The sequence below is a fragment of the Pseudoalteromonas shioyasakiensis genome, from assembly GCF_022398475.1.
Classification (GTDB): Bacteria; Pseudomonadota; Gammaproteobacteria; order Enterobacterales; family Alteromonadaceae; genus Pseudoalteromonas.
The window spans coordinates 1-57503 of the sequence record NZ_JAKEVM010000001.1; the positions used below are offsets into that span (position 1 = coordinate 1).

A 57503-nucleotide genomic window follows, 5' to 3' on the forward strand; every position below is an offset into this window, starting at 1 on the left:
ACTCAACTCATTGTATATAAATGATAATTTTAATTTATTCGTTAGTTGGCACAAGAATTGGAATCTCCTAGCTGTATTAACCCAATAATCAACAGGAGAGTCACATGGGTGTATTAAATCGCGTAAATGACATTATTCAGGCAAACCTTTCTGCAGCATTAGACAAAGCTGAAGATCCTGAAAAGTTACTTAATCTACTCGTGCAAGAAATGCAGGATGCACTGACCGAATGCCGTGCAACTGCTGCGACATTTTTAACGCAAGAAAAGCAAATGAAGCGTGAAATTGCAGCGAAACAAGCGAAAGTAGCTGACTGGCAAGCGAAAGCAGAAAAAGCGTTGAGTAAAGATCGTGATGATCTTGCCAAAGCAGCATTAGTTGAAAAGCAGCGTTTAACGACAGAAATCGAAGCGCAACAAGCTGAAATGGATAAAGTGGCAGAGTCACTCGCTAAATTGACAGAAGATTGTCAGCGTTTACAAAACAAGCTTGCAGATGCAAAAGCCAAACAGCTGACTTACATGCAAAAAGAACGCGTTGTTACAGCACGCTTAAAAGTAAAAGAGCAGCTGCATAGCAGTAAAGTTGAAGATGCATTAGCGCGTTTTGACTATTTAGAGCAGCGCGTTGAAAACATTGAGTCGCAAGTTGAAGCGTATGAACTTACACAAAGTGATGCTGCAAATTCAACAGCAGCACAATTCGCTGCCCTTGAGAAAGATGAAGCAATCGATAAAGAGCTTGCTGACTTGAAAGCAACGATGAAGCAGTCGGCTTAGGAGGTTAATAATGAATACTTATCACACATCGACACGTTGGTACCGTGATCTGAGTAATAAAAAGATCTCGGGTGTGTGTAGCGGACTCGCTGCGCGCTTGGGCTTCCCTGTATGGTCAACACGTTTGGTCATGATCATATTACTTATTCAAATGCCGCTGTTAATAGGCGTGGGTTATTTAGTGGCTCATTGCACTTTACCAGTGAAAGGTTACTAGGAGTAGGACATGAAAACGTTAGCTATCATCATTTTGGCAATGTTATTACTATGCACTGATGCGGTTTCATTTGTATCGTTTGACTCATGGCAATTACCTTTATCAATTGCTGATATGAGTTGGGCTGGGCTTGAGGTCATCGGTGCAATAGTGGCAGTCATTGCCGTCGTTGCAGGTGTTGCGCTATTCACTATTGGGCTGCTAGGCGCAGGTGTTGTTGCTTTGATTGGTGTTGTGCTTGCGTTTTTATTTGGCTCAGTAATGATTGCATGGCCACTTTTACTCATCGCAGCATTATGCTGGTTGATTGCCGATAACAAAAAATCGCCAGCTTAAGGTACTAATAAACTGCCTTAATACATAAAATATGCTAAATTTAGCGGGTAAGTTAATGTCTTAACAAGGATTAAAACATAATGAAACTGTGGCCCGCACTCTCTTTTCTTACCGCAAGTTTATTCTTTAGTACTTTTTCATCTGCCCATAGTGGCCATGACCATAGCGATGTTGCCGAGGTAACTGTAAGCAACGCGCAGGTACGTGAATTTTTACCAGCCAGTAAAGCCAGCGTGGCTTATTTAACTATTACTAACCCAAGTGAGCATGCAACGGTATTAACTAAAGCTGAGCTTGATGGTTTAAGACGTGTTGAAATTCATCAGCATACTCATGTTGATGGCATGATGAAAATGGAACAGGTTTTATCATTAAAGATTGATGGTCACAGCAGTGTTGAGTTTAAACCGGGTGGTTATCACTTAATGGTGTTTGAACCTGAAGATCAACTAAAAGCAGGGCAAGAACGAAAACTCACGCTATATTTTAATGATGGCAATCGAGTTTTTACTCAAGCCAAGGTTGTGTCTTTACAAGAAATGTCTGAGCAGGCATCAAAAAAAAGTAAAGAGCACTCACATCACTAGGAGGTATTATGTCTGAGCATAAAGGAAAAATAGCCAGTGCATTACTTATTATACTAATTATTTTTTACGCGATTGCTGTTTACTGGAGTAGTGAACCAGCTCGTATGGATGTTGTTAGCAAGGCAAAACAGGAAGCGCAAATGCGCGGTGAAAAGTTTGTCACCGGCTACACAACAACAACTACGTTGATCAATGTGGCAAGTACATTATTAAATAAGCCTGGCGGCTACTTATCTAACGATATGATGCCACCAAGTGTAATGATGGATAACATGCCGGCGTGGGAATATGGCGCGCTTGAGATGACCCGAGATTTAGTGTTGTCGATGCGTAAAGACTTCAGCCGTTCACAGTCTCAATCAACTGAGCACGAAGCTCTTAAAAAAGCACAGCCGCAATTTAATATAAGCTCGGTAGCATGGGCATGGCCTAGCGCAGAAACTGAATATCAAAAGGGTATTGATTTACTGGTTGTGTATCGCACTCAAATTGCGGATCAGAACGATCGAGATAGCCAGTTTTATGCCCGGGCCGATAACTTACGTGGCTGGTTAAAAGAAGCTGAAAAGCGCTTAGGTAGTTTAAGTCAGCGTCTAAGCGCAAGTGTTGGCCAAGATCGTTTGAACACTGATTTAGCTGGCGATACTGCAGCTCATCAAGCAACATACACCCCTTTGCAAAGCCAAGTAAAAACATCTTGGTGGCAAATTGATGATGTATTTTATGAATCGCGTGGTGCAACGTGGGCATTACTGCACTTTTTACAAGCGGTTGAATATGATTTTGCTGATGTCTTAGAAAAGAAAAATGCTCGTGTTAGTCTGCAACAAATTATTCGTGAATTAGAGGCCACGCAAGAAACTGTGTGGAGCCCAATGATCTTAAATGGCAGTGGTTTTGGTTTTGTTGCTAACCACTCACTGGTCATGGCGAATTATATTTCTCGAGCCAATGCGGCTCTAATTGAACTTAGCGAACTTTTAGCGCAAGGATAAAATGATGAAAAAGTACTGTTTAGCAGCTGCCCTTTCAATGGCCTGTTTAGCTCCAACAGCGCAAGCTGATACATTATTAGGTTTATACCTAGGTGTTGATGGCTGGCAATCAGATAACAGCGGTAGTTTTGCTCAAGACGGAAATCTACAAAGCTTTAAATTTGATGATGAAACGTTTACGAGCTACTACGCAGCACTTGAGCACCCAGTGCCGTTAGTACCAAACATTAAACTAAAATACACTGAACTTGAGTTAAATGGTGATACAACACTTGATGAAACATTTAGTTTTGGTGGTTCTGATTATGTGGTAGGCACACAAGTAGGCACAGTAAGTGATTTATCACATGTTGACTACATCCTATATTACGAAATCTTTGATAATGATTTGGTTTCAATTGATTTAGGTGTAAACGCTAAACAATTTGACGGTGAAATTACGGTAACGGGTACATCGCAAGATGGTGGCCAAAACACGACTGAGCGCGTTGATTTTTCTGGTTTCGTACCTTTAGTGTATGGTCGTGCTGAAGTTGGTTTGCCGTTAACAGGTTTAAGCGTATTCTTTGAAGGTAGCTTACTGGCTATCGACGATAGCAAAATTCAAGACTACCAAGCGGGTGTTGCATACGCTTTACTTGATAACTTAGCAATTGATATGGACATTAAAGCGGGTTACCGCTCAATGACTTTAGAGCTTGATGATATTGATGATATCTACACAGATTTAGATGCATCAGGCCCATTTGCGGGTATTCAAATCCACTTCTAATCGAGTTTTTCGGTTTATATTTAGCTGGCAGCTTTATTTTAAAGTTTGCCAGCTAACTTCAAATTCATCTTCTAATGATGTTGAAAGTATCTGCTTATAAGCCTTATTTATTGGCGATGCGATTAGCTTTCTTAACTCGTCGCCCGTTTGTGTAAATTTATAATAACTGAGTACTAAGTCATTACTTTTTGCTTTTAAAACCAAGCGTTGATTCATAAAGCTCAGTACTAGTTCTTGGCCTGCTTTTAAAACCGCTGATTCGATTTCTTTTCGATACAGTAAGTTAATATCCATCAGAGTAAGAATATCAGGAAAGCTAACAGGGGTTTTCCCTAAATTAAATGACACCTTGTTACCTTTTCTAAGTAAATCAAACAGCGAAGGCTTCTTGTAAAAGCCGAGTAAAATTAAGTGGCTGTTATCTTTTTCATTGAAGCCACACAGTGATGTACAGCGCTGAAGGGCATCTGCTTCGCGCTGAGTCATGTGTTTAAGTGTTTGTAAGCTTTTAATCGAAAAGGTGCCCGGTGACACGGTTTCACCTGCGAGTATTTTTGCCCATAGCTTTTGCATTGAAGAATTAGCTGTGTCTTCACATAAACTAATAAAGCGCTCTATCCAATCAAAATCTGGCTGTTGTTGGCCTGTGACATCGGGGCAAAACGCCATAGCCATCGCCATAATAGTTTCGATATTTTCTTGGCGTTTAATGAATTGAATTTCTTGGCGAGTTTGAGCGCGCTCTAAAAGGCTTGCTTGCGCTTTAATTTGATAAGCTAACTGCTGTTGACCTTGTGCTGAATAGCTGTCATCACCAGCATGGTTGATCCTAGCCGATGATGCCTTATGAATAGGGTAGCCAAGCTGGTTTTCTATGATATTAGCAAGATTAACTCTCGCCTGAGCTGCTTTCACTGTCATCGGTCACACTGTCCTTGCCTGTTGTTGCTAACTGCGCATGAGTTTTGATGTTATTGAGCGCTAGTTTTACTGTGTTATTGAGAATATACTGGCTTAGTAAAGCAAGGTAGCCACCAATAATAGGGGTGTTGACCTCACCTTTTAATGAACACTCAATGTTAACGTTATCGCCTTCAGGTAAATAGCGAATTGTGCCTTGGGCAATGTGTTCTTTATTAAATAAGATATTAAATGAAAGCTGGCTGTTGTCGAGTTGGGTGATGGTCATTTCACCTTCGCCAAAGCGACTTTGCCAAAATTGATGTGCACCTACACCTTGGCTAGGTTCTGCAATGGTAAATTTAATACTCGGGTCGACAGCCTGCCATGGTTGCCATTTAGGCCATTGATTAAAGTCGCCTATAAGGCTTGCAATCTCAGCACTACTCGCATTCACTTTAATTGATTTGTGAACAGTATATTGCGGTGAAAGCATGAGCCCAATCACAAGTGAGATCAGAATGCTGATAAAAATCGCTTTTAGGGTAAAAATGAGTATTTTAATAATCTCACCTCAGGCAATTGTTTTATAACTTTCATAACATTATACGTAACATAGACTATAATCTGTTTGATACTATATAAGCTATCACTAATGTATCATAGTTAAATAAGTGATAGAATTTTGAGCATCGCTGTAAAATGGAGTGGCGCCATAGTTACAGTATTACGGGGATCACTCTAAGGAATTATTAATGGCATCAGAGAGTAACGACTTTTTGTTTAGTGACCAAGATGACGAACAGTTAGTGGATGAAACTGTCTCTGATTTTTGGGACGTATTAATTGTCGATGATGATCCAGAAATACATTCAGTTACTAAGCTTGCCCTCTCAGGCGTAGAGTTTTGGGATAAAGGGCTGCGATTCCATCATGCCTACTCAGGTGCAGAAGCGCTCGAATTACTTAAAAATGACCATACGATTTCGGTAATACTCCTTGATGTGGTTATGGAGTCAGATGATGCTGGCTTGCAAGTTGTAAAGCAGGTTAGAGAGTGCCTCAATAATCACAATGTGCGCATTATTTTACGCACCGGACAACCAGGCTATGCACCTGAAGAAAAAGTGATCCGCGAATACGATATTAACGACTACAAAACAAAAACAGAACTAACACGTAGTAAACTTATCACTGCCCTTGTAACGGCTATTCGATCTTATGAGCAAGTATGTCAGCTCGAATTTCAAAGCCGCGCGTTAAATAATATTTTGTATGCATCTAAGGCTATTCTTGGTTTTACTGATATCAAAGCCTTTTCAATGGCAGTGATTAAGCAGCTCTCAATTATTTTAGATTGCGAACCGCAAGGTTTACTTTGTGGTTCTATCGAAGATGATAACCAGGTTTATGTTTTAGGTGGTTGTGCTGAATATAATGAGTTTATTGGCCAGGGTATTGAGCAGCTTGATGATGGCCGTATTATCATGCAAGTTAATAACTGCCTAGCCCAAGGTGAGCATCAGCACACCGATGTAGACAGTACGTATTTATTAAAAAGCAAAAACCGCCAAGCAGCTATTTACTTAGAAACCGAGCACACACCAAGTCCTTCACAACTACAATTTGCAGAGATATTTTTAACCAATGTCAGTGTTGGTCTTGATAATGTTAGGTTGTTCAACCGTTTACGTGATGCAGCTTATAAAGATGTTTTAACTGGCTTATCGAATCGTAATGATTTCATGAATAAAGTGGAGCGTTACTACCAGCCGGGTAAAAGTGACTATGTCTTTTTATTAATTGATGTTGCGCAATTCTCAGATATTAATAATGGCTTAGGCCAAGAGATTGGTAACTTATTACTAAATGCCATTGTTGATAGGCTACATCAAGAATACCCAAATGCAAAGCTGCTATCGCGCATTGGTGCAGATGTGTTTGGCTTACTGTTACCCGTTGGTGAATGTGATGTTGAGCTACTACGCGAGCATTTAAGTTTGCCGTTTAATGCCGGTGAACACATTTTACCAATCAACTTTAATATTGGCCTATGTTATCAAGGTGATTTCTTACAAGCAGGGATCGAGACCTTAAAGCTGGGCTACATTGCGCTTAACCAAGCTAAAAAACAATCTTCTGAAATGGTGGTGACGTATACCCCAGACATGGAAGAGAAAATGGCTTGGCGTTTAGGGATCATCAGACAGCTTCGTCAAGATTTTGAGCAGCGTAAATTAGAGGTTTGGTTTCAGCCACAACTTGATTTAAATACACTTGAAATCATTGGCTGTGAAGCGCTACTGCGTTGGCCGTCAGGTAATGGCCAGTATATTTCGCCGGCGATTTTCGTTCCAATGGCTGAAGATGCTGGTTTAATTGTTGATATAGGGCAATGGGTGCTAGAGCAAGCATGTATGCAGCAAAAGCGCCTCGAAGCAATGGGCTTTGCAATTAGCATTGCTGTGAATGTTTCAGTGCCGCAGTTTAAAGTTAAAGGCTATGCGCAGCAGGTTAAAGACACTTTAATTAAGTACGATGTAAAGCCGCAATTTATTGAACTCGAAGTGACCGAAAGCGTGGTAATGGATGAGCTAGCTAATGTGATCACCACATTAAAAGAGCTTAAAGAGTTTGGTATCGAGATTGCGATTGACGACTTTGGTACAGGGTTCTCATCGTTAAGTTACTTGCAAAAACTTCCGCTAGACAGACTTAAAATAGATCGCGCCTTTATTAAAGATTTACCAGGTCAAGATTGTCAGGCGATTGCTGCGTTAATTATTTCTCTTGGTGCAAGGTTAGGCTTAAAAACCATAGCTGAAGGGGTCGAGACACAAGCGCAAGCAGATTATTTAGCCCAGCTTGGCTGTGATGAAGTGCAAGGCTTCATGTATGCTAAGCCTATGCCAGAAAAAGAGTTAATTACCTACCTGCAAGCTAAACAATAGAAAGTTTCAACAAAAGCATATTAATTAAACAGCGCCCTCCCATGTGAAGGGCGTTTTGTTTTCTATAATAATCTATAAGACTGAGGTATAATTCGCCCCTTTTGTTAGCAGAGTACACTTTATGAGCGCATTAAAAGCCGAGCGAGGCCTGTTTTCTTACCCTAAGTATTGGGCTGAATGCTATGGCACGGCGCCATTTTTACCAACCACTCGTGCAGAAATGGACGCGTTAGGCTGGGATAGCTGTGACGTGATCATTGTCAGTGGTGATGCGTATGTAGATCACCCAAGTTTCGGTATGGCTGTGATAGGGCGTATGCTTGAGTCACAGGGTTTTCGTGTGGGTATAATTGCACAGCCTGATTGGAACTCAAAAGATGCCTTTATGGCGTTAGGTAAGCCTAACTTATTCTTTGGTGTTACAGCGGGTAATATGGACTCGATGATCAACCGTTATACTGCTGAAAAGCGTATGCGTCATGATGATGCTTATACGCCGGGTAACATAGGCGGTAAACGTCCTGACCGTGCGGTAGTTGTATACAGCCAACGCTGTCGCGAAGCTTATAAAGATGTGCCGCTGATCATTGGTGGTATTGAGGCGAGTTTACGCCGTATTGCTCATTATGATTATTGGCAAGAAAAAGTACGCCGTAGCGTATTGTTTGATGCCAAAGCTGACATTCTAATTTACGGTAATGCTGAGCGCCCACTTGTTGAAGTTGCCCACCGTATTGCCGCGGGTGAGTCGGTTGAGACAATTCAAGATATTCGTGGTACTGCGGTTATTCGTAAAGAACCATTACCGGGTTGGCGTGGTAGTGACTCAACTGCAATAGATAAAATAGGTAAGATTGATCCAATTCCAAACCCGTATGGCGCAGATGATGTGGGTTGTAGTAAATCTGAATTTAAAAAAGCAGGTATTGATTTAAGTGCCGAGGCGGCTAAGCCAATCACTATTCAGCCAGCTCGTCCTAAGCCTTGGGAAAAGACCTACGTTAAGCTACCAGCGTATGAGCAAGTAAGCGTGAATAAACCGCTTTATGCCCATGCCTCGCGTATTTTGCACCAAGAAACAAACCCAGGTTGCGCCCGTGCGTTATTTCAACGCCATGGAGACCGTTCTATTTGGGTTAACCCGCCTGCATTTCCGCTTGAAACTGAAGAAATGGATGGCGTATTTGGTTTGCCATATCAGCGTATTCCGCACCCAAGCTACGGCGATGAAAAAATCCCAGCCTATGAAATGATTAAAACCTCGGTGAACATCATGCGTGGTTGCTTTGGTGGCTGTTCTTTCTGTTCGATTACAGAGCACGAAGGACGTATTATTCAAAGCCGTTCTGAGCAATCAATTATTGATGAAATTGAACAAATTCGTGACAGAGTACCGGGCTTCACTGGGGTTATCTCTGACTTAGGTGGACCGACAGCGAATATGTACAAGTTGCGCTGTAAGAGTAAAAAAGCAGAGAGTACATGCCGACGTTTATCATGTGTTTATCCTGATATCTGTAAGCACATGGACACGGATCACACCCCAACTATTGAGCTTTATAAAAAAGCCCGTGATGTAAAAGGTGTAAAGAAAATTTTGATTGCGTCTGGCGTACGTTATGACTTAGCTGTAGAAGACCCTCGCTATGTAAAAGAGTTGGTTACCCATCACGTAGGCGGGTACTTAAAAATTGCCCCTGAGCATACTGAAGATGGTCCATTGTCTAAGATGATGAAGCCGGGCATGGGAGCTTACGATAAGTTTAAAGAGCTATTTGATAAATACTCAAAAGAAGCGGGTAAAAAGCAGTATTTGATCCCGTATTTTATTTCTGCTCACCCAGGAACGAAAGACGAAGACATGGTGAACATGGCGTTGTGGTTAAAGTCTAATGACTTTAAGCTTGATCAAGTGCAAAACTTTTATCCATCGCCGATGGCCAATGCAACCACGATTTATCACACTGAGATGAACTCGCTGCGTAATATTAAGAACAATACTGAGCAAGTGCCTGTTCCAAAAGGCGCACGCCAGCGTCGCTTACACAAAGCGATTTTACGTTACCACGATCCTGCTGGTTGGCCGATGATCCGTGAAGCACTAAGAAAAATGGGCAAAGCGAATCTAATCGGTAAAGGGCCGAACTGTTTGGTACCTGAAGAAGGTCGTAACGAGAAAGCTGCTAGAGGAAAGGGCGGTAAAGGCCGTGCGGCACTGACTCGTCACACCGGTTTTAGCCAGTTTAAAAAGGCCAATACCAAACCTCGAGTAGGTAAAAATAAGCAGCGCGCAAAGTAAATAGATATAAATACGGCCCTTTAAGGGCCGTTTTTATTTATACCAATTCGCTTAACTAAGTATTATTGCGAATTGGTATTAGATCAATAACCAAGTCGCGGTGCCTAAAAAGGCAAAGATACCAACAATATCAGTGACGGTTGTCAGCACTACGCTCCCTGCAAGGGCTGGGTCAATTTTCATTTTCTTAAGAATTAATGGAATGCTCGCACCCGCAATACCAGCGGCAACAAGATTCATAAACATTGCAAAGGCCAGCACTGCGCCGAGTTTAAAGTCCCACTGCCATAGGGCAACCACACCAGCAATTAATATCGACCAAATAATGCCATTCAGTGCGCCAATCGCTAACTCCTTAAGTAATAAGAAGCGTTGGTTGGTTTGGTTGATATGACCAACCGCTATACCACGAATAACCAGAGTTAGGGTTTGGCTACCCGCAACACCCCCCATTGAAGGGACGATACCATTGAGTACCGCTAAAATAGGCAAGATTGCTAAGGTGTTTTCGAAAAAGCTTGCCACAATGGCTGCTAACAATGCGGTTAATAAGTTAACCCCAAGCCAAATAGAGCGACGCTGCGAACTTTTTAGCACTGGCGCAAAGGTATCTTCTTCGTCGTCAAGACCAGCGAGGCTTAGCATGCTGTGCTCTGCATCTTCACGGATTACGTCAACGATATCATCAATGGTAATACGACCAAGCAAGTGAGCGTTATCATCCACAACAGGCGCTGAAATCCAGTTGTGACGCTCGAACAGTTGCGCTACATCACTTTCATCCATAGAGATTAGGATTGACTCACAGTCTTCATCCATTAAATCACGAACAATTTTATCTGAAGGACTGGTCAGCAATGTAGTTAATGAAAGCGCGCCTAAAAAGCAGTTATGCTTATCAACTACATATAAGTCATCGGTACCCTCTGGTAGCTCACCTCGTAAGCGTAAATAGCGCAGTACAACATCGAGAGTAACGTCAGGACGAATGGTGACCGTATCGCTGTTCATCAAGGCACCGGCTGAGCGCTCTTGATAAGAAAGTGCTTGAGTTGCTCTCTCTCTATCTTGCGAATCCATGGCACTGACAACGTCTTGATATACGGTATCAGGAAGACTACGTAAAACCTCACCTAAGTCATCGTCGTCCATATCTTCAGTGGCAGCAGCAATGTGCTCAGGCTCCATCTGGGCAATAATGCCAAGACGTACATCTTCAGAGAGTTCTTCTAGAACATCACCACGGACATCTGGATCAACCAGCTGCCAAAGCATACGACGAATTTTATGGGGAGAAGATTCAAGTAAAAGGGCTGTATCACAAGGTGCCGTTTTGGCTAACATACCGCGCACTTGAACAAATTGACCACTATTGAGTGACTTGGTCACTTGTTTGAGTTGTTGTAGTGGGTAATCTTGTTCAAAGGCTTCTGGCATTGGCGTCCTTACAACTGAAAAAAGTTTAAATAGGCTAAGCAAATACAGCATAGTTGCTTTGTAGTGTATTTGCAGAGATATCGTCGCACTGCGATAAATTTATTAAGAGTTTTGTAATTTAGAAAAGCGAGCGATATAAAAGTAGGATATTTAAAGGGAATTTTAAATATCCGAATTAAGTTTACCGTAAACCTTGAAGTCTTAGCAAATGCTATTCTTGCTCGTGGAAGCGTTGTGCAATTAATTCGCCGATTGCCGTTAATGCAGCATCGGCGTCAGGGCCTTCGCACACAACGCGAACTTCTTTACCCTGACTACTTTCAAGTAGCATTAATGCTAACACGCTGTCGCCTTCAGCTTCTTTATCATCTTGATAAAGCGTAATTTTGGCATCAAATTGCAGTGCTAATTGCGCTAAAACAGTAGCAGCACGAGCATGTAAGCCAAGTTTGTTTTGAATTAAAAAGGTATCTTCAGCGTGCATTGTTGGTGCCTAATTAAATGTCTTGTTCGCGGTGGCGAATTTTTACATTAGCATGGCTTTTGGCAAAGCTCTCACCAATTGTTTGCGCTAAGTAAACAGAGCGATGCTGGCCGCCGGTGCAACCAATAGCAATGGTCAGGTAACTGCGGTTATTACGCTCTAAATGTGGCAACCAAGTTTGCACAAAGGTTTGTATTTGCCAAGTGAACTTTTGCACTATGCTGTGGCTAGCTAGGTAATCTTTTACTGGTTGATCAAGGCCAGTTAGTGGCTTTAAATCAGGTTCCCAGTGTGGGTTAGGTAAAAAGCGTGCATCAAAAACGTAGTCAGCTTCTTTTGGAATACCATGCTTAAAGCCAAACGACATAAAAGTAATAATTAGCTTTTTATCTTTTTTACCTAAAATCTTTTCGCGAATTGATTCTGCTAACTGATGAACACTCAGATCAGTGGTATCAATCATAAAGTCAGCGCGAGTGATCAACACATCAAGCAGGATTTTTTCTTGTTTAATGGCCAGATCAAGCGGCAAAGAATCAATAGATAGTGGATGCAAGCGGCGTGTTTCTGAAAAGCGCTTGATCAGAGTTTGGTCATCACTGTCTAAATAGAATAGTGTTGGGTTTGCGAAACCTGGCAGGTACTCAAGAATATCATTAAATTCTTGCTGCTCTTTCGGTAAGTTACGTACGTCGATACTGACCGCTATTTTATCGTAGTTATCAGACACACTACGTACGAGCGAAGGCAGTAAATTAACCGGAATATTATCAACGCAATAATAGCCTAAGTCTTCAAGTACTCGTAAAGCGACCGATTTACCTGAGCCTGAGCGACCGCTGATAATTATTAATTCCATTTATGCCTCTGCTGATATGACCTGAAACAGTTGCTGATCGGTAGTAGCACTACGCAGCTGTTTACAAAATTCTTTATCTTTAAGTCTATCAGCAATTGTTGATAAGGTCTTTAGGTGAAGCTGACAGTCACCATCTGGTACGATGAGTGCCACAAAAATATCAACTGGACGATTATCAATTGCATCAAAATTAATAGGGGATTCACTCACTATCACAAATGCATGAGGCTCATCTGCGCCGCTCATTCGGCCATGTGGAATAGCAATACCTCGGCCAATGCCGGTGCTACCTAGTTTTTCTCGGTTGAGTAAAGCATCTAGGATATCTTGTTGCGATAAATGAGGAAGCTGCTGGTGGGCCAGTTCGCTGATATATTCAAGAATTCTTTTTTTGCTATTAAAAAGGACCGCAGCTTTGCTGCAGTCCTGGTTAGTAAGTGAACTTAGTTTCATAATTTAATGTCGAGCTAATTTCTCTTTGTGTTTAATGACTTGGCGATCAAGTTTATCGATCAGTGAGTCAATGGCTGCGTACATATCTTGATGTTCTGTAGAAGCGAACAATTCGCCTCCGTTTACATGTAAAGTTGCTTCTGCTTTTTGGCTTAATTTTTCTACATCTAGAATGACATGAACATTATTAATATGGTCAAAATGCCTTTCTAGTTTTGCAAACTTGGTGTTTACATAGTCTCTTAATGAATCTGTGATTTCTACATGACGACCAGTTAAATTTAGTTGCATAAGCATTTTTCCTTCTATGTAAAACGTCTAAATCAGACTCTTACGCTGATTAGACGGAGGTATTGCTAGAGACTCACGATATTTTGCAATTGTACGTCTAGCTACTTTAATTCCTTGCTCAGCCAATATATCTGCAATTTTGCTATCACTCAATGGTTTAGCTGAGTTTTCTGCAGCGACTAACTTCTTGATTAAAGCGCGTATTGCTGTAGAAGAACACTCACCACCATTTTCGGTGCTGACATGGCTTGAGAAGAAATATTTCAACTCAAAAATACCCCGTGGGGTATGCATATATTTTTGCGTTGTTACCCGTGAAATCGTCGATTCATGCATTTCGACCATTTCAGCAACATCATTTAGCACCATCGGCTTCATTGCCTCAGGGCCATGCTCAAAGAAAGCTTGTTGTTGTTGAACGATACAGTTGGTCACCTTTAATAGCGTATCGTTACGGCTTTCTAAGCTTTTAATAAACCACTTTGCTTCTTGTAAGTGAGAGCGAATAAATTGGCTGTCGCTACTTGATTTAACAGAGCGAGACATAGCTGCATATTGGCTGTTCACTCTAATCTTTGGCATACAATCTGGGTTTAACTCGACTACCCAGCGGCCTTTCACTTTTTTCACTGATACATCAGGTATAACGTACTCAGATTCTTCGCGTACTATGCTATCCGCAGGCTTAGGATTTAAGCTGTGGATGAGCGTCATCACTTCTTTAAGCTCGTTTTCTTTAAGCTTAGTCTTTTTCATCAAAGTTCGATAGTCGCGACTCGCTAATAATTCGATATGCTCAGATAAAACCATTTTAGTTTCAGCTAAATATGGCGTATCGGCATCGAATTGGCGTAGCTGAATGCACAGACATTCTTGTAAACTGCGCGCGCCAATACCCACAGGATCAAATAACTGAATTCTTTTTAAGACCGCTTCGACTTCATCAAGTTCGATTTCTTCTTCATCGTTATTTTGATTAAAGCTTTCGACGATATCTTCACAGCTTACCGTTAAAATACCTGAATCATCGATAGCTTCTACAATTGCCACAGCAATCGCTTCATCAGTAGGGCTAAATGGCGTGAGCTGTAATTGCCACATTAGGTATTCGTGAAGGGTTTCGGTTGATGCACCTTGATAGATAGATTCATCTTCAGGCATTGGCCCTGACGATGTTGAAGGGGCGGCACTCATGTACTCATCCCAAGTAACATCCATGGCTAAGTCATCGCTTACGGTGTCTTTATTGAGAGCATCACTACTTTCTTGCTCGTACTCGCTAGGTGCTTCTTCGGCAGACGCGCTGACTTGCACATCGTCAGACTCCGCTTTTTGCTCATTCTTGCCGGTGCTTTCTTCATTGTAATCCGCTTCTTCCACTTCAAGTAGGGGATTACTATCAAGCGCTTCTTGAATTTCTTGCTGGAGATCCAATGTACTGAGCTGCAACAAACGAATCGCTTGTTGCAGTTGTGGAGTCATTGTAAGTTGCTGGCCCATGCGCAGCTGTAATGATTGCCTCATGTATCCCTAACAATCCTTTTTAAGTTATCGATAACTGTAAAAACACAGTTATCGATTTATTGTCATTGTTATAAGTCTAGCAGATGCTCTAGTCGCTGGCGTAATGGTTACAGCCTGAATTGCTCGCCTAGATATACATCGCGTACAGTTTGGTCTGCTAATACGTGCTCAGGTGTGCCTGATGCAATTAGCTCCCCATGAGAAACAATGTAGGCTTTTTCACAAACATCAAGGGTTTCTCGAACATTATGGTCAGTAATTAGTACACCGATACCACGATTTTTTAGGTGCTCAATAATTTTCTTTATATCTAACACTGAAATTGGATCAACACCAGCAAAAGGCTCATCTAAAAGGATAAATTTAGGATTAGCGGCTAATGCGCGAGCAATTTCTACACGGCGTCGCTCACCACCTGACAGCGCCATACCTTGGCTGTCACGAATGTGTTGAATACTAAATTCATCGAGTAAGCTATTAAGTGTTTCTTCGCGACCTGCTTTGTTTAGATCTTTACGGGTTTCTAAAATAGCCATCAAGTTTTGGTAAACCGTTAACTTTCGAAAAATTGACGATTCTTGTGGCAGATAGCCGATACCTAAGCGGGCACGATTGTGCATTGGCAAAAGGGTAATATCGTTATCATCAATGCTGATTTTACCTTTGTCGCTAGGTACTAAGCCTACAATCATATAGAAGGTGGTGGTTTTACCTGCACCATTTGGGCCAAGCAAGCCAACAATGCTGCCCGCTTCAACTTCAAGGCCGACATTTTTAACCACTTGGCGGCCTTTGTAGCTTTTAGCTAAAAGCTCTGCTTTTAATGTGCTCATGGTTGGCCTTTATTATCTTTTTTATTTTCAACAGGCACTAAAATAGTGTGTACACGATCTGTTGAGTTTTCGTCTTTTTCAGCACTGATCAGCTGCTGTGCCATATCATAGGTAATGCTTTTTGCTGTTACTTTTTGACCTGCTTGAGTAACTTCAGCTTCACCATTTAAGGTTAAGAAGCGTTTTGCAACATCATAACTAACTTCTTCGGCGCTGGCGCTCATCACGGTGCCATCAGTTTGCTTTTCTTCGAAGTAAGCAGGCTTACCTGTGGCAATAATTAACTCTACTGTACCTTCGGTGTCACCGCCGTGTGCTTCAAGGCGTTCAGCGGTAATACGACGATTACCATGCACGATCTCTACGTTACCTTCGAATATGCCAACGCCATCTTTTAGTTTACCTATTTGGCGATCTGAGCTAATGCTAATCTGAGCGCCTGTTTGTTCGGCAGCTGCGCCCGAAAAGGCAATCAATAAGCTTGGGATCAGGAGTAATTTCTTCAGTTTATTGGTCATAGTATATGGTTCGTGTATGGTTAGTTAACTCAACAATTTCGGTTTTTAAATCGGCTTTTAAGCCTTTACCGGTAATCTTTAAATTCGGTCCTGTTAGTGTCACAGGTTGCTTAGAAAACATGGTCATTTTATCAATATCGACATTAATGTTTTCTGCTTTTATATCTTCAATCATGCCGTTGTGGGTTAAGTTTTTAGCAACTACATCCCCTTCAAAAATCAGCTGATCGTTTTCATACAATGTGGCTTCTTTGGCTTTTACTTGCCAAACCTGCTGGTCGCCATAAATAGTAAAAATAGGTTGCTCAAAAAAGGTAAACCCTAATTGTTGATACAACTCCATTTTAGCAGCAGCCACTTTATGACTAATTTTGCCTTGCTCATCATACGCTGTTTGCTTTAACGCCACAGCAGTGTAATCAGGTGTTGCGATGATCTCGTCTTCACTAGTTATTGTGTCTGTTGATTGGTTAAAGTACGGGTACCATAACCACACCATGCAACAAACAAAAACAATACTCAGTAAAATACGGGCTATATTCATGCGCTGGTTCCATCGCTAGTTAACGGCTTACCGTTTTCTAACATCAGTAAATCAGTTAATTCACGCACAGCTCCAAAGCCACCTGGTAATAATGTGGTGTAATGAGCCAGCTTTTTAATCAGTGGGTGTGCGTCGTTTACAGCAACAGCAAACCCTACTTTTTCCATTACTGGTAAGTCTGGACCATCATCACCAATATAGGCAATTTGTTCATCAGTCAGCCCCAGTTTATCTTTTAACTCTTGATAAGCAATCAGCTTATCTTCTTGTCCCTGATAAATGTGCTGAACTGTTAGGCTAGTCATTCGCTGCTGAACTATTTGTGAATGGCGGCCAGTAATCACTGCCACTTCAAAGCCACTATTAATGAGCGCTTTAATACCAAAGCCATCTTTAGTATTAAATGCTTTAAGCTCTTCGCCATCATTACCTAAATAAATTCGGCCATCAGAAAAAACACCATCTATATCACAGATTAGCAATTTTACTTTTTGTGCGCGCTGACTCACATCAGGGCTAAGAGGCTGGTATAGCTCGGCGAATGTCATTGCTTAGAGAACTCCTGCTTTTAATAGGTCTTGCATATTAAGGGCACCAATTGGCGTATTACTTTGATCTACCACAATTAAACCATTGATACGTTTACGTTCCATAATGTTTAAAGCTTCGGCTGCAAGCATGTCAGGGCGAGCAGTTGTACATGAACGGGTCATCACTTGGCTAATTGCAGTGCTATGGATATCGATGCGCTGTTCTAAAATACGGCGTAAGTCACCATCAGTGAATAATCCGACTAACTTTTTGTCTGCTCCGATTACAGCGGTCATACCAAGGCCTTTGGCTGACATTTCGATTAGTGCGTCTTTAATGCTTTGGGTTTCGCTAACGATTGGTGTGGCGTCGCCTGCGTGCATCACATCATCTAATGTAAGCAATAAACGTTTACCTAAGCTGCCACCCGGGTGTGAAAGCGCAAAGTCATCGGCTGTGAAACCACGGGTTTCAAGTAATGCAACCGCCATTGCATCGCCCATAACCAAGGTTGCAGTAGTACTTGCAGTTGGCGCAAGGCCTAACGGACATGCCTCTTGGCTTACTTTAATGCACACATGAACATCAGACAGTTTTGCCATGGTTGAGTCTGGGTTGCCTGTTAGTGAAATCATCTTTGCGCCAATGCGCTTAATAACAGGGATAATGCTGAGTACTTCGCTGGTCTCACCTGAGTTCGAAATACACATCACCACATCATCACGGGTGATCATGCCTAAATCACCGTGGCTTGCTTCGCCAGGGTGAACAAAAAATGCAGGTGTGCCAGTACTTGCAAGGGTCGCCGCAATTTTATTACCAACGTGGCCTGACTTGCCCATACCAATCACAATAATACGACCTGTACATTGGAACATTAATTGGCAAGCGCTATCGAAATCTTGATTTATATATTGCTCAATTTCTTGTAAAGCTTGTGCTTCAATTTCGAGTACGCGCTTACCCTGCGCGATAAAGCTAGGTTGTGTCATTAATTATCCTACTTGGCTGAAAATATAGCCCTGATATGCAATAAATGCGACTAACAAGAAGCCACCTTCTACTCTATTGATACGACGAGCACCTTTAAAGTTCAATGACATGGCAATCAACACAATCGTTGCTGCAATCATGATAAGTGCATCGCGGTTTGCCGCAGAAGGGTCAATAATTGACGGATTGATAATACCTGCAAGTGGTAATACGGCGAGTAAATTGAAAATGTTTGAGCCAACGATATTCCCGAGCGCTAAATCGTCTTCGTTCTTTAATACCCCAGCAATACAGGCTGCCAGCTCTGGTAGGCTGGTACCAATAGCAATTATGGTTAAACCTATTACAAGGTCTGATAGACCAAAATATTTCGCAATATCAACGGCTGATTCAACTAAAAAGTGTGAACTAATTGGTAATAAAATCATGCCGATGACTAACCAAAATACGGCAGATTTGGTACTGACATCATTCGGAACATCTTCACATGCTTCGCTGACGAATGGGTCATCTTGGTTTTTAGCACGCAGAGAAACAATAACTAAACCACCAATAAACACAGCAAAAGCAATCATCAAGGCAATGCCTTCAGCGAACGAAAAATAGTTATCTGAGAACACATACCAAGCGGCTACTGAGATTAACAGTACCAGTGGCATTTCGCGTTTAAGTGTCATTGAAGATACTGAAAGAGGGCGTAGTAAAGCTGTGACACCAAGTACAAGTAAGATGTTAGTAATGTTAGAGCCGACCGCATTACCTACCGCAGTATCTGTTTTATCAGCAAGTGCTGCCGATGCAGATACCATCATTTCAGGGGCTGATGAGCCCATAGCAACAACGGTTAAACCAATGATTAGGGTGGGGATCCCCATATTTTTTGCGAGTGCAGCCGCCCCATAAACAAACCGATCGGCACTCCAAACGAGTGCAGCAAAACCAATAATTAAAATGACAAAAGAAGTCACCATTGTGATACGCCAACATTACTTATACAGATGACTGCAAATAGTAACAAAAGCGAACCTGAAAGTATAAGTAAAAGAATGGGCTGGCGAGCATAAAGCGTGCTTAGCAAGGAAACTAAATTTCAGGTGTCGTTAAGCTCTTTGCAGCTAGCTTTAGAATTTATTGATAGAAAATATTACAAAATTTTACGATTTGTTTTTTCCATCTTGACTAAAAAACCCTTAAAATGGCAAAACTAGTGAAAAACGTTATGGAGAGCGACTTGTCGCAATCAATAGTAGAAATCAAGGATGTAACCTTTTCACGGGGCGATAGAATCATATATAAAAATATGAGTTTTAACATTCCGAAAGGCAAGATTACCGCTATCATGGGACCAAGCGGCATTGGTAAAACCACCATGTTACGCTTAATTGGCGGTCAGCTTAAGCCTGATTCTGGTGACATTTTATTTGAAGGCAACAGCATTCCTGGCATGACTCGCAAGGAACTTTATGCTGCCCGCACCAAAATGAGTATGCTGTTTCAAAGTGGCGCTTTATTTACCGATATGTCAGTGTTTGACAATATCGCCTTTCCTTTGCGCGAGCATACTCAACTCAGCGAAGATTTAATTCGTCTTGTCGTTTTAATGAAATTACAAGCTGTCGGTTTACGTGGTGCGCAAGACTTAATGCCGTCTGAGCTTTCTGGTGGTATGGCTCGCCGTGCTGCTTTAGCGCGTTCAATTGCTCTTGATCCAGAGCTTATTATGTACGATGAACCATTTGCTGGCCAAGACCCTATCTCTATGGGTGTGTTAGTTAAGCTAATAAAATCACTGAATGAGGTGCTAGGTTTATCATCACTTATTGTGACCCATGATGTAACAGAGGTGATGAGCATTGCTGATCACGTGATCATCATTGCTGATCAAGGGGTGATAGGCGAAGGTTCACCAGAGCAAATGCAAAACCATGAATCTGAGCTTGTGCAACAGTTCTTAAATGGTTTATCGGATGGTCCTGTACCATTCCATTTCCCAGCTCCTGCGTATGATGATGAATTACTAGGAGTGCATAATGCTTGATCTATTCCAGAAGTTAGGTCACAAAACATTAGGGCGCTTTGCCGCGCTTGGTCGTTCAACTCAGATGCTGTTTGGTGCACTCGTTAATGTGCCGAACTTCAAAAAAGGCACGCCTTTACTTGTTCGCCAATTATATATGGTGGGCTCGCAATCTCTTTTAATCATTATGGTGTCAGGCTTATTCATCGGTATGGTGCTCGCCCTGCAGGGTTACACCGTATTAGTAGGCTATGGTGCTGAAGATAGCTTAGGGCCTTTAGTGGCATTGAGCTTATTACGGGAGTTAGGCCCTGTAGTAACTGCGTTACTGTTTGCAGGCCGCGCCGGCAGTGCACTTACTGCTGAAATTGGTTTAATGAAAGCAACCGAGCAATTATCAAGTTTAGAAATGATGGCGATTGATCCACTTAAACGCATTATTGCACCGCGTTTTTGGGCTGGTTTTATCAGTATGCCATTACTTGCATTAATATTTTCTGCGGTTGCTATTATCGGCGCTCATTTAGTGGGTGTTGATTGGCTTGGTGTTGATTCAGGAAGCTTCTGGTCAATCATGCAAGCGCAAGTGTCGTTTCAACAAGATATTGTGAACGGCATGATTAAGAGTTTTGTATTCGCCATGATTGTGACCTGGATTGCACTTTACAAAGGCTATGACTGTGTTCCTACATCTGAGGGGATCAGTAAAGCGACAACAGAAACCGTTGTGCACTCGTCATTGGCAGTATTAGGTTTTGACTTTATTTTAACAGCGGTAATGTTTACCAGCTAATTAGGGTATAAAGATGAATTCACGGAAATTAGAAATATTAGTTGGCTTTTTTGTAGCCCTTGGTATCGCTGCATTTGCATTATTAGCATTTAAAGTTGCGAATGCCGGCATTAGTGGTAGTGGTGAGACTTACCAACTGAACGCAAAGTTTGAAAACATTGGTTCTTTAAAAGCACGTGCGCCGATTAAAGTAGGTGGTGTAGTTGTTGGCCGAGTTGAATCAATCTTTATTCACCCAAAAGAGTTTGTGCCTGTGGTAAATATGGCGATTGATGCAAATTACTTATGTAAGTTTTCAGACACAACATCAATCTCTATTTTGACATCAGGTATTTTAGGTGAGCAGTACTTAGGCATTAACCCTGTTATTGCCCCTGAATCTGCTGAGCAACGCTGTATGGGTGAAGATGTAACAGCAAGTGAGCATGATACAGATCTAGATGATCTATTTGGTGTTGAAAGCAAAGCGCTTGCAGATGGTGACTACATTACTGATACAAAATCAGCGCTTGTTTTAGAAGAGTTAATCGGTCAGTTCTTATTCAACCAGGGTGGTGAATAATTATGTTTAAGAAGTTTTTATTATGTATTGCTGTGCTGTTTAGCCTAAACGCACAAGCCGCTGAACCTAAGGTTGATTTAAAAGACCCGTACAAAATGGTTCGTACAGTGTCAGATAATACTTTTGCACGTATTACCAAAGACCAACCTCTTATCGCGAAAGACAAAGAGCATCTTCGCGTTATTGTAGAAGAAGAGCTAATGCCTTACATTGACTACAAGTATGCTGCACTGCGCGTACTAGGTAATCACGTGTCAAAGGTGCGTGCTATCGAAGATAAAGAGGAAAAAGCGAAAGCGATTAAAGAGTTACAACGCTTCATTGAGGTTTTTCAAAAGTATTTAATTGCTACTTACGCAGGTGTGTTTACTCAATACACTAATCAAAGCGTTGAGTTTGCTCCGCCTCAGCCTTTCAAAGGCCAAGATGTGGTGGTTGTTAAAACTAAGATTGTTGAAGCCGGTAAACCTGATATCAGAATCGACTTTAAAGTACGTGAAGACCGCAGTGGTGACTGGGGCGCGTACGATATGATCGCAGAAGGTATTAGTTTGCTTGATGCTAAACAAAGTGAATTACAAGGTATTTTACGCCAACATGGTCTAGATTATGTAAGTGACTTACTAGAGCAGAAGAGCCAACTGCCAGTGCAATTTAGAGGTGATGGTGGCGATGAGTAAAGTCGAGATTACTCAACTTGAAGATAACCAGTTTCGAGTCAGTGGCGAACTGACTCGAAATTCAATTGGCCGTGAACGCCTTCTGAACGCCAAGCCAGATTCTAGCCATAAAACATGGTATTTTGACCTTTCTGGGCTATCTAGGGTTGACACAGCGGGCTTAGCTTGGTTAATTCACTCTTTCGCAGAATTAAAGCAGCAAGGTATTCACCTTGAACTGCAAAATAGCCCTGAACAATTGCAAAATTTAATGCAATTGGGTCAGGTCACAAACTTATTTGAGTGAGATTTATGGAAACAAGCCAAGTCGAAACGTTATTACGCGACGAACTAAAACTAGATGAAGTGATTGTTAAAGCAAATGGTAGCCACTACGAAGTGATTGCTGTTGGTGAGTGTTTTGATGGTTTATCTCGCGTGAAGAAGCAACAGTTGGTTTATGCTCCGTTAATGTCAACAATCTCAGACGGTACAATCCACGCTGTATCTATTAAAGCGTTCACACCGACTGAATGGAAACGCGAACAAAAATTTATTTTACCTCAATAGTCGCAGGGCCTCCTAATGGATCAATTTGTTATTCAAGGTGGCACCTCGCTGGCAGGTGAAGTCACTATTTCTGGCGCTAAAAATGCCGCTCTTCCAATTCTTTTTGCTGCGCTTTTAGGGCAGGGCAAAAGTACCTTTAGTAATGTTCCTCGTTTACGCGATATTGGCACCACAGAAGCCTTGTTAAAAACACTGGGTGCAAATGTAGAGTGGCAGCAAGACAAGCTAATCATTGATGGTGCGACGGTTGATAAAACGCTTGCACCGTACGATCTGGTAAAGCAAATGCGTGCCTCAGTACTTGCATTAGGTCCTTTAGTTGCCCGTTTTGGTGAAGCGCAAGTATCACTGCCTGGTGGTTGTGCAATTGGTGCTCGCCCAGTTGATATCCATATTCAAGGTCTTGAGCGCATGGGCGCTATCATCAAGGTTGAAAATGGTTACATCAACGCAAAGGTTGATGGTCGCTTAAAAGGCGCTGAAATCTTTATGGAGATGGTCAGTGTTGGCGCAACAGAAAACTTACTGATGGCAGCAACGCTGGCTGACGGTAAAACAGTACTTGAAAATGCAGCTCGCGAACCTGAAATTACCGATCTTGCTAATTGCTTAATTGCGATGGGTGCGAAGATCAGCGGTGCAGGCACTAGCCGTATCGAAATTGAAGGGGTTGAGTCACTATCGGGTTGTGAGTACAGCATTCTTCCTGATCGCATTGAAACAGGCACTTTCTTGGTTGCGGCGGCAATGGCTGGCGGTGAAGTGCTTTGTAAAAATACAGACCACCATAGTCTTGATCCTGTGATTGAAAAGTTGCGTGCTACCAATGCCTTGGTTGAAGTCACTGATAACAGCATTTACCTTGATATGCGTGGCCGCGAACTAAAAGCGGTTAATATTAAGACTATGCCACACCCGGGTTTCCCTACCGATATGCAAGCGCAATTTACAGCTTTAAATGTGGTAGCGAAGGGCAGTGCAACCATCACAGAAACGATTTTCGAAAACCGTTTTATGCACGTGCCTGAGTTACAGCGTATGGGCGCAAACATTCGCTTAGAAGGTAATACAGCAATTTGTGGGGATACCGAAAGCTTATCGGGCGCACAGGTAATGGCAACTGATTTACGTGCCTCGGCAAGTCTGATTCTTACTGGCATCGTTGCTCAAGGTGAGACTATTGTTGACCGCATCTATCACGTAGATCGTGGTTATCAACGCATTGAAGATAAGTTGAGTGCTCTAGGTGCCAATATCAAGCGTCGTTCAAGCTAATCGCTAAGACTTATATAAAAGGCCTAACATCAGTTAGGCCTTTTTTATATCTGTGTTGTTTCAGTAACTACTGCTCGTCTTCGAGTTCAGCAACAGTTACCATCACTTTTAAGACTTTACCATCGCGGTAAATCTCAAATTCAAGCTCTTTACCTGGTTCTGTATTCGCAAGTTTCTCGAGCACTTGTTGTGGGTTGGCTACAGGAATACCGCCAATTTTGATTACAATGTCAGTTTCTCTGATGCCTGCTTTCCAAGCTGGGCCAAATGGATCAAGTTGAGAAATACGCATGCCTGCAACAGGTGTAAAGCTATCGCTTACATCTTTGCCCGTGCTATCAATACCTGTGCCACTGAAGCCTAAATAGCCACGAACGACACGACCATGTTTGATTAGCTTATCCATCACATCTTTGGCAATCGAGTAAGGTACCGCAAAAAAGATACCCTGAATATCGAGATTTTCATGAGTTTTAAATTGTGCCGAGGTAATACCGACTAAGTCACCTCGTGAATTGACTAACGCGCCACCTGAGTTACCTACGTTAATCGCAGCATCCATCTGTAACAGGCTGCTGTAAGGGCTATCGATTAAGTTTTGTTTACCCGTCGCACTGATTATACCTTGGGTAATGGTTTGGCCTAAGTTAAGCGGGTTTCCAATCGCTAAAACAACATCACCAACACGTGGCTTAAATTTATCATTTACTGGAATTTTTGGTAAATGCTCAGCGCTGATCTTTAATAGCGCTAAATCTGTTTGAGTATCAAAACCAATCACTTGTACATCATAAAAGCGACGGCCATCAGCCAGCGTGACGATAATGAGATCGGCATTTTTAATTACATGGTAGTTAGTCAGAATATAGCCGTCTTGGGTCATGATCACACCAGAGCCAAGAGCTTGAACGGTGTTTTGGCGTTTATAGCGCGGTTGATTGGAAATGCTTTCTGAAAAAATAGTAACAACCGACGGTGCTGCTTTTTGCACTGCATCAGCAAAGCTCATGTGCTCTGATGATATCGCCGCAGGTAAATTCATATCTGGTAACAGTGTGGTACGAAGGCTTGGGCTAAATAACACCACTAAAAAGGCAATGCCTAAACCGGTGAAAAGCGGAGGAAGGATAAATTTAAAAAGTTTTAGCACAGTATTCTTATTATCAGTGAGCAATCCCTTAATGATGGCACAAAAAAAATAACAGCGGCAAGCACCGCTGTTATTTTTTCATGATTTATCAACTAGGTTTACTGGATCAGTACGAAAATAAGCTCTCTACCGCGCTTAACACCTAGTACGATGTTACCTTTGGTATTTTCGATGATCTTATTCATGTCGCGAATTGTTTCAACGCGTTGACGGTTAACTTGCATGATCACGTCACCTTCTTCAAGGCCAACGCGAGCAGCAGGAGAACGTGCTTGCACGCCGGTTACTTCAACACCTTTACCATCACTCTTCTGAGTGTTTTCTAATGTTGCACCTTGGAAAGCTGGGTGTGTCTCTTCGCCTGCGGCAGTTGTGGCTGATGCACCATCGAGCGTGACATTAACAGTTTTAACTTTGCCATCTCGGTAAATGCCCAGTTTTACTTTTTTGCCCTCACCAAGTGTAGCAATTTTACTGCGTAGTTCATGGAAGCCACTAATTTCGGTGCCATCAACGCTAATAATTACATCACCGGCTTTGATACCCGCTTTACTTGCTGCGGTATCATCCATTACTTGCATAACGTAAGCGCCTTGCTTCACGTCGAGTTGTTGTGCTTTAGCAAGGCCTGCATCAAGTGGGCGACCCGAAATACCTAGCGAACCGCGACGTACTTCGCCGTGTTCGATAATTTGGTCAACAAGGTTTTTCATCATAGTAGATGGAATTGCAAAGCCAATGCCCACGTTACCGCCAGATGCACCTAAGATAGCGGTGTTGATACCAATCAGCTCACCATTAAGGTTAACTAACGCGCCGCCTGAGTTACCTTGGTTGATAGCTGCATCGGTTTGAATAAAGTCTTCATAACCTTCTATATTTAAACCGCTACGGCCAAGGGCACTGACGATACCTGATGTTACTGTGTGACTTAAACCAAATGGATTACCAATGGCAACAGCAAAATCACCTACACGTAACTGATCCGAATCGGCAATTTTAAGCGCGGTTAAGTCCTCTGCATCAATTTGCAATAAGGCAATATCTGATTCTTTGTCGCTACCGATTTTAGTTGCTTCATATTCGCGACCATCTTCTAAGGTCACCACCATTTTTTCGGCATCTTCGATAACATGGTTATTGGTTACCACGTAACCTTCGTCTGCATCAATGATCACACCTGAGCCTAGGCCACTAAATTCACGCTTTTGACTGCCACCACGAGGAACACCAAAAAAGTCATCAAAAGGAGTCGCACGGCGGCGAACTTCTTTAGAGCCTGACACTTGAATACTCACCACTCCCGGTGTGATCTGTTCAAGCATAGGTGCTAGGGTTGGCAATTGTTGACCATTTACAGCAACAGGAAGTTTTGCCATTGAAATTGCAGGACTTAATAATAAGCTAGAAGATAAAATAGCAGCACTGATAACAGATAATTTCATTTTCATAGTCTGGGTTTACTCCACTTCAGAGATAAAGCAAAAACTAAAAAGGGCTGCATAAGCAGCCCTTTTCTTGGTTTAGATATAAAGCTGTTATATCTAAAGACTATGGGGTCAAAAAAAAGTTCATCAAGAGGCTTTAGAATGTTCTGAAACTTTCTCTGAGCCAGTGAACAAGCCCGTTTCACCAACAACATAGTCAGCAGGCTGAGCTTCGGCACTTGAACGATCGCCTCTGCGGTCTTGTAATGAGTTTTGTAATTGCTCAGTCGTTTCTTTAGAAAAGAACGGCTCATTTGGATGCTGTTTTTTATCAGCAAGTAGTAGTTTATTTGTTTCTTCTACATGGTTCAGTAGCTGGTCGTAGTTATCTTTCATTTTAGATACTAGCTTACCTGTGCTCGCTAGATGATCAGCTACATCTTGACGATATTGTTCAAGCGCATTGTTAGCTTGCTCGACTTGTTGTTCTAGTTCGTCTTGCTTAAATTGTTTTTTGGTTACAAAAGCACCAATGAAGAATGCTGAAATTGCAACGATGATTAGAATACCTATCCAGGTAATTGTGCCCATAAATCTACCCCTTTGGGAAAAAATAACAAAAACAAATGCTTTAAAAGCATTTATAGTCCAATCATTATTAAAATATGCTTAATTTGATTGTGAAATCATACTGCGGGCTAATATACCCTGAGATACGATGCGTGTTAATATACTGTGCAAATTTAACTGTGTTTTATTGTAACGACCTATGACTCCTTGGCAGAAATACCAACAAGATTTACAACGTGAAGACTTTGTACATGATGCAGCGCAAGAAAATGCAGTGCGCCATTTGCAAAGACTCTATGATGACCTAACGGCAGACAAACCGGCCGCGAAGGGGTGGTTTGCCAAACTATTCTCTAAAGATAGCACGCCAAGTATAAAAGGGCTGTATTTTTGGGGTGGAGTAGGTAGAGGTAAGACCTATTTAGTTGATACTTTCTACGAAGCTTTACCTACTGATCGTAAGATGCGTGTGCACTTTCACCGTTTTATGCATCGCGTGCATGATGAGCTGAAAAAGTTAAAAAATACCAGTAATCCATTAAATGTGGTTGCAGATATCTTTAAATCAGAAACAGACATTATCTGTTTCGATGAATTTTTTGTGCAAGATATCACTGATGCAATGCTACTAGGTGGTTTGATGGAAGCATTATTTGAACGCGGTATTGTGCTGGTTGCGACATCAAACATCGTGCCTGATGAGCTATATCGAAACGGTTTACAACGTGCGCGTTTCTTACCAGCAATAGAACTGGTAAAAGCCAATACCGAAATTGTTAATGTTGATTCGGGGGTTGATTATCGCTTACGTACCCTTGAGCAAGCCGAAATTTTCCATAGTCCGCTTGATAAGCAAGCTGATGATAATTTATTTGAATACTTCGATAAGTTGTCACCTGAGCCGGGTGTGCTCGATAAAGAAATTGAAATTGAAGGGCGGATGATCAAAACCCGTAAAGTGTCTGACTGTATTGCTATGTTTGAGTTTAGTGAACTATGTGAAACAGCCCGCAGCCAAGTTGATTACATGGAAATAAGCCGACTTTATAACACGGTGATTTTGTCTAACGTAAAATCATTAGGCCAAGCCAATGATGATGCCGCACGTCGTTTTATCGCGTTAGTGGATGAATTCTACGAGCGTCATGTAACGCTGATTATTTCTGCTGAAAAGCCAATAACCGAGCTATATAGCGAAGGTAACTTAAATTTTGAATTTAAGCGTTGTATTAGCCGACTACAAGAAATGCAATCGCTAGAGTATTTAGCAAAAGAGCATCTAGCGTAGTAGAGCTGTCAGCCTTCAGCCGTCAGTTTTTAGCTGATCGAGATAGTGGTTTAGTTTTTATGTTTTTAACCACAATAGCTTTACATTTATTTCTCTGGTTTTATGTTTTTGATAGCTGATAGCTGATAGCTGATAGCTGATAGCTGATAGCTGATAGCTGATAGCTGATAGCTGATAGCTGATAGCTGATAGCTGATAGCTGATAGCTGATTTTCTCGAATAAAAAACAACCATCATATAGCAATGTGGTTCAAGTGCTGGTATACTCCCGCGTCTGCCACGTTGCGTTCTATTGCCAGATATTAGTTTAGCCTCTAATTGATGGCTCAAAGTCTTAAACTCGAAGGGGTTAAAGCATTCAACTTAGAGCGGTAATTAATAATAATTACCTGTGGTTTTAATTAAAAAACATTGGATTTTAATAAATGAAAACGTTTGTTGCTAAGCCAGAAACAGTAAAACGTGACTGGTACGTAGTTGACGCTGAAGGTAAAACTTTAGGTCGCATCGCTACTGAAATCGCTCGTCGCCTACGCGGTAAGCATAAAGCTGAATACACTCCTCACGTAGATACTGGTGATTACATCATCGTTATCAACGCTGAGAAAGTTACTGTTACTGGTAATAAAGCAAAAGACAAAATGTACTACGCTCATACTGGTTTCCCAGGTGGTCTTAAGTCTACTACTTTCGACAAGCTTCAAGCTGCAAAGCCTGAAATGATCATCGAAAAAGCTGTTAAAGGCATGTTGCCACGTGGTCCTTTAGGCCGCGCAATGTACCGTAAACTTAAAGTTTACTCAGGTACTGAGCACAACCATGCTGCACAACAGCCTCAGGTTCTAGACATTTAAGGAGCACTATCATGGCAAATCAATACTACGGTACAGGTCGTCGTAAAAGTTCAAGTGCTCGCGTATTCTTACGCCCAGGCACTGGTAACATCGTAATCAACAAGCGCTCTCTAGAAGAGTACTTCGGTCGTGAGACTGCTCGCATGGTTGTTCGTCAAGCATTAGAGCACGTAGAAATGACTGAAAAGTTTGACCTACACATCACTGTTTCAGGTGGTGGTACTACTGGTCAAGCTGGTGCTATCCGTCACGGTATCACTCGTGCACTTATGGAGTTTGACGAGTCTCTACGTCCTACACTTCGTAAAGCAGGTTTCGTTACACGTGATGCACGTAAAGTTGAGCGTAAGAAAGTGGGTCTTAAGAAAGCACGTAAGCGTCCACAATTCTCAAAACGTTAATATTTACGTTTATCAGAATACCAAAAACCCAGCTTCGGCTGGGTTTTTTGTTTTTCAGAGCTGTCAGCTTTAAGCCGTCAGTTTTTAGCTGAACGAGAGAGGGCTCACTGCTTGAATGAACAAGTTCTTGCCAAGGCTTAATATTCCCATATACTTCTCGCATCTCGCATCTCGCATCTAGCTGAAGCGCAAAACCCTACCTTTTTTCGTTCGATATTTGACCACTGATAATAATTAGTACGTATTACAGTAAAAAAACTTCAAGATTTAGCAAAATTAGCTTAAATCCATCAGTTAATTGATGAAATTTTTTGCTACAATTGGGGGGCAAGTAATGTGAGTGAGTTCAACAACAGCTAATGCAGAATTCTGTTTCCTCTTAGTGAGGTTGATCTTGGTCAGTATATTGTTTTTTTATATGCGTTATCATAACCAGCGGCTTCATACTCGAGCTAACCTAAATTAATAATTCATTAAATAGGGTTTATTCGAGCATGAGACTGTGAATAACCTTGTTTTAATCAAGGGTTTTAATTATGATCGCGTCTATTTTGAAATTTCTAAAAATTAACCTGCTGTAACTGATGTTCTCAATATGGCAAGTGTTGGGAATCATAGTGGAGATAAGTGGATGAGCAATGCGCCTGTAGACAATGGCCGACGTCGCTTTTTAACCATAGCTACCTCTGTTGTTGGTGGTGTTGGTGCGGCTGGGGCTGCTGTTCCTTTTATTGCGTCTTGGAATCCAAGTGAGCGAGCTAAATCTGCGGGTGCGCCTGTAGAAGTAGATATCAGCAAGCTTGAGCCAGGACAATTAATACGTGTTGAGTGGCGAGGAAAACCTGTTTGGGTTATTAATCGTACACCAAGAATGCTTGAACAGATGAAAGAACATGAAGGTCAACTTCGTGATCCTGCGTCTGAAGAGCCTCAACAACCTGAATCATCAACCAATGAATATCGTTCGCAACGTCCTGAAATTTTCGTTGCTGTTGGTATTTGTACGCACTTAGGTTGTTCTCCTAGCTTCCTACAAGGTGGCTTTGGTGAGAAAGTAGAGGGCACAGACGACGGTTTCTTCTGTCCGTGTCACGGTTCTAAATTTGATATGGCTGGTCGTGTATTCCAATCTGTACCTGCACCATTAAATCTAGAAATTCCTCCGTATACCTTCCTTGATGACACGACTATTCTAGTCGGTGAAGAAAAAGGAGTGGCGTAATGTTTGGTAAAATTATTGGTTGGATCGACGATCGTATTCCAATGACACGTGTTTGGAACATGCATATTGCACAGTATCCAGCACCAAAAAACTTTAACTTCTGGTACTTCTTTGGCTCTTTAGCCATGTTAGTACTTGTTAACCAAATCGTAACTGGTATCTGGTTAACAATGAACTTCGTACCATCTGCTGAAGGTGCTTTCGCATCGGTAGAATACATCATGCGTGATGTTGAATACGGTTGGTTACTTCGTTACCTTCACTCAACAGGTGCATCAGCGTTCTTTATCGTTGTATACCTGCACATGTTCCGTGGCATGATCTACGGTTCTTACCAAAAACCACGTGAATTACTGTGGTTATTCGGTATGTTCATCTTCTTAGCGCTTATGGCAGAAGCTTTCATGGGTTACTTACTACCTTGGGGACAAATGTCTTTCTGGGGTGCACAGGTAATCATTTCACTATTCGGTGCGATTCCGGTTATTGGTGATGACTTAACGCTTTGGATCCGTGGTGACTACGTAATTTCTGGTGCTACGCTTAACCGCTTCTTTGCACTACACGTAATTGCATTACCTTTAGTAATCGTTATCTTAGTATTCTTACACATTGTTGCACTACACGAAGTGGGTTCAAACAACCCTGATGGTGTTGAAATTAAGCGTAAGAAAGGCACTGTAGCTGAAGAAGATAAGCCTAAATTCAAATTCCACGAGTATTACACCAACAAGAAAGACATTGTTGATGCAATCCCGTTCCACCCTTACTACACAGTAAAAGATATTGTGGGTGTGGTTGGTTTCTTAATCTTATTCTGTTGGGTTGTATTCTTTATGCCTGCGATGAATGGTTTCTTCCTAGAAGCGCCAAACTTCGAAGCAGCTAACCCGCTGAAAACACCAGAGCACATTTTCCCAGTTTGGTACTTTACGCCATTCTACGCAATCCTACGTGCAATCCCTAACAAGTTAATGGGTGTTGTGGCGATGGGTGCATCTATCGTAGTGCTTGCGTTACTACCTTGGATTGACCGTGGTTCGGTTCGCTCTATTCGTTATCGTTGTGGTTTACACAAGTTAAACATCGCACAATTCGTGGTAACTTTCGTTATCTTGGGTTGGGTTGGTGCTACACCACAAACTGATTTCAAAACGCTGTTATCACAAATCACGACTGTGACATACTTCATGTTCTTCGTATTGTTATTTGTTTACAGCAAGAATGAGAAAACTAAGCCATTACCAACGAGGTTGACGAAATGATGAAAAAGCTAATTATCGGTTTATTCGCATTGTTGCCATCGTTGACAATGGCAGCAGGTCCTTCGGTTCCTTTAATGGATGCGAACATTGACCTTAAAGATAACGCATCTTTACAGCGCGGTGCTAAATTGTTCATGAACTACTGTCTTGGTTGTCACCAAATGCAGTATCAACGTTATGAGCGTACGTTCCGCGATATCGGTATTCCAACTGAGATTGGTCAAGAGCAATTAATTTTTGATGGCTCAAAAGTAGGTAGCCACATCAAAAATGCGATTGATAAAGATGACGCAGCTAAATGGTTTGGCGCAGCGCCACCGGATCTTACGCTTGTTGCGCGAGTTCGTGGTACTGACTGGATCTACACTTATCTGAAGTCATTCTATAAAGACGAGTCTCGTCCGTTTGGCGTAAACAACGTTGTTTTCCCATCGGTAGGTATGCCACACGTTCTTCAAGAACTACAAGGTTTACCAACACCAATCACTGAAGAAGTGGAAGAACATGGTCACACTGTGACTAAAGTTGTTGGCGTTGAAACAGATGGTTCTGGTGAAATGAGTGTTGACGAGTACGATCGTGCTGCTCGTGACTTAACTAACTTCTTAGCTTACGTTGGCGAGCCGTCACGTTTAGAGTCAGAAGCGTTAGGTCTTAAGGTAATTGGTTTCCTAGTGATTCTATTTATCTTGGCATTCATGCTGAAGAAAGAATACTGGAGAGATGTTCACTAATCCTGGGCATTTTGAAAGGTAGTTTTGTGATAGGGGCTTAAGCCCCTATTGCTGTTTTTGTAATATAATGGAGGTAGGCATGGCCGTAGCTGCCAATAAGCGCCCTGTAATGACCCTGTTTTCTGGTGCTAACTGTATGTATAGCCATCAAGTACGTATCGTACTTGCTGAAAAAGGTGTAAGTGTTGACATTCACCTGGCTGAAAAGGATAACCTGCCAGAAGCACTTCATGAGATTAACCCTTACGGTACAGTACCAACACTGATCGATCGTGAGCTTGGTTTATATCAGGCAAACATCATCATGGAATACCTTGATGAACGTTTCCCTCATCCTCCACTAATGCCAGTTTATCCGGTTATGCGTGGCCGTAGTCGTCTGATGATGCATCGTATCGACACGGATTGGTATAGCCTAGCTAACAAAATCACTAGCGGTAGCAGCGAAGCTGCGCAAGCACGTAAAGAGCTTACAGAAGCGTTACTTGCAATTGCACCAATCTTCTCTGAAGCACCTTACTTCATGAGTGAAGAGTTCAGCTTAGTTGATTGTTACTTAGCACCACTACTTTGGCGTTTACCTGAGCTTGGCATTGAGCTTAATGGTGCAGGCGCGAAAGAGCTTAAAGAATACATGTTGCGTTTATTTGAGCGTGAATCATTCCAAGCTTCACTAACTGAAGCAGAGCGTGAGATCCGTTTATAATGACGCCTAATCGTCCTTATTTACTACGCGCTTTCTTTGATTGGATTGTTGATAATCAGTGCACACCACACTTAGTGGTTAACGCTGATTTTCCTGCTGTACAAGTACCAACACAGTTTGTGCAAGACGGTCAGATCGTTTTGAACATTAGCCCATCAGCGGTAACACAATTTGCAATGGACAACCAACAGCTTAGCTTTAATGCGCGCTTTGGTGGCCAACCAATGCAAGTGTACGTACCTATGGGTGCTGTGCTCGCAATTTATGCACGTGAGAATGGTGAAGGGACTGTATTTACTGCAGAAGAATTCATCGAGGACGAAGACGATTTTACTCCGGTATTAGAAAGTGTTGAAACACCTGACGATATTACGCCAGATGATGAACCACCTGCTAAACCAGAGAAGAAAAAAGGTGCTCACTTACGAGTGATTAAGTAACCTTAGTCAGACAAAAGAAAACCCGCTATTTAGCGGGTTTTTTATTATTAATTAACTATTTAGCGTTACAGATATTCAAACACTTTAATAACACGTTCAACGCCTGATACGTTACGTGCTACATCAACCGCTAAATTCGCTTCAGAGTCGCTCACTAAGCCCATTAAAAAGACTTCGCCATTCTCTGTTACGACTTTGATGTTATTGCTGCTGATGCTTTCTGTGGTGAGCAATTGCGTTTTCACTTTAGAAGTTAACCAAGAGTCGTGCGTTTGCGTACTCATACCAATATTTGAACCAATGCGAATTTGGTTGTGGATTTTACGAATGCCATCAACGCCTTCAATAGCGCGTTGTGCTTCGTCTTTCATTTCTGCGTTAGCAACTTGGCCAATCATAAGCACAATGCCATTAACGCTAATGACGTTAACGTTAGCAAATTTATGTAGGCGCTCATTTTCGCTGATAGCAATAGAACTTTTAATTTCGATGTTGTTATCGTCGATTTGTGAACCAATCGTGCGGCGATCATTCGCAGCAGTTACAGCGCCTGCAGTACCGGCGACAACGGCAGCTGCACAGCCTTGCAGCAATAAAACGGTACCAAATACTAGTAAAGACTGTTTAAACATTAATTTTCTTCCTGTGGGAATAAGGTTAAATCGATAAGCTCACTGAGGCAGTGTAAATTCACTAAGTGTGACTCAACAATACGGCTTGGGCGTTTGGATGGAACACGAATTTCAACATCATTTGGGCCAAGTAAGCCAACTAATTCACCACCATCATCACCAACAAGCACAATCACTTTCATATCACGGGTCAGTGCCGCTTCAACGGCTGAGATAATCTGCTTTTCATTACCATTGACAGCAATTGCTAATAAAAGGTCGCCTTGCTGTGCAAATGCACGAATTTGTCGTGCAAAGGTTTCGTGCTCATCATTATTTGCGGCTGAGCCTAAGTTAACTTGATCTTGTGCAAGCGCAACTGCGGGTAGGCATGGGCGCTCGGTTTCATAAAAGTTAATTAACAGCCCAGCCATATGCTGTGCCAACATGTGGCAGCTAGGAGTGCCACAACACAGCAGTTTATTGCCGTTAATAAGACTTTGTGCAATGGTGAACGCTGCCGATTCAAGTGCGCTTGGCAGTACTTCACCTGCCGCTATTTGAACTTGAATATTTTCGGTAAAGATTTTTTTTATCGTTTCTTGCATAACCTACCAAATTAAGCCGACGCCAAACGGCGTTAGTAAACATTTTTAAACCAGTTTAGGGTGCTGTTAAGCTCACCTGTTATAGCGACATAATCTATCCGCATAGCCTGGTTTGAGATCTTTTTCTCGGCAAGATAATGGCTAATCGTGCGCCTTAATCGTTGCTGCTTTTGTTTGCTGAGCGCATAGTTTGCACCACCACGCAGGGTGTTTTTTCTAAATTTTACTTCTACAAATACCAGTGTTTGCCCGTCACGCATTATTAAATCGAGCTCGCCGTACTTGCATAAGTAATTGCGCTCAATGGCTTTTAAGCCATGTTGTATTAAATACTGTTCTGCCTGATGTTCGTAATACAGGCCTTTCTCGCGGCTATTTTGCCACAATTGATTAAACCACGACATAGCTTCATCCTTGAGCTAATACTACGTTTTAAAAAAGGTTATTCAGCGGCATTAATCCCAATAGCAGATTGCATAAATAGCGGGACTGGTTGCTCAGTCGCTAAATCAACCGCAATGATTTTCTTATTCTTGTACTGTGCCCAATCTAGGGTGCGTGTAACATAGCCATTACTAGCAATGCTTAATTGACCACTGATACCACTAAAGCGTTTGCCTTGTACCATACTCAGTTGTTTTACATCACCGAGCATACTGGCTGCATCGAACGCCATGGCAAATAAGCGCTGGCTTATATCAGCGTTTTCTGGCCATAAGCTTTCGTACTGTTGGCGTAAATTGTGTTGCTGAATTTGACCGTCAAGCATCCAAGGTAGTTCCGTAAAATAAAGGCCATCTAGGTCGCCTTTATCGGTTCTATCAATTTGTTTACTGTGGCTTTTTGAGCTGGCATAAAGCGGGATTCTATCTGCGAAGGTACTCACATTAACGTCTAAATAAGGCTTGATTAAGCGTGTTTCGGTGGCATCACCTAAAATATAAATCACGTCAATGTCGCTGCGTGAGCGGGTTTCACTTTCTACTTCTTGCTTGAATAATGATTTGACGACTTTAATACGCTCTTTACTTTGGTCTACTTCAAGTAAGCCAGTGATGGTTTTCGGCATATCATCTTTACCTGAGTAAAACCCTATTTGTGGTTTAACTTCGCTGTATCGTTGCCACTGCGTATTAAAGTGTTCAACTAAACGCTGACCGTTACTATTATTAGGGGCTAGCAACATCGGCTTTTGATAGCCTGCTGTTAAAAATCGCTCTAATGCTTGCTGAACTTCATGCTCAGGGCTTAGTGCAAAGAAAAAGTGCTGCTGTGAAATTCGCTCACCATCAAAGGTGTTTAAATGCATTACCGGGTAATCAACCAGTGTTTGTGCGCTAGTAAGCTTTTCGATATTGCTTTTTAGTAGTGGGCCAATAACAAAATCAGCATTAAATTCGCTTAGCTTGAGTGAGATCTCTGCAGCTGATAGTGATTCATCAATAAATAGGGTTTGCTCTAATGACTGTCCATCTAAGGCCGCAAGCACACCGGCTTTTAAGGCATCACCTAATCGCTCATTAGCACCTGATTGTGGAATAAGCACAGCTAAACGGTTCACATTTAAAGGTTCAATTTGTACCAGCTCAGTCACTTTTTTTGGTAGTACCTCAGCAGCTGGGTGACCCGGGTAGCGACGCAGCCAGTTATTCATTGCTTGGTGAAGTTCTACAGGCGCACCTAAATACACTTGATGATAAAGCGCTAAATTAACCCAACCTTGTTGCACCACAGAGCCTCGGTTAAAGCGCTCAAGTGCGTACGATGAAAGCTGGGTTAGGTTTTGCCATAAATCTTTGTTTAAATTGGCAACGGTAAAGTTATTTTCGCTGCTAAGTGTTGATGCCTTAAAAAAGAAAGGCATTGCTTGTTTTGGCATACCTTGCGACGCGTAAACGCGCGCAGTCAGGTATTGATGCCATGCTTGATGCTCTGGCTGGCTTAACTGAGGCTCAAGTTGTTGTAACTGAGCTAAAGCTAAGTCGCTTTTGCCTTGATGCTCTTGCGCAAGGGCAATGTAAAGTTTGTTTTGAATTTGGTCGACACTTGGGGTTGCTTCAAGTTCGAGGCAGATTTTTTCTAGCAGTGCCCAGCGCTCTTCACTGATAGCCGCATCACGTGCAGTATATAAAAGCTGGATTTTATCGGCACCCTGACGGTTTAGCGCCGCTTGGTACATAGATTGTGCGTCGGTTAGCTGTGATAGCGCAATACTCGATTGGCTCGATTGATTTTCTGCACTATTTCGAGGTTTTTCGGTTGTGCTACAAGCCGATAACCCTGACAATACAATTAATAGACTAACAAGTTTAAGTCGCACAATGATTTCCCGATACGTTAACGCGATTTGCTTATATTACTGACTGACGCAGGAGACCTCAATGTTAAATGAGGACAATTCAGATAAAATCGGCACTCTTTACATTGTTGCCACGCCTATTGGTAACTTTGATGACATCAGCCAGCGTGCCATCCAAACCCTATCTGAGGTTGACTTAATAGCCGCTGAAGATACTCGTCATACAGGAAAGTTGTTAAGCCACTTTAATATCAAAGCAAAAACCTTTGCTCTGCATGACCATAACGAGAAACAAAAAGCGCAACAAATTGTAGATTGGTTAGAGCAAGGAATGAACATTGCGCTGGTATCTGACGCCGGCACGCCACTTATTAGCGACCCTGGTTATGCGGTGGTCAATTTATGCCGTGAACAAGGCGCGCACGTCGCGCCAGTGCCGGGAGCATGTGCTGCAATTACCGCTGTATGTTGTTCTGGTTTACCAACAGATCGTTTTCAGTTTATTGGTTTTACACCAGCAAAGAGTAAAGCAAGGCAGACCTTTTTCATTGAAGCGGTAAACTCAGGTATTACTAGCATCATGTATGAAAGTACCCACCGTATTATGGTGAGCCTTGATGATTTAGAAGCAGCACTCGGTGCAGAGCAGCCAGTAGTGTTTGCCAAAGAACTTACCAAAACTTTCGAAACCTTTTTCAATGGCACAGTTGCCGAGCTAAAACAGTTCTTAACGGATGATCCCACTAAGCAGCGTGGTGAAATCGTACTTATGCTACCGGGTAAAGCAAAGCAAAGTGACGATATTCCAGAAGATGCGCGCCGCATGCTAGGTTTACTCGAAGCCGAAATGCCACTGAAAAAAGCCTGTGGTGTTGTGGCTGAGTATTTTGGTTTGAAGAAAAACGCACTTTATAAAGCAATTATTGACGAAAAAGGCTAATTCTTTACTGCATAGACGTGCGCGCTCAGGTATACTGCGCGCCGAGTCAGCCGAGATAATCGCTGCCTGCAACGAAAATGCGCAGGGGGAGGAAAGTCCGGGCTCCACAGGGCAGGGTGCCAGCTAACGGCTGGGGGGCGCGAGCCTACGACAAGTGCAGCAGAGAGGAGACCGCCAACTTCGGTTGGTAAGGGTGAAAGGGTGCGGTAAGAGCGCACCGGGCCACTGGTAACAGTTGGTTGCAAGGTAAACTCCACCCGGAGCAAGACCAAATAGGGTTCCTTATGGCGTGGCCCACGTTGGAACCGGGTAGGTTGCTTGAGCCATAGAGCAATTTATGGCCTAGACGAATGATTATCCACGACAGAACCCGGCTTATTGGCTGACTCACTAAATTACATAAAAAGCCTCGCAGCAATGCGGGGCTTTTTGCTATCTACATGGACACAAAATTAAGAAAATCCACTCCGCGCATACAAAACAGCGGCTTATTGGCTGATTCACCAACTTATACAAGAGCCTTGGTATTTACCGAGGCTTTTTGTTTTCTAAAAGAGCCATGTTTTCGAAACCCTCAAACCAAATCGAAATTGTTTGCTCTTTATTATCAAGAGGGCACTCTTCAGTTGTTTAACCATTCTCTGCAAACTAGGAATTTTTCTTAGCCACACTAAGAAAGTCACTCATTATTATAACGGCTTGTTCTGTATATCCTTTAAATCTAATTTACTTATGCTTAATGGATTGAAAATGAGTGTTATTGAGGGAAGTACTAAGGAGTTTGGCAATACGACTATTCTTCTTCATAGCTTAGGCTCTTCTTGTTACAGAATTGAATGGTATAGCAGGATGACGGGGGCGTCTACGAGTTTAGCTAGGCTCAAGCAAGGCAAGTACGTTGTTATTCGTAAGTGGGCACAAGTGAAAAATATGTCTGATGTTTCGAGCGAATTTAGTAGTCGAAATAGCGCTTTGATACACTTTCTAAATAACGTTGATATTGTTAAATCCCATGATGACTGGATCAGTGCCGCTAAGCAGCATTGTCTAAATTTGTTTGTTGAAAACGAGGGGCTTAAACCCGTTACTAAAGCGAGTTTTCCTAAACCGAGGTTGCAAGGTGCAATTGGTAAAGAAGTTGTTGTTAAATCGAAGTTGGGCGAAAGGGAAATAGCGCATGGCTTGTTGTTACAGCTTATAGGTAATCAAGCAGAAATACAGCTTGCGAATATTAAGAAAAAATATCTTACCAAGCAGGTTTATTTAAGGTAACTAGTTGTATTCAAATATCAAAGTATACTTCAATTTTAAATCCATCTATTTCTGTAACCGTACATGTACCGCCAAGGGCAATAACCCGCTCTTCAATAAATGATAACCCGTAGCCACCAGACTCTTGCAGTGTGGTCTTGGTTTTTCCATTATCCATAATAGTAAGGCATATATACTGTTCGTGAGCCAACAAGCTGAGCCTTAGCTCTGTGGCTGTACTGTGCTTGATGCAGTTTGTGACTGCTTCTTGGCAAATTCTGTAAATAGCTGTTTGATGTTCATCTGATATTGCTGAACTTAAGTTTATTTCAGCTACGTATTTGATTGATGCTTTACTTAGCAGAGAGTTAAAGCGTCCTTCTTTAAGAGCTTGCTCTAGCCCAAGCTCATCAAGCTCTCTAGGTCTTAAGTGATGCATAATTTGATAAACAGAGTCATACATCGCCTTTGCATTTTCTTTTAGGCCTTCAACGAGGGTATTTTCATTATTTCGTTGTGCTATCGAAAGTACCGTCAGGTCAGTTTTAAGTGCTGTTAGATTTTGGCCTAATTCGTCATGAAGTTCTTGAGACAAATACTTTCGCTCATTTTCTTGCACAGTTACCATGCGTTTAGCAAGCTGTTTATTTTTCTCAAGCAGCGCAGTGAGTTTTTCGTTACTGGCTTGTAGTTGATTATTTTTGATCTTTAACTCGTTAGTGGCGGTCCCTACCAGTAACCCTGTTACTGAATTGGCCAGGATAAATAATTGGCTAATGTAAGTATTGGTCGCATCTTGGGTGAGGCCTGCTTGTGCAACGATCAGCGTATTACTTACCAAGGCGCTTGCTATTGCTCCTTTAATACCAAATTTATAAGAGAACCAAATTACCGGTAGAAGTGAGCAAAGGCGTAGCAAAGGGTAAAGATCTGAGTGGCCTAGGTAACTAACAATGTAAATAGATGCCAGTGCTAATAAGCTTAGTAAAATAACAGCATGATGACGAGAGGGCACAAGGCTGTAGCTTTGGCTAATTAACAATAATGCTGGGGCCACTAATAATGTTCCCGTCAAGTCGCCTAATGTCATATTAAGTTGATATTGTAATACTTGCTTACCTTCTAACCAGGTTGTGAATTCAAAGGCGCTCGAAAACAAAAACCATTTAAAAGAAGCTGAAAAAACGGCTAGTAGAATTAACGACAAAGCCCCGGAATTAGAGGTGATTTTTGGTGGCCAGCGGCTTTTCTTAAAGCTGTAGACGATAGCCATATAGGTTAATTCTTGAAAGAAACCGTGAAATAAATCAAAGCTCCATTCACCATTGTAATAGACACCTAAATACGACGCATAAAGTCGAGAAGCAATCCAAAGCATTAGCCAAAATCGCACTGGAAAAATAACAAAAAATGCGAGCTTCACCCCTGCTGGCAGGTATATAGCACTACTTTGGGCAACGGTTTCTAAATGATTACTCACCCAAGAGGATAAATATAAGGCTAAAAAGTAAAGCGCAAACACCAATAACTGGTTAAATGCTTCAGTTATTAAGCTAAGTGAAGAACACTTTGTTGAAACGAGCTTATGCCAGTTCATCAAGTGTGATCATCCCGGAATCTATAGCAACTTTTAATAATTCAAATGAATTAGTGACTTCAAGTTTGTTGTATATATTCGTTTTATGTACGTGGGCTGTTTTGGGCATCATATCGAGTTGTTGCGCAACTTGTTTAGCATTTAGCCCTTTGGCAAATAAGGGAAGTGCCTCTTTCTCTCTTGGTGTTAAAAAAGAAAGTTTGCTTGCAGGGGAAGTAGTATTAAATTTCACATCTTCACTGATATAGCGCCCTCCTTTAATAACTGAATTGACTGCATCAATTAAAGCTTCTGATGCTGAGCGTTTAGAAACATAACCTTGAGCGCCGAGCTTTAAGGCGTTGCTAACGTATGGCTCGTAGTCATACATAGAAGCAACAATGGTTTTTATGTCGGGAAAGTGAGTGTTTAGATAGGTAAGAAATGCGAGTCCGTTTTCACCGTCATGCATTGATATATCAACAATAAATACATTAGGTTGCTCTAAGTTAACAGCAAGTTTTGCCTCAGTGACTGAGCAGGCTTCTATGATAACTTGCCACCCGTTTTGTAGCTCTAATAATTTTTTAAAGCTATCTCTAACCAGTTGATGATCTTCAATGATTCCAATTCGCATAATCCCTCCATAGATTTTTATTATATCCCTAATTCAATAAGTTATGTCTAGGAATTATTCTTATATTAATTAAATACGCGTTCATGTGTCCTGATTTTAATGGGACTAAAGCTTAGGAACATTTCTAGTTTAAACGCTATATTTTCTGAATCGTTGTGATTATTGATCTCGGACAAGGTTACTGCGTTGACTCTGTATGTTGCAGTGGTACAGTGAAATTGAACTTAAATTCTAGCTAAAGGAGTTGCCCATGCTAGGCGAAAAACACTCGTTATTGAATGAATTCCCTGAGTTTAATGAATTAATCCATAGCCTCGCGAAACACGATGCTCACTTCAAGAAAACCATGCAACGTTACGATGATATGGATAAAGAAATTCGCTCTCTTGAGTTGCAAGACTCTCCAATAGAAGATGCGGACATGCATGAAAAGAAGCATCAACGCGCCGTGCTAAAAGATGAACTTTATGACTTTTTAAAAGCCAGTGCTTAATAAATGAATCGAATAATGCTCCTGCTAACTGCATTCTTACGGTAGGAGCTTGTTCTCCCCTCTATTTTTACTCTCCAATCGTATTTAATCGCAATATCCCTTTACTCAATCAAGGTTATGATAGTCTTAGCGCGATTTTTTAAGGCAACAATGGAATAGTGCTTTGCACTGACTGGGATTAACATGATTAAAAAAAATATTATTACTACTTCATTAGCACTCATGGGTGTTGTCGCTGTAGGTAGCGCACACGCTGATGAAGGGCAGTGGCAACCGCATCAATTAAAACAATTACAAAGCGAGTTTGACCGCGTTGGTATTGAGTTACCGGCTTCACAAGTGGCAGATCTTAACCAATATCCACTCAATGCAGTGGTTGGTTTAGGCTATTGCTCTGCATCATTTGTTTCACCAAAAGGCTTAGCTGTAACTAATCATCACTGTGCTTATGGCGCGATTCAAAATAACAGCACACCAGAAAATAACTTAATTGAAAAAGGCTTTTTAGCAGCTGACTTGTCAAAAGAATTACCAGCAGGCCCGCAAGAGCGTTTGTACGTAACTGAACAAGTGGATAATGTAACAGAACGCGTACTGGGTAATTTACCAGCAGGTCTACACGGCAAAGAGCGTTTTGAGGCGATTCAGGCAAACCGCAAAGCCTTGATCAGCGAGTGTGAGTCAGATCCTAACTATCGTTGTACAGTCCGTGATTTCCACCATGGGCTAGAGTACTTCATGATCAAACAACTGATGATCAAAGATGTGCGCTTAGTGTATGCTCCGGCAGAAGCGCTAGGTAACTTTGGTGGTGACATCGATAACTTTGAATACCCACGTCACACGGCCGATTTTACTTTCGTACGTGGTTATGTTGGTAAAGATGGCAAGCCTGCAGATTACAGCGAAGATAACGTACCTTATGAGCCAAAGTCGTTCTTAAAAGTGAATGCGAGCGGCGTAAGCTTAGGTGATGGTGTGCTGGTGGCTGGTTACCCTGGCCGCACTAGCCGCTATAAACTAGCAGATGAAGTAAATTATTCAGCGAGTTGGTATTATCCTACATTGCTTAATACTTACAACATGACCCTTGATGTGATTGCCAAGCAGAGCAAAGGCGATGAGCAAGCACAAGTTAAATATGCCTCTCGTGTAAAAAGCACTAACAACCGTTTAAAGAAACTGGAAGGCTTACAAGATGGCTTTAAAGTAACGGATATTCCGGGTATTAAAGCTGCGCAAGAGCAAGAATACTTAGCTTGGTTTGCACAAAGTGCTGAGCGTAAAGCTTACGCAGATTCATATCACGCATTAAAGTCATTATTAGTAGAAGCGCACGCACAGCAACAAAGCCATTTTTACTTTGATTACGCAAAACGCGCAGATTTATTAAGTACGGCAATTCGTTTATACCGCTTAGCTAAAGAAAGCGAAAAGCCAAATGCAGAGCGCGAAATGGGTTACCAAGAGCGCGATCTTCCTATGCTTAAAGCGCGTTTAGAGCGTTTACAAAAACAGTTTACGCCTGAAGTCGATAAAGCCTTATGGTTAAGCTACTTAGGTAACTATTTAGCGCAAGATAAAGCAGCGCAAGTTGCGGCATTAAACGACGGCTTAGGTATTACAGATACCACTACACAGGCTGAGCTTGAAGCGATAATTGCTTCTTTTTATGCTAAAACAGAACTTAAAGATACAGCAACGCGTGTTAGCTGGATTGGTAAATCAGTAGCCGAATTTGAAGCATCAAACGACCCATTCATAAAGTTAGCTGTTGCTCTATACGATACCAACATGGCACAAGAAGCTGATAAAAAAGAAATGGCGGGTCGCTTAGCTGAAATTCGTCCGCAATATATGCAAGCCGTGATCGCCTTTAATACAGCCAAAGGTAAGCCAGTTTACCCAGATGCAAATGGCACATTACGCGTAAGCTATGCACAAGTTGATGGTTACCCAGCAGCAGATGCTGTGTATAAAACGCCATTTACATCACTACGTGGTTTAGTGGCTAAACACACAGGTGAAAAACCATTTGTTGTTACCGATAAAGTACTTGAAGCATACAAAAAGCAAGCATTTGGCGCGTATTACCGTGGTGACTTAGGTCTACCAGGCGTAAGTTGTAGCTTATTCAGCTTTGGTTGTGAGCCTCAGGCGGCTAAACCTCTTGAAGTTAACTCAGTACCAGTCAACTTTTTAAGTAGCGCTGATACCACAGGGGGTAACTCAGGTTCGCCAGTCATGAATGGTAAAGGTGAATTAGTGGGTCTTAATTTTGACTCGACTTATGAATCAATCACCAAAGATTGGTACTTTAACGCCAAGATCACCCGTGCTATTCACGTTGATATTCGATACATGCTTTGGTTAATGGAAGAAGTTGATAACGCAGGTTACCTACTTGATGAAATGACCCTAGTTAAATAGCTCCGCTATGTTAATAATAACCGCAGCAATCGCTGCGGTTTTTTTATGTCTTTAATTTTTGCCAATCTAACGTTTTTAATTTGTTTATTTTCAATACTTTTGTAATGTACAAATCAGATACTTTTACTTGGGAAAAATAATGAGCGCCAAACAAATAATAAAAGCCATTTCAGTGAGTGTTGTGGCAATAACGGCAAGCTTTAATGCCAGTGCAGCGAATACCGAAACAATGTGGCCGGGCACGGCTTATAATCAGCAAATACCAACATTTAAACAAGTACTTGGGTACGATGTAGGTGAGCGCATTACCAATTACAACGATATGCGTCGTTATTTAAGCGCCCTTGAACAAGCTGCGCCTGATCGTATTAAAGTGTTTAAGTACGCAAACAGCTGGGAAGGTCGTGAGCTGGTTTATGCGGTGGTTGGCACCGCGGATCATATTCGCTCATTAGAAACCCTCGCCAATAACACCCAAGCCTTGGCTGATCCGCGTATTACCTCTGAAAAAGAAGCTAAGTCGCTAATTAAAAATTTACCGACGTCTGTGTGGCTTCAGTATGCCGTGCACGGTAATGAAATTAGCTCAACCGATGCTGCACTATTCACTGCATATCACTTATTAGCAGCCCCGAATGATGCCGTTAACAGTAAAATTTTAGACAACACCGTGGTGTTTATCGACCCATTGCAAAACCCTGATGGTCGTGAGCGTTTTGTTACTCGTTATTATGCGACCGTGGGTCTTGAGCACAGTGCAGATAGGTTAAGTGCGGAGCATAATGAGCCATGGCCAAGAGGCCGAACAAATCATTATTTGTTTGATATGAACCGTGATTGGTTAGCGCTTACTCAGCCTGAAAGTAAAGGTAGAGTGGCTGCAATCAATAAATATAAACCACAAGTGGTGGTTGATATTCATGAAATGGGCGGCGACCAATCTTACTACTTTGCACCGGCTGCTCAGCCATTTAACCCGCATATGACGAAAACCCAAATCGCCAACATGGATGCGATTGGGCAAAATCATGCGAAGTATTTTGATGAGTTTGGCTTTGATTACTTTACCCGTGAAATCTTTGATGCCTTTTATCCAGGTTACGGTGATAGCTGGCCAGTATTTTATGGTGCATCAGCATCAACTTACGAAGTCGGCTCTGCACGTGGCCACGTGTTTGAGAAAAATACCGGTGAACTACTCACCTATTTTAATACTGTAAAGCGTCAATTTGTGGCCTCAATTTCGACCGCCGAAGGGGCTGCCAACCAACGTGAAAAACTACTAGGTGACTTTTATCAATATCAAGTTGATGCAATTGACTCGGGTAAAGATAGCAAAGAGCGTGTTTATATTTTACCTAAGCAAAGTAACCGTGAAGGCGCTCATAGACTCGCAACCTTAATGGCTGAGCATGGTGTTGAAGTTAAACAAGCAACTGAAGACTTCAAAGCCTGTGGCGTTAAGTATAAAGCGGGTAGCTATTTTATTGATACCGCGCAGCCACGCGGGGTATTTGTGCGTACCACGTTTACAGATCAAGTAGATATGGCTGAAGCATTTGTGAAAGAGCAAGAAAGACGTCGTGCTCGTAACCTAGGTGATGAAATTTACGATGTCACAGGTTGGTCGCTGCCGATGATGTTTAATGTTGATAGCGATAGTTGTGGTCGCGCAGTTAGCGCAGATAGTAAAGCGGTTCAGGCCGACGACACATTGCTTGGTAAAGTGAATAATCCAGAAGCCTCAGTGGCTTATATTGTTGCTTGGGGTGATACGGCCGCAGCACGCTTTTTAACAGCAGCACTGCAAGCTGGCATTAAACTGAAAAGTGCTGATCAAGCATTTGTATTGGGTGATAAAACTAACTACCCAGCGGGTAGCTTAGTAATCGAAAAACGCCTAAACGATAAAGACTTACTCACCAAAATTAGCCAAATTGCTGAGCAAACTGGTGCAATAGTTGATGGTGTGGATTCAAGTTGGGTGATTGAAGGCCCAAGCTTTGGTAGTAACAAAACAGTGCCTATGGTAGCACCAAAAGTGGCGATTGCATGGGATGCAGCCACTCGTGAGCTAAGCGCCGGTAACACTCGTTTTGTTATCGAAAGACAGCTTGGCTACCCGGTGACAGCTATTCGCACACCCATGCTTGCTTGGGCTGATTTAAGTGATTACCAAGTGCTTATTTTACCAGAAGGTAATTACGAGCAAGCACTAGGTAAATCGGGTGCAGCTAATTTAAAAAGCTGGGTTAAAGCGGGTGGCGTGTTGATTGCCCTAGGTAATGCTAACCGCTTTACCACTAATGCTGATTACGGTTTGTTAGATGTTCAACGCGAGCAAGCTTACCGAGAAGATAAAGCAAGTAGCAGTGATGATAAAAGTAGTAAAGTGGCAGGGCAGTTATTTGCTTCTCGCGATGATTTAAAAGCAGCTAGCATTGAGCCACATACATCGCCAGACTATGTAGCCGGTGTACTTGCAAATGTTGAAGTAGACCAAGAGCATTGGTTAACCGCTGGGGTTGATAAAGACCTTGTTGCGGTAGCTTACGGTAATGATATTTACACGCCAATAAAACTGAACTCAGGTAAAAACTTAGCTTGGTTTACAGGTAAAGATGATGTGCTAGCAAGTGGTTATCTATGGCAGCAAAATAAAGCACAGCTTGCGTATAAGCCATTGCTTGTTCATCAACCGCAAGGCAAAGGCATGGTGATAGGCTTTACACAGTCACCAACCTACCGTGCCTACCTTGAAGGCATGAATGTACTGTTAACTAACACGATTTTCCGTGCTGCAGCACATGCTCAGTAAGGTTTTAGTCTAATCAAAAAGCCCGCCGATGTTGCGGGCTTTTTTGTGTTTAGATATCTATAAAACACAATTCCAAAAAGAGTGGGCAATAAAAAAGCCCGCAGGGCAAAGGGCGGGCTTTTTAGTATTCCAAGGAGAGAAAGTGCTAAGACACAATCCCTAGTGGCTTACCTGTTTGCCAAGCGCCACGGGTAAAGTCTGGAATCGTTTTGCTGTTACTTCTATCTGCAACTGATGCCATACTTTGCGGGAAGATTGATGACCATGCTGCGGCATCGTATACATCTTGATCGAGTGGCTCATTATTGCGTAAGCAGTAGATCATGCGCCAAAGCATAATGAAGTCCATACCGCCGTGGCCACCGTTCTTGACCGCTTCTTCACCCATGCGTTTCCATAGTGGGTGATCAAACTCAGCACGCCACTTTTCCATATCTTGATCCCAGCTATGAAAGTTTTGCATATGTGGCTTACGACCCTGCGAACCTGCTTTTTCCCAGGCAGCGAGCTCAGCTTCATATTGCTGTTGGTAAATTTTCGCGATGGCTGGTGGCACATCTTCAAGAGCAATACGGTTAGGGAATCCAGCAAATGTGCCATTAGTACCTTGAATTAAGTTATGGCGGCTGTACGGACGAGGGCTTGTGGTGTCGTGCTGAACCATAATGCTACGACCTTTCACTGTTTTAATAATGCTGGTGTTCATGTCGCCAGCAGTAAATTTCAGTGAGCGACGTTCGTGGCCCGCAGGAAATTCACGCTCTGCGTAAGCTGCGCGGCCAAGTGCAGGTGAGCTGACTGATGTAACAAAATCAAAGCGGTCACCACGGTTGATGTTCATATACTGAGAAACTGGGCCTAAACCATGGGTTGGGTATAAGTTACCGTTTACCTTGGTATGCCAGTAAGTACGCCAAGAACCTGTGCTGCGGTCAATTTCTTTCATTTGCCAACGCAGGTCATGAATATAAGCAGCTTCACCATGCAGTAACTCACCAAATACGCCTTTACGAACCATGTTTAAAACCATTAACTCGTCACGGCCGTAGTTAACGTTTTCCATCATCATGCAGTTCTTTTGCGTGCGCTCAGCAGTGTTTACTAGTTGCCAACACTCTTCCATCGTGGTTGCTGCAGGTACTTCAACAAAGGCGTGCTTACCACTTTCCATGGTCTCAACACTCATAGGTGTGTGCCATTTCCAAGGGGTTGAAATGATCACAATGTCGATGTCATCGCGAGCAAGCATGTCTAAATAGGCTTTATCAGAACCCGTATAAGCAGTTGGTTTAGGTAAGCCTTTTTCAACAACATAATTAACAGACTTATCTAGCATTAGCTGATCTGTATCGCAAATAGCTTTAATTTCAACACCTTCAATATGGCAAAGATGTTTAACATGGCCGCTACCACGTTGACCAACCCCAATAAAACCAACACGTACCACATCCATTGCTGGCACAGCTAAGCCCATTACGCTTTTACCTTGTGCTGCAAGCGGTGTGCTTTGATTATCACCTTGTTGGCTTTTTGCACAGCCAGTCACGACTGTCGCGGCGGTAATGGCTGCGGCAGATTTTAAAAAACTACGTCTATCTATTGTCATAACGATACCTAAATCACTGAGATTATTTTAATAGTGGGTTTCAGTTGTTTCTGTTATATCGCAACTCGAAGTCAATTACAATTAAATGCTTTCAAATTCTTTCGCAACCTTGGGTTTTATCATTTTAATCCTTATGCAATAGCGTGGTTAGCGTGTTTTAAACTTATTTCACACCTTTCGTTATCTTTCACTTTATTGCGCAGCGTTTCGCGCTGTGCTACTGTAATTTCAAATCACGTATCTAACCATAGGCGTAAGCTGCTTGGAGAAAACCATGAATGCATTAAAAACGATTATAAATAACAATCGAGTAGGGCAAGCGCAGGGTATTTATTCTGTGTGTTGTGCACACCCGCTCGTTATCGAAGCAGCAATGTTGCAAGCTCTCAATGATGACACCGAAATTTTAATTGAAGCTACGGCGAATCAAGTTAATCAGTTTGGTGGTTACACAGGGATGAAGCCCCATGACTTCGTTGAGTTTGTTCATACAATAGCCGAAAAAGTAGGGTTAGATACCCAGCGCGTTATTTTGGGGGGGGATCATTTAGGGCCTGTGTGTTGGGTAAATGAGCCTGCAGAGGTTGCAATGGTAAAAGCTGTTGACCTAGTAAAAGCCTATGCAAGCGCTGGTTTTAAGAAAATTCATTTAGATGCCAGTATGCCATGTGCTGACGATGGAGAACGTTTAGCTGATGCCGAAATTGCCAAGCGTGCAGCGTTGATGTGCCAAGCCGCTGAGTCGGTAGCAAAAGATAACGATATTCTTTATGTGGTGGGTACTGAGGTTCCTCCTCCGGGTGGCGCTACAGAAGAACATGAAATTATTGAGGTATCTCATGTTGAGGGAGTGCAGCAAACAATCGAATTACATCAGGCTGCATTTGCGAACTTAAATATAAGCGATGTTTGGTCACGCGTTATTGCTGTTGTTGTGCAGCCAGGAGTTGAGTTTGATAACCATCAAATTTTTGATTATCAACGTAATGAAGCTCAAAAACTAAAAGAGTTTATCACCACTGTCGATAACCTTGTTTATGAGGCTCACTCTACCGACTATCAGCCAGATCATTGCTACCACGAACTGGTGCAAGATCACTTTGCCATATTAAAAGTGGGTCCTCAGCTTACCTATGCACTACGCGAAGGGTTGTTTGCATTATCTTATATTGAAGATCAATTAGTCGAAGCGGCTAAGCGCTCTAATTTACGTGATGTATGTGAGCGCATCATGCTAGAAAAGCCACATTACTGGAATAAGTTTTACCCAACACAAGGTGCTGAAGCTAAGCTGTTTAGAGCTTATAGTTATAGCGACCGTATTCGTTATTACTGGCCTGAAGATGAAATAAAACAAACTGTAGAAACACTGTTTGAAAACTTAGAAGGGCAAATTATCCCACAGACCTTGCTTAGTCAGTTTATGCCAGCGCAATACAAGGCATTGATCAATGGTCAAATTAACTCATCACCTCGTGAGTTAGTACTCAATAAAATAATGGAAGTAACGAATACCTATTCGCGTGCTTGTAATCAATAAGTGGTGTTGAGAGAGAATTAATTATGACGCAGTATTTATCTTTAAACGAAGCAGAGCTTAAGCAGCAAAACGCATATTGGACAGCAAGAGAAATCTCTCAGCAGCCAGAGTCATGGTGCAATACAGCGGCTATTATTGAAACGCATCGAGCAGAAATAAGCGCATTTTTAGCGCCAATTTTGGTATTAAAAGGACTGCAAATCGTATTAACGGGGGCTGGCACATCAGCCTATGTTGGCGAAGCATTAGCACCACACTTATCAGCTAAAACGGATTTAAATGTGCGCGCAGTTAGTACTACAGACATTGTGTCTAACCCACATGGTTTTTTAAAGAAGGGCACACCCACTTTACTTATTTCTTATGCGCGTTCAGGTAATAGCCCTGAAAGTGTCGCGGCGGTTGATATCGCAGAGCAAGTTGTTGAAAAGTGCTATCACTTAGTCATTACCTGTAATGAAAATGGTGAATTAGCGAAAAGAGCGGCAGCTAAAAAAAATAGTTTTAGTGTACTTATGCCAAAAGAAACCCTGGATGAAAGCTTTGCTATGACCAGTAGTTTCACTTCGATGCTGCTTTCAACCTTATGTATTTTTACCCCTGATGTTAACCAGCTTTCACAAGTTGCCACGCAAACAGAGCAGCTGCTCGACACGCAACTTGAAGAGATCAAAGGCTTTGCGCAAACAGATATTGAACGTTTGGTGTTTTTAGGAACAGGCTCATTACTTGGCTATGCTAAAGAAGCGGCCTTAAAGTGCTTAGAGCTGACCAATGGTGATTTAATAAGCTACTTTGAAACCCCACTTGGTTTTCGTCATGGTCCTAAAACCATTATTAATGATAAAACCGCAGTGATGTTAATGGCCTCAAGTGATTTTTATAGTAGTTTGTATGATACTGATTTATATAATGAACTACTAAATGACCAACAGTGTTTAGCGGTTAAAAAACTGGCGTTAAATACTGAACTGGTCGAGCTAGATGATGTTTGGCAAGGTCTGTATTATATTGTCTATTGTCAGATTTTTGCATTTTATAAATCAATGTCACTCGGTTTAACACCTGATAACCCTTGTCCTACGGGCGAAGTTAACCGTGTTGTAAAAGGGGTAACTATTTACCCATTAACTTCTCGCTAAGTAGTGTTGGGTAAAGTATGGCTGTTTACGGACTCGATATTGGTGGTACAAAAATAGAGACCGCCATTTTTAATGATAATTTAGAGCAACAGCAAAGTTGGCGTATTACTACGCCAACTGATGACTATCAGCAATTTTTGCACGCAATTTATCAGCAGGTAATTAAAGCCGATGAACTGACAGGTTGCCAAGGTGCGGTGGGCATCGGTATGCCTGGTATCGTTAATGATGAAGGTAAAGTGCTGTCGGCTAATGTGCCGTGTGCCACAGGCAAAGTGATTGCAAACGATCTTCAAGCATTATTAAAACGCCCTGTTGCGATATTAAATGACACCCGATGTTTCGCTTTATCAGAAGCAAATGGCGGAGCTGGTGAAGGTTATAGCCGAGTATTCGGTGCCATTGTTGGCACTGGTGCGGCGGGCGGTATGTGTATTGATGGAACCTTGTTTAACCAAGGTTTGGGCATGTCAGGGGAGTACGGCCATTTACCACTTTCAGCATATTTGCAGCAAAAATACCAGCTGCCAGTTTTAAAGTGTGGTTGTGGTTTAAATGGCTGTGTCGAAAGTTATATTGCGGGGCCTGGTGTACAAACCTTGTATCAGCATATTACGCAATCTCCTAAATCTGCGATTGAATGGGCTAACGATATCAAGAGCTCGGATGAGCAAGCCTTAAAGGTGCTCGCTTGTTACTTAGATATTCTTGGCGAAACCTTTGCTGCTATTAGTAAAAGTTTGCACCCAGAAGTTATCGTGCTGGGGGGCGGGCTGTCGCTCATTGATGCAATAGTAGAAAAACTCCCTGACGCGATTCAAACTCATTTATTTTCAGGTTTTGCCGTGCCAGAAGTGAAGCGCGCAAAATTTGGTGATTCTAGCGGCGTAAGAGGCGCTGCAATAATAGGAAGTGTTTATGCTAATTCCAACGCATCTTAATCGTTATTACTTAAAAGCCGCAAAAGTGGTGACTGCTGATGCGGTTTTACTCGATCACGTGGTCTTGGTCGAGCAAGGTAAAATTACTGCCATTACCAAGCAAATAGCGCCCGAGATCGAGGTAATTGATTTAGGTGAGCACAGTTTATTTCCGGGCTTTATCGATTTACATATTCATGGCCGGGAAGGCTGCGATATTATGGACGGCACCCCAGAATCACTAGAGACTATTTCTCGTTCTTTAGCAAAGCACGGCGTAACGGGTTTTGTTGGTACAACGGTGACCGCAGACTGGGACGTCTCAATTCAAGCTTATAAAAATATGGCGAGTGCGTATCAAAAAGGCTTGGCTGGAGCGCAGTTGCTAGGGGCTTATAACGAAGGTTTATTCTTTGCCGAAGCTCATAAAGGCGCGCATAACGAGTCATTTTTTTTAGAGCTTACTAAACAGCGATTTGATGAAATTTATGCCGCATGTGAAGGTTGCTTAAGCTCATTTGCGTTAGCGCCAGAACTACTTAAATCCCCCGATATGATCCGCTATATCACCGATAAAGGTGTGCGTGTGATGCTCGGCCATACAGATGCTAATTTTGAGCAAACAACACAAGCTCTTGCTCATGGTGCCTGCGGTGGTGTGCATATTTTTAATGGTATGCGCGGTATTCATCATCGTGATCCCGGCTGTACTGGCGCACTGTTGATGGACAACGATGCCATGGTTGAGCTTATTCCTGATGGTATTCATTTGCACCCGAGCATCATGAACATGGTTTACCGTTTAAAAGGGGCAGATAAAATTGCTCTGATCACAGATTGCGTGAGCGCCGGAGGCTTACAAGATGGTCGCTACCGCTTAGGTGAGCTTCCTATTGTGGTTAAGCAAGGTGTTGCACGCACTGAGAGCGGCTCTTTAGCGGGCAGTACATTAACCATGGAAGTTGGCGTTGAACGCTTTTATAACCTAACCGACGCAAGCCTAGTTGAAGCAACTAACATGGCCAGTTTAGTACCCGCTGAGTTTTTAAATAAAGCGGAGCAAATAGGCAGTATTGCGGTAGGTAAACAGGCTAATTTTGCCCTGCTCGATAAAGACTTCTCTGTGCAAGCAACGATCTGTGCGGGTAAGCAAATCTATTAAAAGTTAAGTGAGAATGCAGGCAAAAGTATTCGATGCCATTGTTATTGGCAGTGGCATTACTGGCGGCTGGGCTGCTAAAGAACTAACCGAAAAAGGGCTCAATGTACTGTTACTGGAACGTGGCAGGCAGGTTGTGCACGGTACAGACTATATAACTGCCTTTAAAGATGATTGGCAACTGCCATTTCGCGACAGGCCCAGCCTACTAGAAAAACAGAATCAAGCTAAACAAGCACGCACTGGCTATGCCACTAAGCAATCAATAAAACACTGGTTTGTGAATGATTTGCAGCACCCTTATCAAGAATCTCAGCGTTTTGATTGGATCAGAGGGTATCATCTTGGTGGGCGCTCATTAACTTGGGGGCGGCAATGCTTACGGCTCAGTGATATAGATTTTGCAGCCAACAAACAAGATGGTCACGGCGTTGATTGGCCTGTGCGCTACAAAGATATAGCGCCTTGGTACGATAAAGTCGAAGCCTACATCGGGGTTATTGGCGAAGCGCTGAACTTACCTCAGCTACCAGATGGACCTTACTTACCTCCTTTTGCGCTTAATGCCGTAGAGCAGCAGCTTAAACAAAGTTTATTAACTCACTACACTAATCGTCACCTCACCATCGGTCGAGTAGCCCATTTAACCAAGGCAAAGCCTGAGCAAGGTCGTGCACCATGCAGCAAGCGCAACCGCTGTATGCGAGGTTGTCCAACTGGTAGTTATTTTAGTAGTTTAGCCTCTACCTTACCTGCAGCGATGCGTACTGGGCGACTCACTATTCAGACTCACTCCATTGCCAAAGAGATTATTTACAATCCAGATAGCGGGCAAGCCACAGGTGTGAAAGTAATTGATGCTGAATCTAAAAAAGAGCGTATCGAGCGAGCGAACATCATTTTTTGCTGTGCATCAACGGTAGCCACAACAGCCTTGTTATTAAATTCAACCTCTGCACGTTTTCCTAATGGCTTAGGGAACGATAGTGGAGAGCTTGGTCATAACCTTATGGATCACCATTTTAGGGTTGGCGCAACTGGCGAGCCTAGGGGCTTTGCTGATGACTTTAATGATGGCGACAGACCCGTTGGCTTTCATATCCCGCGTTTTCGAAACCTTGATGATAACGAGCAGCATAGCTTTATTCGCGGCTATGGCTATCAAGGATACGCAACACGCAAAGATTGGCGACGGGGCTTTAAAGAACTTAGCTTTGGTAAGGCTTTTCGAGAAGAGCTTGCCAAGCCTGGGCCTTGGCAAGTTGCATTGATAGGTTTTGGTGAATGCCTGCCTTATCATCGTAATAAAATGAGCTTAGATCCGGTATTAAAAGATCAATGGGGATTACCTTTAGTTAATTTCGATTGTCAATTTGCAGAAAACGAGCAGCGCATGCGCGAGGATATGAAAGCACAAGCCGTCGAGATGCTAAGCAAAGCTGGTTATCAAAATGTGCAAGCGTACGATAAAGGCTCAGCCCCGGGGCAGGCCATCCACGAAATGGGAACTGCGCGCATGGGGCATGATGCTACAACCTCTGTGCTTAATTGTTACAACCAAATTCACAATGTGCGTAATGTTTATGTCACTGACGGCTCATTTATGTGCTCGTCGGGTTATCAGAACCCTTCGTTAACCTATATGGCATTTACTGCAAGAGCCGCCGATCATGCTGCACGACATTATCAAAATGGGGTGTTCAATGGCTGATCTACAAAGGCGAAATGCGATTAAATGTTTAGCTGCATTATTCGGTGCGGCTATTACGCCAGTGGCTGCGACTCAGCTATTTGATAAAGTGGATGACAATCATTTTGAGGTGCTTAAAGCAGCGGCTCATCGGGATGTGGTCACGCACATGCAGGCGGTTATTTTAGAGCTAGAGCCAAATGAGCAACTGTATTTTAATTTAGTTGCTTTCACAGATTTAATGCTAGCAAATACACTAACTGTGACTGAACGTACGGCATGCTTAAAAGGCGCTGAGCTAATTGCAGAAGGTGCTCTTTCATCGTCGCAATTAGCAGATAAACTCACAGGTTTATTTTCTATCTCTTTGCAGCAGCAACAGCGCATAATAGCGCAGCAAGCCTTACCTATTTCAGAAGTGAGCCCTGATAAGCGTGACGAGTACTTAATATATAAGTGTATTTTTACCGTGCGTGAACTTTTGCTACTGGGCTATTTCACATCAGAAAAATTGCAGGCTAGTTAAATAGTAAAACAACTAAGCCTGCTCATGTCGTTACTTACGCCAACTTGTTAGTTTGTGACCAATCAGTGCGTAATAAAGAATAAACGCATAGCAAGGGATCAACAGATAGTAAGCTTGTTGTGCATTGCCCGTATATTCTGCAAATACACCGTATACCAAAGGCAATAGCGCGCCACCTGAAATCCCCATAATCAGTAATGCCGCGCCGGTTTGGGTTTTATCGCCAAGATTTGCAAGGGCCATTGGCCAAATGGTCGGCCATACCAGCGCATTCGATAAGCCAAGTAATGCAACAAATAACACGGTATCTGGAAAACTGTTATCAGCAAGCCAAAAGAGCACTACGTTTGCAATCGCAGTTTGTTGCGGTTCAATCAAAATGATACCAAGTGAAAACACACAACCACTTAACGCAGAAAATATCAGCGCCTGTTGCTGACTAAAAAAGCGAGGAATTAACACGATACCTAAAATATAACCTAGCACCATAAAGCCCATGGTGTAAGAGGTGAGTTCTGCGAACTGCAATACCCCTTGTTCTTTGCCGTAAAGGCCAATGGTGTCGCCGGCAATGACTTCTGCACCTATGTAAAAGAATAGGGCTATTACGCCTAAAACTAAGTGTGGAAATTGCAGGACTGATTTACTCTCGCTGTTGTTGCTGGTTTTTGGTTGTTCAATATCAGGTAGCGGAGCCAGCATGATTAACGCGGCTAATATCACTAATGCGATTGCCATTACAAAGTAAGGAGTAATTAAACGATTAGCCAGTTCTTGTAACTGTAATTGCTTTTGAATGCTGTTTAATTGGGCCAAAGCCTCTGGACTAAAGCTGGCAATGTCGCTAAATACAATCGCTGAGAAGAGCAATGGAGCAACCACACCAGCACTCTTATTGAGAATACCCATAATGCTAATGCGCACGGCTGCCGTGTCTTTAGAGCCTATTAGCACGATGTAAGGATTCGCAGCGGTTTGTAATAAGGTGAGGCCGCTACCTAACGTAAATAAGGCAACCAAA

The 57503-nt window shown here is 42.3% G+C and carries 59 protein-coding genes and 1 other RNA gene (1 of these 60 running past the window's edge); 35 read left to right on the forward strand and 25 right to left on the reverse strand.

Annotated features, from left to right (window positions below):
• The first annotated feature begins 104 nt into the window (after positions 1-104).
• The 6 genes from L1D51_RS00005 to L1D51_RS00030 all read left to right on the forward strand — a co-directional run bounded on the left by L1D51_RS00005 (position 105) and on the right by L1D51_RS00030 (position 3686).
• Positions 105-779: a PspA/IM30 family protein gene (locus tag L1D51_RS00005; protein ID WP_054561117.1), complete on the forward strand. Its 675-nt coding sequence runs from the start codon at positions 105-107 to the stop codon at positions 777-779.
• Between the two features lie 10 nt (positions 780-789).
• On the forward strand, positions 790-996 hold the full coding sequence (locus tag L1D51_RS00010) for a PspC domain-containing protein (protein ID WP_054554145.1): 207 nt from the start codon (positions 790-792) through the stop codon (positions 994-996).
• Positions 997-1005: 9 nt separating this feature from the next.
• On the forward strand, positions 1006-1332 hold the full coding sequence (locus tag L1D51_RS00015) for a hypothetical protein (protein ID WP_054554146.1): 327 nt from the start codon (positions 1006-1008) through the stop codon (positions 1330-1332).
• Between the two features lie 80 nt (positions 1333-1412).
• Positions 1413-1919 carry a copper chaperone PCu(A)C gene (locus L1D51_RS00020; RefSeq protein ID WP_239961961.1) on the forward strand — a complete coding sequence of 169 codons (507 nt, stop codon included), beginning with the start codon at positions 1413-1415 and terminating at the stop codon, positions 1917-1919.
• Positions 1920-1927: 8 nt separating this feature from the next.
• Positions 1928-2914 carry a DUF2333 family protein gene (locus L1D51_RS00025; RefSeq protein ID WP_054561115.1) on the forward strand — a complete coding sequence of 329 codons (987 nt, stop codon included), beginning with the start codon at positions 1928-1930 and terminating at the stop codon, positions 2912-2914.
• A 4-nt stretch (positions 2915-2918) separates the two neighbouring features.
• Positions 2919-3686 (forward strand): TIGR04219 family outer membrane beta-barrel protein, encoded by a 768-nt coding sequence (locus L1D51_RS00030; protein WP_054561114.1) that lies wholly within the window; start codon positions 2919-2921, stop codon positions 3684-3686.
• 33 nt (positions 3687-3719) lie between these two features.
• Here L1D51_RS00030 and L1D51_RS00035 read toward each other — a convergent pair whose 3' ends face one another.
• Together L1D51_RS00035 and L1D51_RS00040 are read right to left on the reverse strand one after the other, a co-directional pair.
• A complete protein-coding gene (locus L1D51_RS00035; RefSeq protein ID WP_054561113.1) occupies positions 3720-4607 on the reverse strand; it encodes a TIGR03899 family protein in 888 nt (295 codons plus the stop codon).
• Positions 4576-5082 (reverse strand): SRPBCC family protein, encoded by a 507-nt coding sequence (locus tag L1D51_RS00040; protein WP_235575457.1) that lies wholly within the window; start codon positions 5080-5082, stop codon positions 4576-4578. The genes L1D51_RS00035 and L1D51_RS00040 overlap by 32 nt, the downstream gene beginning before the upstream one ends.
• Positions 5083-5341: 259 nt before the next feature.
• On the opposite strand from L1D51_RS00040, the gene L1D51_RS00045 reads away from it, so the two are divergent.
• Positions 5342-7537: a bifunctional diguanylate cyclase/phosphodiesterase gene (locus L1D51_RS00045; RefSeq protein ID WP_054561111.1), complete on the forward strand. Its 2196-nt coding sequence runs from the start codon at positions 5342-5344 to the stop codon at positions 7535-7537.
• Between the two features lie 121 nt (positions 7538-7658).
• Positions 7659-9836 (forward strand): YgiQ family radical SAM protein, encoded by a 2178-nt coding sequence (locus tag L1D51_RS00050; RefSeq protein WP_054561110.1) that lies wholly within the window; start codon positions 7659-7661, stop codon positions 9834-9836.
• A 78-nt stretch (positions 9837-9914) separates the two neighbouring features.
• On the opposite strand, the gene mgtE is transcribed toward L1D51_RS00050, so the two are convergent.
• The 12 genes from mgtE to L1D51_RS00110 all read right to left on the reverse strand — a co-directional run bounded on the left by mgtE (position 9915) and on the right by L1D51_RS00110 (position 19274).
• Complete coding sequence (mgtE, locus tag L1D51_RS00055) at positions 9915-11273, reverse strand: magnesium transporter (protein ID WP_054561109.1); 1359 nt, start codon at positions 11271-11273, stop codon at positions 9915-9917.
• Between the two features lie 211 nt (positions 11274-11484).
• Positions 11485-11757 (reverse strand): HPr family phosphocarrier protein, encoded by a 273-nt coding sequence (locus L1D51_RS00060; protein WP_054561108.1) that lies wholly within the window; start codon positions 11755-11757, stop codon positions 11485-11487.
• 13 nt (positions 11758-11770) lie between these two features.
• Complete coding sequence (gene rapZ / locus L1D51_RS00065) at positions 11771-12616, reverse strand: RNase adapter RapZ (RefSeq protein WP_054561107.1); 846 nt, start codon at positions 12614-12616, stop codon at positions 11771-11773.
• On the reverse strand, positions 12617-13069 hold the full coding sequence (ptsN, locus tag L1D51_RS00070; RefSeq protein ID WP_054561106.1) for a PTS IIA-like nitrogen regulatory protein PtsN: 453 nt from the start codon (positions 13067-13069) through the stop codon (positions 12617-12619). It lies immediately after the preceding gene.
• 3 nt (positions 13070-13072) lie between these two features.
• Positions 13073-13360 (reverse strand): ribosome hibernation promoting factor, encoded by a 288-nt coding sequence (gene hpf, locus L1D51_RS00075; protein WP_036971325.1) that lies wholly within the window; start codon positions 13358-13360, stop codon positions 13073-13075.
• A gap of 27 nt (positions 13361-13387) precedes the next feature.
• Positions 13388-14884 (reverse strand): RNA polymerase factor sigma-54, encoded by a 1497-nt coding sequence (locus tag L1D51_RS00080; RefSeq protein ID WP_054561104.1) that lies wholly within the window; start codon positions 14882-14884, stop codon positions 13388-13390.
• Positions 14885-14991: 107 nt separating this feature from the next.
• Positions 14992-15717, reverse strand: a complete 726-nt coding sequence (lptB, locus tag L1D51_RS00085) for an LPS export ABC transporter ATP-binding protein (protein WP_054561103.1) — start codon at positions 15715-15717, stop codon at positions 14992-14994.
• Positions 15714-16235, reverse strand: coding sequence for a lipopolysaccharide transport periplasmic protein LptA (gene lptA / locus L1D51_RS00090; RefSeq protein ID WP_239961970.1), 522 nt, complete (start codon positions 16233-16235; stop codon positions 15714-15716). Before lptA ends, lptB begins: the two co-directional genes overlap by 4 nt.
• Positions 16225-16779: an LPS export ABC transporter periplasmic protein LptC gene (gene lptC / locus L1D51_RS00095; RefSeq protein WP_062566531.1), complete on the reverse strand. Its 555-nt coding sequence runs from the start codon at positions 16777-16779 to the stop codon at positions 16225-16227. Before lptC ends, lptA begins: the two co-directional genes overlap by 11 nt.
• Positions 16776-17327: a 3-deoxy-manno-octulosonate-8-phosphatase KdsC gene (gene kdsC, locus L1D51_RS00100; RefSeq protein ID WP_054561100.1), complete on the reverse strand. Its 552-nt coding sequence runs from the start codon at positions 17325-17327 to the stop codon at positions 16776-16778. Before kdsC ends, lptC begins: the two co-directional genes overlap by 4 nt.
• 3 nt (positions 17328-17330) lie before the next feature.
• A complete protein-coding gene (locus L1D51_RS00105) occupies positions 17331-18302 on the reverse strand; it encodes a KpsF/GutQ family sugar-phosphate isomerase (RefSeq protein WP_239961972.1) in 972 nt (323 codons plus the stop codon).
• Between the two features lie 3 nt (positions 18303-18305).
• Complete coding sequence (locus tag L1D51_RS00110; protein ID WP_239961980.1) at positions 18306-19274, reverse strand: calcium/sodium antiporter; 969 nt, start codon at positions 19272-19274, stop codon at positions 18306-18308.
• Positions 19275-19522: 248 nt separating this feature from the next.
• Between L1D51_RS00110 and L1D51_RS00115 the strand changes: the two genes are divergently transcribed.
• The 7 genes from L1D51_RS00115 to murA are packed head-to-tail and all read left to right on the forward strand — an operon-like array spanning position 19523 to position 24179.
• Positions 19523-20341, forward strand: a complete 819-nt coding sequence (locus tag L1D51_RS00115; protein ID WP_082401555.1) for an ATP-binding cassette domain-containing protein — start codon at positions 19523-19525, stop codon at positions 20339-20341.
• A complete protein-coding gene (mlaE, locus tag L1D51_RS00120; protein WP_054554167.1) occupies positions 20334-21113 on the forward strand; it encodes a lipid asymmetry maintenance ABC transporter permease subunit MlaE in 780 nt (259 codons plus the stop codon). The genes L1D51_RS00115 and mlaE overlap by 8 nt, the downstream gene beginning before the upstream one ends.
• Before the next feature lie 13 nt (positions 21114-21126).
• Complete coding sequence (gene mlaD, locus L1D51_RS00125; RefSeq protein ID WP_054561096.1) at positions 21127-21675, forward strand: outer membrane lipid asymmetry maintenance protein MlaD; 549 nt, start codon at positions 21127-21129, stop codon at positions 21673-21675.
• A 2-nt stretch (positions 21676-21677) separates the two neighbouring features.
• Positions 21678-22355 (forward strand): MlaC/ttg2D family ABC transporter substrate-binding protein, encoded by a 678-nt coding sequence (locus tag L1D51_RS00130; protein WP_055199192.1) that lies wholly within the window; start codon positions 21678-21680, stop codon positions 22353-22355.
• Positions 22348-22641, forward strand: a complete 294-nt coding sequence (locus L1D51_RS00135; protein WP_054561094.1) for an STAS domain-containing protein — start codon at positions 22348-22350, stop codon at positions 22639-22641. The genes L1D51_RS00130 and L1D51_RS00135 overlap by 8 nt, the downstream gene beginning before the upstream one ends.
• A gap of 5 nt (positions 22642-22646) precedes the next feature.
• A complete protein-coding gene (locus L1D51_RS00140; protein ID WP_054554171.1) occupies positions 22647-22904 on the forward strand; it encodes a BolA family protein in 258 nt (85 codons plus the stop codon).
• Between the two features lie 15 nt (positions 22905-22919).
• A complete protein-coding gene (murA, locus tag L1D51_RS00145) occupies positions 22920-24179 on the forward strand; it encodes a UDP-N-acetylglucosamine 1-carboxyvinyltransferase (protein ID WP_054561093.1) in 1260 nt (419 codons plus the stop codon).
• 67 nt (positions 24180-24246) lie between these two features.
• Here murA and L1D51_RS00150 read toward each other — a convergent pair whose 3' ends face one another.
• The 3 genes from L1D51_RS00150 to L1D51_RS00160 all read right to left on the reverse strand — a co-directional run bounded on the left by L1D51_RS00150 (position 24247) and on the right by L1D51_RS00160 (position 27347).
• Positions 24247-25329: a trypsin-like peptidase domain-containing protein gene (locus tag L1D51_RS00150; protein WP_054561092.1), complete on the reverse strand. Its 1083-nt coding sequence runs from the start codon at positions 25327-25329 to the stop codon at positions 24247-24249.
• A gap of 98 nt (positions 25330-25427) precedes the next feature.
• Positions 25428-26780: a Do family serine endopeptidase gene (locus L1D51_RS00155; RefSeq protein WP_054561091.1), complete on the reverse strand. Its 1353-nt coding sequence runs from the start codon at positions 26778-26780 to the stop codon at positions 25428-25430.
• 123 nt (positions 26781-26903) lie between these two features.
• A complete protein-coding gene (locus L1D51_RS00160; protein WP_055020791.1) occupies positions 26904-27347 on the reverse strand; it encodes a Z-ring associated ZapG family protein in 444 nt (147 codons plus the stop codon).
• 178 nt (positions 27348-27525) lie between these two features.
• On the opposite strand from L1D51_RS00160, the gene zapE reads away from it, so the two are divergent.
• The 8 genes from zapE to L1D51_RS00200 all read left to right on the forward strand — a co-directional run bounded on the left by zapE (position 27526) and on the right by L1D51_RS00200 (position 34236).
• Entirely contained in the window at positions 27526-28614 is a 1089-nt protein-coding gene (gene zapE, locus L1D51_RS00165; RefSeq protein WP_054561089.1) for a cell division protein ZapE, read from the forward strand.
• 425 nt (positions 28615-29039) lie between these two features.
• Positions 29040-29468 carry a 50S ribosomal protein L13 gene (gene rplM / locus L1D51_RS00170; protein ID WP_054561088.1) on the forward strand — a complete coding sequence of 143 codons (429 nt, stop codon included), beginning with the start codon at positions 29040-29042 and terminating at the stop codon, positions 29466-29468.
• An 8-nt stretch (positions 29469-29476) separates the two neighbouring features.
• Complete coding sequence (gene rpsI, locus L1D51_RS00175) at positions 29477-29869, forward strand: 30S ribosomal protein S9 (protein WP_095209788.1); 393 nt, start codon at positions 29477-29479, stop codon at positions 29867-29869.
• 631 nt (positions 29870-30500) lie between these two features.
• On the forward strand, positions 30501-31091 hold the full coding sequence (gene petA, locus L1D51_RS00180; protein WP_054554178.1) for a ubiquinol-cytochrome c reductase iron-sulfur subunit: 591 nt from the start codon (positions 30501-30503) through the stop codon (positions 31089-31091).
• On the forward strand, positions 31091-32356 hold the full coding sequence (locus L1D51_RS00185; protein ID WP_054554179.1) for a cytochrome b: 1266 nt from the start codon (positions 31091-31093) through the stop codon (positions 32354-32356). Before petA ends, L1D51_RS00185 begins: the two co-directional genes overlap by 1 nt.
• Entirely contained in the window at positions 32353-33090 is a 738-nt protein-coding gene (locus L1D51_RS00190; RefSeq protein WP_054554180.1) for a cytochrome c1, read from the forward strand. Before L1D51_RS00185 ends, L1D51_RS00190 begins: the two co-directional genes overlap by 4 nt.
• A 79-nt stretch (positions 33091-33169) precedes the next feature.
• Positions 33170-33796, forward strand: coding sequence for a stringent starvation protein SspA (sspA, locus tag L1D51_RS00195; RefSeq protein WP_054554181.1), 627 nt, complete (start codon positions 33170-33172; stop codon positions 33794-33796).
• A complete protein-coding gene (locus tag L1D51_RS00200) occupies positions 33796-34236 on the forward strand; it encodes a ClpXP protease specificity-enhancing factor (RefSeq protein WP_239961982.1) in 441 nt (146 codons plus the stop codon). Before sspA ends, L1D51_RS00200 begins: the two co-directional genes overlap by 1 nt.
• Positions 34237-34301: 65 nt before the next feature.
• Here L1D51_RS00200 and dolP read toward each other — a convergent pair whose 3' ends face one another.
• Genes dolP through L1D51_RS00220 form a run of 4 tightly spaced genes read right to left on the reverse strand, consistent with a single transcriptional unit; the run spans position 34302 to position 37775 of the window.
• Positions 34302-34868, reverse strand: coding sequence for a division/outer membrane stress-associated lipid-binding lipoprotein (gene dolP / locus L1D51_RS00205; protein ID WP_054561086.1), 567 nt, complete (start codon positions 34866-34868; stop codon positions 34302-34304).
• Positions 34868-35455: an SIS domain-containing protein gene (locus L1D51_RS00210; protein ID WP_054561085.1), complete on the reverse strand. Its 588-nt coding sequence runs from the start codon at positions 35453-35455 to the stop codon at positions 34868-34870. The genes dolP and L1D51_RS00210 overlap by 1 nt, the downstream gene beginning before the upstream one ends.
• 32 nt (positions 35456-35487) lie before the next feature.
• Positions 35488-35859 (reverse strand): YraN family protein, encoded by a 372-nt coding sequence (locus tag L1D51_RS00215; protein ID WP_239961984.1) that lies wholly within the window; start codon positions 35857-35859, stop codon positions 35488-35490.
• Between the two features lie 38 nt (positions 35860-35897).
• Positions 35898-37775 (reverse strand): penicillin-binding protein activator, encoded by a 1878-nt coding sequence (locus L1D51_RS00220; RefSeq protein WP_239961986.1) that lies wholly within the window; start codon positions 37773-37775, stop codon positions 35898-35900.
• A 61-nt stretch (positions 37776-37836) separates the two neighbouring features.
• Between L1D51_RS00220 and rsmI the strand changes: the two genes are divergently transcribed.
• The 3 genes from rsmI to L1D51_RS00235 all read left to right on the forward strand — a co-directional run bounded on the left by rsmI (position 37837) and on the right by L1D51_RS00235 (position 39966).
• Positions 37837-38694, forward strand: coding sequence for a 16S rRNA (cytidine(1402)-2'-O)-methyltransferase (gene rsmI, locus L1D51_RS00225; RefSeq protein WP_239961988.1), 858 nt, complete (start codon positions 37837-37839; stop codon positions 38692-38694).
• A gap of 42 nt (positions 38695-38736) precedes the next feature.
• Positions 38737-39088, forward strand: an RNA gene (rnpB, locus tag L1D51_RS00230) — RNase P RNA component class A.
• Between the two features lie 356 nt (positions 39089-39444).
• Positions 39445-39966 (forward strand): hypothetical protein, encoded by a 522-nt coding sequence (locus L1D51_RS00235; protein ID WP_054561081.1) that lies wholly within the window; start codon positions 39445-39447, stop codon positions 39964-39966.
• Positions 39967-39976: 10 nt separating this feature from the next.
• On the opposite strand, the gene L1D51_RS00240 is transcribed toward L1D51_RS00235, so the two are convergent.
• Together L1D51_RS00240 and L1D51_RS00245 are read right to left on the reverse strand one after the other, a co-directional pair.
• Positions 39977-41542, reverse strand: a complete 1566-nt coding sequence (locus L1D51_RS00240) for an MASE1 domain-containing protein (RefSeq protein WP_054561080.1) — start codon at positions 41540-41542, stop codon at positions 39977-39979.
• On the reverse strand, positions 41529-42158 hold the full coding sequence (locus tag L1D51_RS00245) for a response regulator transcription factor (RefSeq protein ID WP_054561079.1): 630 nt from the start codon (positions 42156-42158) through the stop codon (positions 41529-41531). The genes L1D51_RS00240 and L1D51_RS00245 overlap by 14 nt, the downstream gene beginning before the upstream one ends.
• A gap of 250 nt (positions 42159-42408) precedes the next feature.
• On the opposite strand from L1D51_RS00245, the gene L1D51_RS00250 reads away from it, so the two are divergent.
• The 3 genes from L1D51_RS00250 to L1D51_RS00260 all read left to right on the forward strand — a co-directional run bounded on the left by L1D51_RS00250 (position 42409) and on the right by L1D51_RS00260 (position 47899).
• Complete coding sequence (locus tag L1D51_RS00250; RefSeq protein WP_055020789.1) at positions 42409-42651, forward strand: HP1242/YdcH family protein; 243 nt, start codon at positions 42409-42411, stop codon at positions 42649-42651.
• 183 nt (positions 42652-42834) lie between these two features.
• Complete coding sequence (locus L1D51_RS00255; protein ID WP_239961990.1) at positions 42835-45081, forward strand: S46 family peptidase; 2247 nt, start codon at positions 42835-42837, stop codon at positions 45079-45081.
• A gap of 139 nt (positions 45082-45220) precedes the next feature.
• Complete coding sequence (locus L1D51_RS00260) at positions 45221-47899, forward strand: M14 family metallopeptidase (protein WP_055020787.1); 2679 nt, start codon at positions 45221-45223, stop codon at positions 47897-47899.
• Between the two features lie 145 nt (positions 47900-48044).
• Here L1D51_RS00260 and L1D51_RS00265 read toward each other — a convergent pair whose 3' ends face one another.
• Positions 48045-49505 (reverse strand): Gfo/Idh/MocA family protein, encoded by a 1461-nt coding sequence (locus L1D51_RS00265; RefSeq protein ID WP_054561075.1) that lies wholly within the window; start codon positions 49503-49505, stop codon positions 48045-48047.
• Positions 49506-49779: 274 nt separating this feature from the next.
• On the opposite strand from L1D51_RS00265, the gene L1D51_RS00270 reads away from it, so the two are divergent.
• From L1D51_RS00270 to L1D51_RS00295, 6 genes are read left to right on the forward strand one after another with little or no spacing between them, the layout of a single operon-like run.
• Complete coding sequence (locus L1D51_RS00270) at positions 49780-51045, forward strand: D-tagatose-bisphosphate aldolase, class II, non-catalytic subunit (protein ID WP_054561074.1); 1266 nt, start codon at positions 49780-49782, stop codon at positions 51043-51045.
• 23 nt (positions 51046-51068) lie between these two features.
• On the forward strand, positions 51069-52187 hold the full coding sequence (locus L1D51_RS00275; RefSeq protein ID WP_239961992.1) for an SIS domain-containing protein: 1119 nt from the start codon (positions 51069-51071) through the stop codon (positions 52185-52187).
• Positions 52188-52204: 17 nt separating this feature from the next.
• Positions 52205-53128, forward strand: a complete 924-nt coding sequence (locus L1D51_RS00280) for an ROK family protein (RefSeq protein WP_239961994.1) — start codon at positions 52205-52207, stop codon at positions 53126-53128.
• The gene (gene nagA / locus L1D51_RS00285) at positions 53106-54269 is read left to right on the forward strand and encodes an N-acetylglucosamine-6-phosphate deacetylase (RefSeq protein WP_239962003.1); all 1164 of its coding nucleotides are present in this window, start codon (positions 53106-53108) and stop codon (positions 54267-54269) included. Before L1D51_RS00280 ends, nagA begins: the two co-directional genes overlap by 23 nt.
• A gap of 13 nt (positions 54270-54282) precedes the next feature.
• Positions 54283-55977: a GMC oxidoreductase gene (locus tag L1D51_RS00290; protein ID WP_239962005.1), complete on the forward strand. Its 1695-nt coding sequence runs from the start codon at positions 54283-54285 to the stop codon at positions 55975-55977.
• Positions 55970-56482: a hypothetical protein gene (locus L1D51_RS00295; protein WP_239962007.1), complete on the forward strand. Its 513-nt coding sequence runs from the start codon at positions 55970-55972 to the stop codon at positions 56480-56482. Before L1D51_RS00290 ends, L1D51_RS00295 begins: the two co-directional genes overlap by 8 nt.
• A 30-nt stretch (positions 56483-56512) precedes the next feature.
• Here the strand turns inward: L1D51_RS00295 and L1D51_RS00300 are convergent, their stop codons facing one another.
• Positions 56513-57503, reverse strand: the 3' portion of a protein-coding gene (locus L1D51_RS00300; protein ID WP_055020781.1) for a sugar MFS transporter. 341 nt of this gene lie beyond the right edge of the window; the window shows 991 of its 1332 coding nt (coding positions 342-1332); its start codon lies beyond the right edge, outside the window — the gene reads right to left on this strand; the stop codon is at positions 56513-56515.

Bases quoted from the DNA above. Each gene is read 5' to 3' on its own strand.
- L1D51_RS00200 (WP_239961982.1), top strand. From the start codon at position 33,796: ATGACGCCTAATCGTCCTTATTTACTACGCGCTTTCTTTGATTGGATT.
- L1D51_RS00160 (WP_055020791.1), bottom strand. From the start codon at position 27,347: ATGGGCACAATTACCTGGATAGGTATTCTAATCATCGTTGCAATTTCA.
- L1D51_RS00135 (WP_054561094.1), top strand. From the start codon at position 22,348: ATGAGTAAAGTCGAGATTACTCAACTTGAAGATAACCAGTTTCGAGTC.
- lptC (WP_062566531.1), bottom strand. From the start codon at position 16,779: ATGAATATAGCCCGTATTTTACTGAGTATTGTTTTTGTTTGTTGCATG.
- lptB (WP_054561103.1), bottom strand. From the start codon at position 15,717: ATGAGCACATTAAAAGCAGAGCTTTTAGCTAAAAGCTACAAAGGCCGC.
- L1D51_RS00265 (WP_054561075.1), bottom strand. From the start codon at position 49,505: ATGACAATAGATAGACGTAGTTTTTTAAAATCTGCCGCAGCCATTACC.
- L1D51_RS00155 (WP_054561091.1), bottom strand. From the start codon at position 26,780: ATGAAAATGAAATTATCTGTTATCAGTGCTGCTATTTTATCTTCTAGC.
- dolP (WP_054561086.1), bottom strand. From the start codon at position 34,868: ATGTTTAAACAGTCTTTACTAGTATTTGGTACCGTTTTATTGCTGCAA.
- L1D51_RS00005 (WP_054561117.1), top strand. From the start codon at position 105: ATGGGTGTATTAAATCGCGTAAATGACATTATTCAGGCAAACCTTTCT.
- L1D51_RS00040 (WP_235575457.1), bottom strand. From the start codon at position 5,082: ATGCTTTCACCGCAATATACTGTTCACAAATCAATTAAAGTGAATGCG.
- nagA (WP_239962003.1), top strand. From the start codon at position 53,106: ATGCTAATTCCAACGCATCTTAATCGTTATTACTTAAAAGCCGCAAAA.
- L1D51_RS00060 (WP_054561108.1), bottom strand. From the start codon at position 11,757: ATGCACGCTGAAGATACCTTTTTAATTCAAAACAAACTTGGCTTACAT.
- hpf (WP_036971325.1), bottom strand. From the start codon at position 13,360: ATGCAACTAAATTTAACTGGTCGTCATGTAGAAATCACAGATTCATTA.
- L1D51_RS00035 (WP_054561113.1), bottom strand. From the start codon at position 4,607: ATGACAGTGAAAGCAGCTCAGGCGAGAGTTAATCTTGCTAATATCATA.
- L1D51_RS00030 (WP_054561114.1), top strand. From the start codon at position 2,919: ATGAAAAAGTACTGTTTAGCAGCTGCCCTTTCAATGGCCTGTTTAGCT.
- L1D51_RS00215 (WP_239961984.1), bottom strand. From the start codon at position 35,859: ATGTCGTGGTTTAATCAATTGTGGCAAAATAGCCGCGAGAAAGGCCTG.
- ptsN (WP_054561106.1), bottom strand. From the start codon at position 13,069: ATGAAACTAAGTTCACTTACTAACCAGGACTGCAGCAAAGCTGCGGTC.
- L1D51_RS00185 (WP_054554179.1), top strand. From the start codon at position 31,091: ATGTTTGGTAAAATTATTGGTTGGATCGACGATCGTATTCCAATGACA.
- rapZ (WP_054561107.1), bottom strand. From the start codon at position 12,616: ATGGAATTAATAATTATCAGCGGTCGCTCAGGCTCAGGTAAATCGGTC.
- rsmI (WP_239961988.1), top strand. From the start codon at position 37,837: ATGTTAAATGAGGACAATTCAGATAAAATCGGCACTCTTTACATTGTT.
- L1D51_RS00290 (WP_239962005.1), top strand. From the start codon at position 54,283: ATGCAGGCAAAAGTATTCGATGCCATTGTTATTGGCAGTGGCATTACT.
- rplM (WP_054561088.1), top strand. From the start codon at position 29,040: ATGAAAACGTTTGTTGCTAAGCCAGAAACAGTAAAACGTGACTGGTAC.
- L1D51_RS00050 (WP_054561110.1), top strand. From the start codon at position 7,659: ATGAGCGCATTAAAAGCCGAGCGAGGCCTGTTTTCTTACCCTAAGTAT.
- L1D51_RS00280 (WP_239961994.1), top strand. From the start codon at position 52,205: ATGGCTGTTTACGGACTCGATATTGGTGGTACAAAAATAGAGACCGCC.
- L1D51_RS00260 (WP_055020787.1), top strand. From the start codon at position 45,221: ATGAGCGCCAAACAAATAATAAAAGCCATTTCAGTGAGTGTTGTGGCA.
- L1D51_RS00210 (WP_054561085.1), bottom strand. From the start codon at position 35,455: ATGCAAGAAACGATAAAAAAAATCTTTACCGAAAATATTCAAGTTCAA.
- L1D51_RS00020 (WP_239961961.1), top strand. From the start codon at position 1,413: ATGAAACTGTGGCCCGCACTCTCTTTTCTTACCGCAAGTTTATTCTTT.
- L1D51_RS00240 (WP_054561080.1), bottom strand. From the start codon at position 41,542: ATGAACTGGCATAAGCTCGTTTCAACAAAGTGTTCTTCACTTAGCTTA.
- L1D51_RS00235 (WP_054561081.1), top strand. From the start codon at position 39,445: ATGAGTGTTATTGAGGGAAGTACTAAGGAGTTTGGCAATACGACTATT.
- L1D51_RS00105 (WP_239961972.1), bottom strand. From the start codon at position 18,302: ATGACACAACCTAGCTTTATCGCGCAGGGTAAGCGCGTACTCGAAATT.
- mgtE (WP_054561109.1), bottom strand. From the start codon at position 11,273: ATGCCAGAAGCCTTTGAACAAGATTACCCACTACAACAACTCAAACAA.
- L1D51_RS00080 (WP_054561104.1), bottom strand. From the start codon at position 14,884: ATGAGGCAATCATTACAGCTGCGCATGGGCCAGCAACTTACAATGACT.
- murA (WP_054561093.1), top strand. From the start codon at position 22,920: ATGGATCAATTTGTTATTCAAGGTGGCACCTCGCTGGCAGGTGAAGTC.
- lptA (WP_239961970.1), bottom strand. From the start codon at position 16,235: ATGACCAATAAACTGAAGAAATTACTCCTGATCCCAAGCTTATTGATT.
- mlaD (WP_054561096.1), top strand. From the start codon at position 21,127: ATGAATTCACGGAAATTAGAAATATTAGTTGGCTTTTTTGTAGCCCTT.
- petA (WP_054554178.1), top strand. From the start codon at position 30,501: ATGAGCAATGCGCCTGTAGACAATGGCCGACGTCGCTTTTTAACCATA.
- L1D51_RS00015 (WP_054554146.1), top strand. From the start codon at position 1,006: ATGAAAACGTTAGCTATCATCATTTTGGCAATGTTATTACTATGCACT.
- L1D51_RS00255 (WP_239961990.1), top strand. From the start codon at position 42,835: ATGATTAAAAAAAATATTATTACTACTTCATTAGCACTCATGGGTGTT.
- L1D51_RS00275 (WP_239961992.1), top strand. From the start codon at position 51,069: ATGACGCAGTATTTATCTTTAAACGAAGCAGAGCTTAAGCAGCAAAAC.
- L1D51_RS00245 (WP_054561079.1), bottom strand. From the start codon at position 42,158: ATGCGAATTGGAATCATTGAAGATCATCAACTGGTTAGAGATAGCTTT.
- L1D51_RS00110 (WP_239961980.1), bottom strand. From the start codon at position 19,274: ATGGTGACTTCTTTTGTCATTTTAATTATTGGTTTTGCTGCACTCGTT.
- L1D51_RS00270 (WP_054561074.1), top strand. From the start codon at position 49,780: ATGAATGCATTAAAAACGATTATAAATAACAATCGAGTAGGGCAAGCG.
- L1D51_RS00010 (WP_054554145.1), top strand. From the start codon at position 790: ATGAATACTTATCACACATCGACACGTTGGTACCGTGATCTGAGTAAT.
- L1D51_RS00130 (WP_055199192.1), top strand. From the start codon at position 21,678: ATGTTTAAGAAGTTTTTATTATGTATTGCTGTGCTGTTTAGCCTAAAC.
- L1D51_RS00115 (WP_082401555.1), top strand. From the start codon at position 19,523: ATGGAGAGCGACTTGTCGCAATCAATAGTAGAAATCAAGGATGTAACC.
- L1D51_RS00045 (WP_054561111.1), top strand. From the start codon at position 5,342: ATGGCATCAGAGAGTAACGACTTTTTGTTTAGTGACCAAGATGACGAA.
- L1D51_RS00295 (WP_239962007.1), top strand. From the start codon at position 55,970: ATGGCTGATCTACAAAGGCGAAATGCGATTAAATGTTTAGCTGCATTA.
- L1D51_RS00025 (WP_054561115.1), top strand. From the start codon at position 1,928: ATGTCTGAGCATAAAGGAAAAATAGCCAGTGCATTACTTATTATACTA.
- L1D51_RS00140 (WP_054554171.1), top strand. From the start codon at position 22,647: ATGGAAACAAGCCAAGTCGAAACGTTATTACGCGACGAACTAAAACTA.
- mlaE (WP_054554167.1), top strand. From the start codon at position 20,334: ATGCTTGATCTATTCCAGAAGTTAGGTCACAAAACATTAGGGCGCTTT.
- L1D51_RS00190 (WP_054554180.1), top strand. From the start codon at position 32,353: ATGATGAAAAAGCTAATTATCGGTTTATTCGCATTGTTGCCATCGTTG.
- zapE (WP_054561089.1), top strand. From the start codon at position 27,526: ATGACTCCTTGGCAGAAATACCAACAAGATTTACAACGTGAAGACTTT.
- sspA (WP_054554181.1), top strand. From the start codon at position 33,170: ATGGCCGTAGCTGCCAATAAGCGCCCTGTAATGACCCTGTTTTCTGGT.
- L1D51_RS00250 (WP_055020789.1), top strand. From the start codon at position 42,409: ATGCTAGGCGAAAAACACTCGTTATTGAATGAATTCCCTGAGTTTAAT.
- kdsC (WP_054561100.1), bottom strand. From the start codon at position 17,327: ATGACATTCGCCGAGCTATACCAGCCTCTTAGCCCTGATGTGAGTCAG.